Raw genomic sequence first — 57,671 nt, 5'->3', positions numbered from 1 at the left:
GGAGGAAAATTTAACGAAGAAGGTATTACAGAAATTGCCATTCATAAATTTGACGGTCATCAAGTTGTTGACCAGTTTATTAGTTTGGTTAATCCTGAACGAGAAATACAAGAGTTTGTTGTTAAATTAACAGGGATTAACAGCAATATGCTTCGCAATGCTCCTAAATTTTATGAGGTAGCAAAACGCATTCTTGAAATTACAGAAGACTGTATTATTATAGCACACAACGCAAGTTTTGATTATCGAATTTTACGTACAGAATTTGACCGCTTAGGCTATAATTACCAAAGAAATACCCTTTGTACGGTTGCCCTTAGTAAAAAGCTAATTCCGGAAGCGCCTTCACATAGTTTAGGTAAATTATGTCGATTTATCGGTATTCCAATGAGCGACAGACATAGAGCCAATGGTGATGCCTTGGCAACCATACAATTGTTCAAATTGTTACTAGAAAAAGATACGGATAAAAGTATTATTCAGAAATCTATAAAATATGCCGATAACAGGCACGTAAAACAACGTTATTTAAAAATTTTAGATAAATTACCCGAAAAAGAAGGGCTTTTTTATGTGCATAGTGAACAAGGTGTTATTATTTTTATCGGTAGGGGTAAAAATATAAAACATGAAGTAAATAAACTTCTTTTAAAAGACAGTCCTAAAGGGCTAAAAATAATAAAAAGAATACACGAAATTACCTATCAAGAAACAGGGAATTTACTTTTTACCCGCTTAAAATATCATTTAGAACTGCTTAAATTAAAACCTAAGTATAATGTTATCCGTAAGCCAAAAATTTCTACTAAAAACTTTAATCACGATAATTTATTAGTGATTGATAAAGGAAGAACTCCTGAAGAAAATGCCGTTATTTTAATTGAAAATAATATGGTTGTAGGCTATGCATATACCAGTTTGGCTTTTCAAGAAAATCAATTAGCTATTTTAAAACCCATGCTAACACCTATTGAAAATACGGAATTAGCGAAAACGATTATTAAAAATTATTTACTTAAAAATAAGGTATCAAAAATAGTACGATTAGCCGTTGAAAATCAATAAAAATCATTAAAATTGTTAAAACTGTTAAAAAAAAACACTTGAAAAAAAACATTAAAAACTGGAAAGAAACTCTTCATGAAGTAATTTATGAAGCCGATACCTCAGGTGGTAAATTATTTGATATCGTTTTATTAATTGCCATACTTGCGAGTATTTTACTGGTAATGTTAGAAAGTGTGGAAAGTATTAATGCAAAACACGGAACGCTTTTAAATATTTCTGAATGGATTATTACAGGGTTATTTTCAATCGAATATATTGCTCGAATTGTATCGATAAAAAAACCATCGAAATATATTTTTAGTTTCTATGGAATTATTGATTTACTGTCAACTTTACCAAAATATTTGGCAATTTTCTTTACAGGAACACACAGTTTAGTAGCATTAAGAGCCTTGCGATTGCTACGGGTTTTTAGAATTTTAAAACTCGCTCGCTTTGTTGGAGAGTCTAATAATTTTATGAAAGCCTTAAAAGCAAGCAGAACAAAAATTACCGTTTTCTTGTTTTTTGTATTGATTTTATGCGTTATTTTAGGAACTATTATGTACTTAATTGAAGGCGGAGAAAACGGTTTTACAAGCATTCCTCGAAGCGTTTATTGGGCGGTTGTAACCCTAACCACAGTTGGTTATGGCGACATTGCTCCACACACACCTTTTGGGCAGTTTGTAGCGAGTATTATTATGATTTTAGGGTACGGAATTATTGCCGTTCCCACAGGAATTGTAAGTTCTGAAATGGTCAAAGTAAACGAGCTTGATTTAAACACACAATCATGCCCAAACTGTTCGTATGAAGGGCATGATGATGATGCACTTTTTTGCAATCACTGCGGAAATAAACTACACGATTAAATTTACACAATTAAAATGAAAAACACCCTAATTACCATTGTTGGTGCTACGGCAATCGGAAAAACAGCATTAAGTATAAAACTTGCACAGCATTTTAATTGCAGTATTGTTTCTTGTGATTCTCGTCAGTTTTTTAAAGAAATGAGCATCGGAACTGCGGTTCCTTCTTCGGAAGAATTGGAAGCTGCGCCACATCATTTTATTCAGAATAGAAGTATTTTTGATAACTATTCTGTCGGACAATTTGAAAAAGATGCACTCGCTAAATTAGACGAATTGTTTACTGAAAATCCTGTGCAAATTATGGTTGGCGGTAGCGGATTATATATTGATGCCGTTTTAAAAGGCTTGGATTATTTTCCTGAAGTTGATGCTAGTATCAGAGAAAAACTAACCAAAGAGCTTGAAGAAAATGGCATCGAAAAACTTCAAGAACAACTCAAAGAACTCGATATTGAAACCTATAATACTATTACGATTGATAATCCGCATCGGGTAATGCGTGCTTTAGAGGTTTGTATTGGTTCGGGCAAAACATACAGTTCTTTTAAAAACAAACCCAAAGCGCCTCGTAATTTTGAAGTTATCAAAATCGGTTTAACTGCCGACAGACAAATTATGTACGACCGAATTAATAAACGTGTTGATATTATGTTAGAAAACGGTTTGCTTGAAGAGGCTAAAAAAATGCAACCTCATAAAGATTTAACCGCATTAAAAACTGTTGGATATCGCGAATTATTTGAATATTTTGAAGGGAATTTTACCAAAGAATTTGCCATTGAAGAAATTAAGAAAAATACCCGCCGTTTTGCAAAACGACAAGGAACTTGGTTTCGTAGAGATACCCAAATTAATTGGTTCGATTTTCAAGATGATATTCAACAAATTATTACTTGTTTAGAAGATAAAATATAAAAATCGAATCCGTCAACCTGAATTTAGTTCAGGTTCTCATCATAATTTGCCCTAGTTATCTCTTTTAATGCGATGCTAAAATAAACTCAGTCACAAGGCATATCAAAACTTTTTTAACGGATGCATCAACAATTAAAAGACTTACAATTACAATATGAAGGCTTTTTAAAAACACCTTTTCTTTGGAACGGAAAAGGTGTTTTTTGTTTACAGCAATTTGAAATAAATGCTACAAAAATAGCTTCTTTTTTAGTAGAAATCACAAAAATTCCACGCTTAGGGAAATTAGTGGAACGTTTTGTTTCTTTTGAATTTCAACAGGATAAACGCCTTCAGATTATTGCCGAAAACATTCAAATTCAACAAGAAAAAATTACCCTTGGCGAATTAGATTGCTTGCTTTTAAAAGATGAAAAACCAATTCATCTAGAAATTGTCTATAAGTTTTATTTGTATGATAATTCTGAAAAAAATCTTGAAGAAAAAAATGAATTAGAACGCTGGATTGGTCCTAATAAAAAAGATTCTTTGGTTCAGAAATTAACCAAACTTAAAGAAAAACAACTGCCACTACTCTATTCTAAACAATGTGAAAACTACTTAAAAACACTAAATTTAGAGGCTAAAAACCTGGAACAACAACTTTATTTTAAAGCGCAGTTATTTGTTCCTTTGAATGATTTTAAGCAAGAACATCACAAAGAAAATATTAAATATCCGCTAATTAATACCGATTGTATTATCGGTTTTTATGTTACTTTGCTGGAATTAAATCAGTTTAAAGACTGTAAATTTTATATTCCAACAAAACACAATTGGTTAACACAACCTCACACAAATATTGATTGGTTAACTTTTAATAATTTTACCACAAACCTTCAGCTACTTTTAAGCCAAGAAAGAGCGCCACTTTGTTGGTTAAAAAAATCAAATGGTGAATTGTTGAAGTTTTTTGTTATTTGGTGGTAACTTGTTTTTTTAATAGCAAAAATAATGTTTTGTGCAAAAAACCCTAGCCCCGATTGAAGCTTTGTTTGAGCTCTTTTTTTGATTTTTCTTCAAAAAAAAGCGAGTGCGGAAAGCGGGAAATTGCTTCAAATAATAAACAAATCAATTACAAAAATGCTTAAAAACTTCCTTTTTTAGGCAATACTTTTACTACTTTTTTTCTTGAATTTATAAAGTAAACGCCCAATAATAAAACCGCAGACGCTACGATTGATTGGGTTGTTAATTGTTCGTTTAATAGATTCCAACCTAAAAATAAGGCGATTATCGGGTTTACATACGCCGATGTTGCTACTTTTTCGGGAGAAACTGATTTTAACAAATAATTGAATGCCGTAAAAGCCACAATTCCACCAAAAATGATTAGAAAAAACATGGCTCCTTGGGTTTTTGACGACCAATTTAATGGCGAAATCCAAGTTTCTTTAAAAACCAAACTTGCTATTGCCAACATAAAACCCGCTAATAACATCTGATAGCCCGTGCTTACTAAATGTTTTTTTGGCAAATCGGCTTTTGACACAAATACGCTTCCGTAACTCCAACTTAGTACGCAAGTTAAAATCATAAAAATCCCTAAAACACTGCCTTCCGAAGTAGTTATTTCTTGCTGACTGACCAATAAATACATTCCTATTAAACCTAGTAAAACACCTATTATCGATTTTTTTTGTAATCTTTTCCCGTCGATTAAACGCAATAAAAATAGCACAAATAACGGCTGTGTCGAGGCTAATAAAGCTGCAAAACCGCTATCGACATATTTTAATGCCCATACAAAAACACCATTTCCATACACCAAAAATAAAAACCCTGCAATTCCTGAATTTACAAGCTGATTTCTACTAATTTTTAAGGGTAATTTCATGATTTTAGCCAACATCATAATTAAAACGCCCGCAATTGAAAAACGTATCGACGCTAAAAATAATGGTGGTATTTCGGTAACGGCAATTTTGTTAAATAAATAGGTAGAACCCCAAATTATATATATTGAAAAAAAGGCGGCTATAATTAAGAATTTTGAATTTTTCATGCTGGGGTTTTAAAACGTAAATGTACTACAATATTTTTTGATTTTTTAGGAGCTATTTCCCGCTTTGCGCACTCGCTCTTTTTATTTTTTTAAAAGAAAAAAACAAAAAGGAGCTCAAACAATTGCTTCAATCGGGGCTAGGAATTTGTGCTAATTTTAAAAATACAAAAAGCTTTAAAACAAAAAAACCACCAATAATGGTGATTTTTTTATCTATAAAATGATCAAAATAACTATTTTTAAACAAGTGTTTCTAAATAATGACTTTCAATAGCATAGGCATCTTTTAAACCTGCTATTTTAGCATCAATTTTAGAAATATCGTTCTTTTTGATTGATTTACTAGCCACTAACATTACATTTTTACGGGTATGTTCGTTGCTTATAAATTCAAAAACTTTGGTGTTATAATTACTTTTTTCTAAAATTAACGCACGAATGGTATCTGTAACCATTTCAAACTGACGTTCTTTAAAAATTCCGTATTTTAATAACGGGCTTTCTTGCTCTTTTCCTTTTACTTGCTGACGGATTTGTTTATGACAACAAGGCGCACAAATAATCAGTTCTGCTTTTGCCGATAATCCTTTATAAATAGCATCGTCAGTAGCGGTATCGCAGGCGTGTAAAGCGATTAAAATATCAATTTTATTGTTGTCGTATTCTTGAATTGGCTGCGCTACAAACGACAATTTTGTAAAGGCTGATTTTTCGGCAACATCATTACAATAATCGACTAATTCTTTACGCAATTCAATACCTGTAACGGTTGCGCTGTACTTTTTTTGATTTACCAAATAATCGTACAAAGCAAAGGTTAAATAGCCTTTACCCGATCCCATATCAACAATATTAATGTGTTTTGGTAATCGTGTAGATTTTAATAAGCCTTCAATAATTTCTAAATATTTATTGATTTGACGGTATTTATCAGCCATTTTATGAATAACCTTTCCGTCTTTGTCGGTAATTCCTAAATGATGCAAATAACTCCCTGCCTCGGCTAAGCGCTCTTTTGGTTTGTCGTGAGTTTCTGGTAATTTATTTTTGAAACTCGCCATATTTTCTCGGTAAGAAACTAATTTTCTTTTAGAGATAAATATCAATAAATCTTTGGTTAAGGTAAACAAAGTTGCCGCTCTAAAGTTATCCATCAATAGAATTTCTATTTCGGTAATAGCTTCAGTAATTGTATAATTTTGAACCTTATCATTGGTATTATAATGATAGGTAAATTGGAACATTTCTGCGCCTTTTATCTTTACTAAACGGACATATACATTTGGCAATCCATCACTTTTTTTGATAGGTTTACTTAACGTTAGTTTTACAAAAGTAGCTTCTAAAACACTTTCGTTTAAGGTATCTTTTAATTGTTGAAATTCATTCATTTTGCAAAAATACTTAATATGCTTTGGTTTGCTAGTAATAAATGATGAATTTAATTTAGCAACATATCGCTTTTAAGTATCTTTGTTTTTTTATAGCGTTTTTAAAAAATTTAAACCCAATAAATATATGAAAATAGTATCTTTTTTTGCAGGTGCAGGTGGACTTGATTTAGGATTTCAAAAAGCAGGTTTTGATGTCATTTGGGCAAATGAATATGATAAAGAAATTTGGGAAACTTATGAAAAAAATCATCCAAATACAATTCTTGACAAAAGAAGTCTTGTAAATATTCCTGCCGAAGAAGTTCCTGAGTGCGATGGAATAATTGGTGGTCCACCTTGTCAGAGCTGGAGTGAAGCAGGTTCGGCTAGAGGAATTAAAGATAAAAGAGGTCAATTATTTTACGATTTCATCAGAATACTAGAAGCAAAACAACCCAAATTCTTTTTAGCTGAAAATGTTAGTGGAATGCTAATTTCAAAACATACAGAAGCTTTAGATGGAATAAAAGAACTGTTCAAAAATGCAGGAATTGGATATGAACTTTCTTTTCAAATGCTTAACGCATCCGATTATAATGTTCCGCAAGATAGAAAAAGAGTGTTTTTTATCGGAATTAGAAAAGATTTGAATTTTAAATATCAATTCCCAACGGAAACGTTTCCAAAAATTACTCTTGAAACTGCAATTTCAGATTTAAAAGAAGGTGTTTTACCAGCTTTAGAATTTAATAATACAAATGGCGAAAATTGTGTGATTCCAAATCATGAATATATGACTGGAGGTTTTTCATCAATGTTTATGTCAAGAAATAGAGTCAGAAGTTGGGACGAACAATCTTATACAATACAAGCGGGTGGAAGGCATGCTCCTATTCATCCACAAGCTCCTAAAATGAAATTTATCGAGCAAAATATTCGTGTTTTTGCCCCTGGAAAAGAGCATTTATATAGACGCTTAAGTGTTCGAGAATGTGCTAGAATCCAAACATTTCCAAATGATTTTATTTTTCATTATAAAAAAATTGCGGCAGGTTATAAAATGATTGGAAATGCTGTTCCTGTTAATTTAGCGAAATTTTTAGCTAGTAGTATTATGCAACAAATAAAAATGCTAAACAAATAAAAAAATCAGTTACAAAATGACAAATATTTTAGAAGCAATTTATAATATTGTAAATCAAAAAAACTTTGAAATACGTGATTTATATTCAGGGAGAAATCGAGCAAATGGAATGGGAGATGCTCTTGAAAATTACATCAAAGATGCCTTCGCTGGAACATTAGGAATTACAGATGAATTTCAAAAAATGAAAATTTATAATCAAAAATTTTCATGGCTAGGTTCACAAAATAATCCTCCTGATATTATGATAAAGGGCGGAGACGCAATAGAAGTTAAAAAAACGCAGAGTGCAAATTCAAGTTTAGCTTTAAATAGCAGTTATCCAAAAACTAATTTAAAACACACAAGTCCTATGATTACAAAAGAATGTAAGGAATGTGAAAATTGGACAGTAAAAGATTTAATTTACTGTGTTGGACATACAAATGATACTAATCTGAAATCATTATGGATGGTTTATGGTAATTCTTATGCAGCAAAACATGAAACTTATCAAAGAATAAAAACAACAATTTCTGATGGGATAAAAACTATTTCAGATGTTATTTTTTCTGAAACAAAAGAATTAGGAAGAGTTAATCAAGTTGACCCATTAGGCATAACAAACTTGAGAATTAGAGGAATGTGGCAAATTGAAAACCCAAGAAAAGTTTTCAGTTATTTACATAAACCTACTGGCAAAAATTTTGAATTAGTTGCTATAATTCCTACGGATAAATATAATAACTTCCCTAAAGAAAGTAAAACTAAACTTAAAGGAATTAATGAAAATGGCTTTAGCATTGAAAATACTCAGATAAAAGACCCTAACAATCCTGCCAAATTAATAGATTGCAAATTGATAAAGTTGTGTCTTTAAATGAACGGCGAAACCAAAAAAAGATAGTAAGTTATCAAACTTGCTATCTTTTTTAATTTATTTAAATAATTTATAAATCATTTAATTCCTTTCTCTTAAAACTGCTTCAATTTCACTTAACGTAAAACCTTTTGCTTTTAAAAGAATTACAATATGATAAAATAAATCGGCAGCTTCATTTTTAAATAAATCGGCATCATTATCTTTTGCTTCAATAACCAATTCAACAGCCTCTTCACCAACTTTTTGAGCAACTTTATTAATTCCTCTTTTATACAATTTATTTGTATATGAAGTTGGATGATCAGTATCAATTCTATCAGAAACAATACGCTCTAATTCATATAAAAAACCTTTTGGAGTTTCATCAGCAAAACATGATGTAGTTCCTTTATGGCAAGTTGCTCCTGCTGGTATTGCTTTTATTAAAATAGTATCATTATCGCAATCGATTTGAATATCTTTTACAACTAAAAAATTACCAGACTCCTCGCCTTTTGTCCACAACCTGTTTTTACTTCTGCTAAAAAAAGTAACTTTATTTGTGTCTTTTGTTTTCAAGAAGGCTTCCTCATTCATATACCCTAACATTAAAACTTGTAATGTGGTATCATTTTGAATTATTACAGGCACTAATCCGTCTGATTTTGTAAAATCTATATTCAATTTTATGTTTGATGCTATATTCATCTTACTGCTATATTTTGTTCTTTTAAATATTTTTTTAATTTTGGAATCGGTATTTCTGCGAAGTGAAAAATACTTGCTGCCAAGCCTGCACTCGCTTCTGTTTTGGTGAAAACATCTTTAAAATGCACTTCTTTCCCCGCGCCTCCTGAGGCAATTACAGGAATATTTACGGCTTTACTAACCGAATTTGTGATATCTAAAGCAAAACCTGCTTTTGTTCCGTCATTATTCATTGAGGTTAATAAAATTTCACCTGCGCCTAATTTTTCTGCTTCTTTAGCCCAAGCAACTGTTTCTAATTCAGTTTGGTGAGTTCCACCTTTTGTAAATACTTTCCATGTATCATTTACATGTTTTGTATCAATAGCAACCACCACAAACTGACTTCCAAATCTGTTTTTTAAATCGGTAATTAACTGCGGATTTTTAACTGCCGATGAATTGATGCTCACTTTATCAGCACCAGCTTTTATCAATGCCAACGCATCATCAACAGAACTAATTCCACCACCAACAGTAAAAGGAATGTTTATTTCTTGTGCTATTTTTTCAACTAAATCTACTAATGTTTTTCTATTTTCTAGAGTAGCTGTAATATCTAAAAAAACCAATTCATCAGCGCCATCTTTTACATATTGTTTTGCTAATTCTATCGGATCACCAGCGTCTTTAATATCAACAAAATTAATTCCTTTTACAGTTCTTCCATTTTTGATATCTAAACAAGGTATTATTCTTTTTTTTAACATAGCTTTTGTAATTCTTTTAAGCTGATATATCCTTCGTAAATAGCTTTTCCTAAAATAGCCGATTCACAGCCGATTTCTTTCAATTCTATTAAATCGTCAATACTAGCAACGCCTCCACTAGCAATTAAATTTATACCGCTTTTACTTAAAATTTCTTTATATAAATCTACGGATGCTCCTTGTAACATTCCATCTTTTGCGACATCAGTACAAATAGTATTTTTTACACCTATTTTTTCATATTGATTGATAAAATCAATAACATCAACTTCTGATATTTCTAACCATCCGTGGGTTGCAATTTTTCTTTGGATGCAATCGGCACCTAAAATAATTTTATCAGCCCCATATTTGGCTAACCATCCTGTAAATATTTCTGGATTTTTAACCGCAATACTACCGCCTGTAATTTGACTAGCTCCGTTTTCAAAAGCAATTCGTAAATCTTCATTTGATTTTAATCCACCACCAAAATCAATTTTTAAATTAGTTTTAGCTGCAATTTGTTCTAGTATTTTATAATTTACAATATGCTGCGATTTAGCACCATCTAAATCTACTAAATGTAAATATTCGATGCCGTTGTCTTCAAATTCTTTAGCTACTTCAAGCGGATTTTCGTTATATATTTTTTTGGTTGCGTAATCACCTTTTGTTAAGCGTACACATTTTCCTTCAATAATATCTATGGCGGGTATAATTCTCATTTTTCTTGTTTTTATTTTTGAAGCCTTATAATTCTAAAAAGTTTTTCAATAAATTTTCACCAATACTTGCTGATTTTTCAGGGTGAAATTGCATTGCATAAAAATTATCCTTTTGCATAATTGAACTAAATGGTTGTATATAATTACAGGTTGCAATGGTGTTTTCACAAACCTCAGCATAAAAACCGTGCACATAATACACATCATCATTTAGTTTTAAATTTGCGAGTATTTTTGCTGAATTTATATCAGAATCTTTAATTTCTGAACCTTTTATTTTATCAAAATTATTCCACCCTATGTGCGGAACTTTTTCTAAAGGCGGAAACTTTTTTGTAACCGTATTAAAAATCCCTAAACATTTTGTATTTCCTTCTTCTGAAGACATTCCCATAAGTTGTAATCCTAAACAGATACCTAATACGGGTTGGGTTAGCGATACTAAAAGTTCATCTAATTTACGTTCTCTTAAATATGCCATTGCCGAACTAGCTTCGCCAACACCAGGAAAAATTACTTTATCTGCTTGTTGTATTTCAGCAGGATTATCTGTTATAATACTATCGTACCCTAAACGAGTAATAGCATTTTGAACAGAGCGTATATTACCTGCATTGTATTTTATAATTGCAATCATATTAATTATAGCGTTCCTTTGGTTGATGGTAAAATCATTTTACTACGATCTCTTTTTACAGAAACTTTTATTGCTTTTGCAAATGCTTTAAAGATAGCTTCAATTTTATGATGTTCATTTTTGCCTTCTGCTTTAATATTTAAATTACATCTAGCTCCATCGGTAAACGATTTAAAAAAGTGAAAAAACATTTCTGTTGGCATTTTACCTACCATTTCTCTTTTAAAATCTGCTTCCCAAACTAACCAATTTCTACCTCCAAAATCGATAGCTACTTGCGCTAAACAATCATCCATTGGCAAACAAAATCCGTAACGTTCTATTCCTAATTTATTACCTAAAGCTTTATTAAAAACTTCACCTAAAGCAATAGCGGTGTCTTCAATTGTGTGATGTTCATCAACTTCTAAATCTCCTTTAACTTGAATATCTAAATCCATTTGCCCATGACGTGCAATTTGATCTAACATATGATCGAAAAAAGAAATTCCTGTACTAATGTTACTTTTACCAGTTCCATCAAGATTTAATTTAATATCAATCTTAGTTTCATTGGTATTTCTAACAATTTCAGATGTTCTTTCTTCTAACTTTAAAAACTCATAAATAGCATTCCAATCGCTACTTTCTAAGGCGATAAAATCATCTAATGCACTTCTTTTAACGGTAATTTCATCAGTACCTAAAAAAGTTTCATCATTTATATAAATCCCTTTTGCTCCTAAGTTTTTTGCTAATTCAACATCTGTTAAACGATCTCCAATAACAAATGAGTTTGCTAAATCATATTCTTCCGAAAAAAACTTTGTTAACAAACCTGTATTTGGTTTTCTTGTAGGCTGATTATCTTTAGCAAAAGTTCTGTCAATAATTTCTTGTGAAAAAATAATTCCTTCCTCTTTCAAAGTTTTCATTACAAAATTATGTACAGGCCAGAAAGTATCTTCTGGATACACTTCCGTTCCTAATCCGTCTTGATTTGTAACTAAAACCAATTCGAAATCTAATTCTTTAGCTATTTTACTTAATCCTTGAAATACCTTCGGATAAAAGGCTAATTTCTCAAAAGAATCTGTTTGCTGGTCTGCTGGTTCTTTAATTAAAGTTCCATCTCTATCTATAAATAATACTTTTTTCATCTTATTTTTTTATCTTCTGATAAGAAACCTCACTGATTTTAAAAATCTATGAAGTTTACTGTTTTTATAATTTTAATGACGCTAATACAGTGATTAATCGTTTATTTTCTTCGGATTTTCCTACCGTAATTCGCAAACAATTATCAATTAAAGTTGTTCTATTTCTGATAATTATTTTTTCAGAAACTAATTTATTATAAATTAAATTTGCATTTTTCACTTCTATTAAAATAAAATTAGCTTCAGTAGGATATATATTTTTTACAAAATCAATCTTTTTCAATTCATTTATCAGCGTTTCTTTTTCATTGATAATGATATTTTTATTGATTTCAAATTGAGCTAAATTATATAAAGATGCTATTACAGCTTCTTGATTTAAAGTACTAACATTATACGGTGGTTTTACTTTATTATACAAATCGATAACCTCCGAATTTGCATAAGCCACTCCTACTCTTACTCCTGCCAATCCCCAAGCTTTACTGAAAGTTTGGCTGACAATTAAATTTGGATATTTCTCTAATTTAGTACTATAAGAAGCTCTTGAACTAAAATCAATATAAGCTTCATCAATTAGTACAATTCCATTAAAATTTTCTAATATATATTCAATCGTTTCATCATCAAAACAATTTCCCGTAGGATTATTTGGCGAACAAATAAATATAATTTTCACATCCTCCATATCTAAATATGGTTGTAACTGATTTAAATTTATTTTAAAATCATGTAATAATGGTTGTTTAATTAACTCAACATCATTAATATTTGCCGAAACATCGTACATTCCATACGTAGGCGAAAAAGTTAAGGCTTTATCTTTTGATGGTTCACAGAAAATTCTGAATGCTAAATCAATTACTTCATCACTTCCGTTTCCTATAAAAATTTGATTTTCAGTAACTTTTTTAAGTACTGATAATCGCTCTTTAATTTTTATTTGCCTAGGATCAGGATATCTGTTTAAAATTCCAAAAGGATTTTCATTTGCATCTAAATATACCTCAGCAGTTCCTTTAAATTCATCTCTTGCTGAACAGTATGCTTTTAATTTTTGAATATTTGGGCGAACTATTTTATCTAAATTAAACATCTTATTTTCTTATTTTAATTTCTCTCAATATCTTTTAATCGTAAAGTAACAGCATTTTTGTGTGCTTGTAAACCTTCGGCTGCTGCCATTAATTCTATTGCTTTTCCAATAGTTGCTATTCCTTGTTTTGTTACTTGTTGAAAAGTAATTTTTTTGATAAAACTATCTAAAGAAACACCACTATAATTTTTTGCATACCCGTTTGTTGGCAACGTATGATTTGTACCACTTGCGTAATCACCTGCACTTTCACAGCTATAATTTCCTAAAAAAACCGAACCTGCATTGCTAATTTTATCAATATATATTGATGCATTTTCAGAAGCAATAATTAAATGTTCTGGTGCATATTCGTTGCTAAAATCAATCATTTCATCCGAAGAATTTAAAACAACTACAAAACTGTTTTCTAATGCTTTTTCGGCAGTTTCTCTTCTAGGTAATTCTTTTACTTGCTTGTTTACTTCCGCTAGTATATTTTGAGCAATTTCTGATGAAGTTGTTACTAAAACCGCTTGACTATCGGCTCCGTGTTCTGCTTGCGATAGTAAATCAGCAGCTACAAATGCCGAATTTGATGTTTCATCAGCAATAACCAAAACTTCGCTTGGTCCTGCGGGCATATCAATGGCAATTCCTTCTTGCTGAACTAATTCTTTCGCCTTGGTTACATACTGATTTCCCGGCCCTAAAATTTTATACACACTAGGAATTGTTTCTGTACCATAAGCCATTGCTGCGATTGCTTGAGATCCGCCAACTTTAAAAATTTTGGTAACACCAACTAATGCCGCCGTATATAAAATTGCAGGGTGAACTTTTCCTTCTTTATTTGGAGGCGTACACAATACGATTTCTTTACAACCTGCTATTTTTGCAGGAGTTGCTAGCATTAAAATTGTTGAAAATAAAGGTGCAGATCCTCCAGGAATATACAAACCAACTTTTTCGATAGCAACACTTTTACGCCAACAAGTAACACCTGCAGTAGTAACTACTTTTTTGGCTGTTTCTTTTTGAGAATTATGAAAAATTTCAATGTTACTTTTTGCTAATTGAATTGCTTCTTTTAACGCTGTGCTAACTAATTTATCAGCTTCTTCAATTTCTTGTTGATTTATTTCAAAAGATGTCAAAGAAACGTTATCAAATAATTTTGCATATTTTGTTAAGGCTTTATTTTGATTGATTTTGACATCATTTAAAACAGTTTGAACCGTTTCTTGTAAATTATTTTGATTTAAAATGGCTCTTTTACACAACGATGCCCAATCTTTTTTTGCTGGATATTTTATAATTTTCATGTTATTTCTTCTTGAATTTTTATTAAATACCCCTTTTTAAACAACCATTTTTTCAATCGGGCATACTAAAATACCTTCTGCTCCATTCTTTTTAAGTTCGTCTATAACCTCCCAAAATTCATTTTTATCTAAAACTGAATGTACCGAACTCCAGCCTTTTTCTGATAATGGCAATACCGTTGGGCTTCTCATTCCTGGTAAAATATTGATGATTTTTTCTAGTTTATCGTTAGGAGCGTTTAATAAAATATATTTAGAACGTCTTGCTTTTAAAACCGATTGAATTCTGAATTGTAACTTGTCTAAAATTTCTTGCTGTGATGTTTCTAATTTAGGAGAAACCGCCAAAACAGCTTCCGATTTTAAGATAACCTCAACCTCTTTTAAGTTATTTTTAAATAAAGTAGATCCGCTTGATACAATATCACAAATACCGTCAGCCAAGCCGATATTTGGAGCAATTTCAACAGAACCGTTAATAATATGTAATTGAGAAGTAATATTTTTTGTAGCTAAAAAATGTTGAACTGTATTCGGGTATGATGTCGCTATTCTCTTATCTTGAAAATAAGATAATCCTGTATATTCCTCAGCTTTTGGGATTGCCAACGACACTTTACATTTAGAAAATCCTAATTTTTCAATAAACTCAATATCGCCTCCTTTTTCAATTAATAAATTTTCACCGATAATAGCAATATCAATAACGCCATCTTTTAAATACTGCGGAATATCGCCATTTCGAAGATAAAAAACCTCTAAAGGAAAGTTACTTGCCGAGGCTTTTAGCTGATCTTTTCCATTATCGATAGAAATACCACAACTTTTTAAAAGACTTAATGAATCTTCGTTTAACCTTCCTGATTTCTGAATTGCAATTTTTAATTTACTCATTTTGATGATTAATTAGTTTGAGTAAATGTATAAGGTGTAGTAAACTTCTATTTTTAGAAATGAAAAAACCCGTTTGATTTACTCAAACGGGTTTAAAATATGTGTTGTTTTTAGTCAATACATCTTCAGTTCGCTTGAGTGCAAATATGATGATGATGATGTAATTGATTAAAATTCATGTTCTTATTTTGATACTACAAATATTTGTCTTTTTTTTTTATCTCACAAGGAAAAATTAAAATTAAACAAAATATTGGTAATTGTTAATTATATTTACTTAAAAAATTATGAAAGAAAAGAGTAAAAATTTAATTGTAATTATCGGTAATGGCTTTGATTTAGCCCACGGATTAAAAACAAGTTATAATGATTTTGCAAATTATTATTTAAATGAGGTTATTATAACCAAAGTATTTGATTTCGAAAATAACAAACAATTTTTAAATAAAGAACTTCTTCTTTATCTTAATCAAAATGGAACTGTATTTTTTAGTGATTTATCAACTGAATCAACAGATGATAAATTCTTAAATAATCTTGCATATTTAATTCAACAAAATGAAACAAATAAAGTTTCTACTTTTTTAAATTCTAATAATGAATATGTTAAGCTTTTAATATCTAATGAATTACTTGGTAAATTATATTCAAATTCCTTTGAAAACTGGTTCGATATTGAACAAGCATATTACGAAGAATTAAAAGATATTTATACTTTTCCAAAAGAAAATCATAATGAAGAATTAGACATACTTAATAAAAATTTACAAGAAATAAAAGAATCCTTAAAAAAATATTTAAACGATAAAATAAAACCAACACGTAATACTTCTGTAAATAATTCTTTTGAAAAGCATTTTATAGGCAGAAAAAAAGTCTCTTTCATTAATTTTAATTATACGAACACAATAGAAAACTATACAAACTCTTCTTTAGGTAGAAATAACATACATATTCACAATAGTTTATCCGAAGATATTATTTTTGGTTACGGAGATGATACAGACGAAATCTATCAACAAATGAAAGCTAGTAAAAATAATAATTTTTTAAAATACTTTAAAACTTTTGATTATTTAAAAAGCAAAAATTACAGAAAAGTCCTTAATCAATTAGCTACTTTCGATAAATATGATGTTTTAGTAATCGGGCATTCATTAGGAGGAACAGATAAAACAATTTTAAAAACCATTTTAGATGATAATGCTTGTCAAAACATTGAATTATTAAAACGTTCCGACTTAGAAAATGAACAACTAAAAGCAGCCAACTTATTTGAATTATACGCAAATCTTGCTAGAATATTTGATTCAGAAGCTTTTTTAAGAGAAAAAGTAATTTCTTTACAACAATCTGTTAATTTTCCTGTAATGACAAATTTTGATTATTCTACAATTCGTGAAAGAGAAAAAGAATTATTTCTAAAAAAAAGCAATCCAGTTACTTATTATCCAATGTCATAAAAAATCATATATTAAACAATAAAAACCACCTATTTCTAGGTGGTTTTTTATATAAAAATTTTAAAATATAATTTCTTAAAATTATGCTTTAAAGTTAATTTTACGCATACGTAAACTTAATGGAGTAACTTCTAAGTACTCATCAGCTTTAATGTATTCCATGTTTTCCTCTAAAGAAAAATCAACTTTTGGTGCAATTTTCATAGCTTCATCTGTACCAGATTTACGCATGTTTGTTAATTGCTTTCCTTTTACTAAGTTTACAGCCATTTCGTCAGATTTACTGTTTTCACCGATTACCTGTCCAACATAAATCTCTTGGTTAACATCGATAAAAAACTTACCTCTATCTTGTAAACGGTTTAACGCATAAGCAGTTGCTTTACCAGCTGCTGCAGAAATAATAGCACCTTTTACCTCTTCAGTAAAGTCTCCTTTATAAGGACCATATTCACTAAATCTGTGGTTAATAATAGCTGAACCAGCAGTTGCTGTTAAAATTTTATTTCTTAAACCAATCAATCCTCTAGAAGGAATTGAAAATTCTAAATGTTGTAAATCACCTTTAGGCTCCATAACTAACATATCTCCTTTTCTAAGAGATACTAAGTTAATTGCTTTAGATGCCATATCTTCTGGTACATCAATAGATAATGTTTCCATTGGCTCATGTTTCTTACCATCAACCATTTTAAGAATTACTTGTGGTCTTCCCACTTGTAATTCATATCCTTCACGACGCATTGTTTCAATAAGTACTGATAAATGTAATACTCCACGACCGAAAACGTTAAATTTATCCTCAGAATCAGTAGTTTCAACTTTTAAAGCTAAATTCTTTTCTAATTCTTTGAATAAACGATCACGAATGTGACGAGATGTTACAAATTTACCTTCTTTACCAAAGAAAGGAGAATTGTTAATTGTAAACAACATACTCATAGTAGGTTGGTCAATTTCTGTTCTTGGTAATGCTTCTGGGTTTTCTAAATCAGCGATAGTATCTCCAATTTCGAATCCTTCAATACCTGTAATAGCACAAATATCTCCACAAGGTACTTTTTCTACCTGAACTTTACCCATTCCTTCGAATACGTGTAATTCTTTAATTCTTACTTTTTTCTGAACACCATCAGCTTTACATAACATGTATTCTTTACCAACTTCTAAGTCACCTCTAAAAACACGTCCAATAGCAATTCTTCCTGTAAATTTAGAAAAATCTAAAGAAGTAATTTGCATTTGTGGAGTTCCTTCATTGTACTTAGTTGCAGGAATAGATTCTAAAACAGCATCTAATAATGGAATGATGTTATCAGTTTCGTTTTTCCAGTCAGTACTCATCCAGTTGTTCTTTGCAGAACCGTAAACAGTAGCAAAGTCTAATTGCTCTTCAGTTGCTTCTAAAGCAAACATTAAGTCAAAAACTTTTTCGTGAACGATATCAGGCGTACAGTTTTCTTTATCTACTTTGTTAACAACAACAATAGGAGTTAATCCTAAAGCTAAGGCTTTACCTAATACAAAACGAGTTTGTGGCATTGGTCCTTCAAATGCATCAACTAATAATAAAACACCATCAGCCATTTTTAATACACGCTCTACTTCACCTCCGAAATCGGCGTGACCAGGTGTATCAATTACATTGATTTTTGTGTTTTTGTAGTTTATAGATACGTTTTTAGAAAGAATTGTAATCCCTCTTTCACGCTCTAAATCGTTATTATCTAACAATAAATCAGTACGTTCTTTACGCTCGTCTAATATTTTTGCTTGATCTATAATTTTATCTACCAAAGTGGTCTTACCGTGGTCAACGTGGGCTATAATAGCAATATTTCTAATTGGTTGCATTCTTGGTCGTTTTTTAAAGTTGCAAAACTAGTGTTTTATATATAAATATACTGTAAATAGTCGATGAATTATTATTCTTTGTCTAAATATTGTTCATATTCTCTAAAAGCACTAGGTAATATATTTGGAATTAATTTTATTAATAACTTTACAGCTTACGTCGTTTTCGCTCTATTTTTATCAAATTAAGCTCTCTTGATGTTTGCCCTGCTACCGAAGTATTTTCTTCGGCTCTACGGATTAAATAAGGCATCACGTCACGTACCGGGCCAAAAGGAACATACTTTGCTACATTATAACCTTCTTTGGATAAGTTAAAACTAATATGATCGCTCATACCGTACAACTGCCCAAACCACATGCGATTATCCGTTGCTTTTATACTGTATTCTTTTGCTAAATTCATTAATAAATAAGAACTCTCTTCATTATGAGTTCCTGCAAAAATAGCCATGTTTTTATGCTCCATCATAAAACGAACTGCTTCGTTATAGTTGTCATCAGTAGCTTGTTTGTCTTTACATATTGGCGATTTATAGCCTTTTTCTTCCGCTCTTTCACGTTCTTTTTCCATGTAAGCACCACGTACTATTTTCAAACCAATATGGTATCCTTTTTGGTGGGCTCTTTGATGTAAACCACGTAAATAATCCATACGATCATGGCGATACATTTGTAGCGTATTAAAAACAATTGCTTTGTCTTTATTATATGTTTCCATTAATTCTTCAATTAAATCATCGGCGGCATCTTGCATCCAACTTTCTTCTGCGTCAATTAATAAAGGAACATCTTTTTTTACTGCAGCTTTACAAACTCTATGAAAACGAGCAACAACGGTTTCCCATTCTGCTTTTTCTGGAGTAGTATGCGCTTGGTTTTCTGTTAACTTTTGATATAAAGCAAAACGTCCAAACCCTGTTGGTTTAAAAACAGCGTACGGAATTGATTTTTTTTCTTCAGCAAAATCAATCGTTTTTAAGGTCATTTTTAAAGCGTTGTCAAACTGCGCTTCATCTTCTTTCCCTTCAACAGAGTAGTCTAAAATACTGTGCACATTTCCTTTTTGGTGCATTTTTTCTATGTTAGGCAAGCAATCATCTTCTGTTACGCCACCACAAAAGTGGTCAAAAACAGTTGAACGAATTAAACCCTCAACAGGTAAGTGCGCCTTTAAGGCAAAATTAGTGACTGCGGTACCAATACGAACCATTGGCTGATTTTGTATCATTTTAAATAAAAAATATGCGCGTTCTAACTCTGAGTCAGACTTTAATTTAAAAGCAGTTTCGGTGTTGTTAAAAAGTGTCATTGTAGGAAGTCCTATTATTTTGATTTCAAACACAAATATAAATCTACTGTATGATATATTTTAATTTTTTCTATTTATTTTTGCTTTAAATTTTCAAACCAAAATGACTTCTATTCAAGCAGTAACCTACCCTATTGATTTTAACGAAAAAGGATACACATCCTTAGCCAATTTAATTCGTAATAAGCAGTATTCTACTATTTTTATAGTAGTAGATGATAACACGATTACGCATTGTTATCCTCGTTTTATCGAATTATTAGAAACCGATAAAAAAATTGAAGTCATTCAAATTGATGCTGGTGAAATTCATAAAAACCTAGAAACCTGTGCAGGTGTTTGGAGCGCTATGACCGAATTAGGTGCCGACAGAAAAAGTGTTTTAATTACTTTGGGTGGTGGCGTTATTACCGATTTAGGCGGTTTTGTAGCCTCAACATTTAAACGAGGAATTGATTTTGTAAACATTCCAACCACTTTATTAAGTATGGTAGATGCTTCGGTTGGCGGAAAAACGGGTGTTGATTTAGGCGTTTTAAAAAATCAGATTGGTTTGTTTGCCAATCCTCAAATGGTGGTTTTAGATCCTGAATATTTACAAACCCTTTCGCCTAGAGAAATTAGGTCAGGAACTGCCGAAATTATTAAATACGGAATGACTCATGATGTTCATTTATACAATGAAATTAAAAGCAATCCAACATTAAATATTATTGATTTAATTCATCGTTCTATTGAAATTAAAAACGAAGTTGTTCTAGAAGATCCAAAAGAACACGGCGTTCGTAAAGCCTTAAATTGGGGGCATACAATTGGACACGGAATAGAATCTTATTTTTTAGAAAATGCGCATAAAGATACGTTAACACATGGCGAAGCAATTGCTATCGGTATGGTTTGCGAAGCCTATCTTTCTGCTAAAGTTTTAAATTTTCCTTCGGATAAAGTAGCGGATGTTAAAAAAACAATTCTTGCTATTTACGGAAAAACAGCTATTTTAGAAGCCGATTTTGCGCCTGTTTTAGAATTGATGAAACACGACAAGAAAAATATTGGCGGAGAAATTAACTTCGTCCTTTTAAACGATTTTGGAGATTTTAAAATTAATTGCACCGTTACAAATCAATTAATTATCGAAAGTTTACAGTATTATAATTCATAATAAACGCCTAATTATTCTGATTATATTTAAGCGTATTTATATGCTACAAGAGGTTTTTTAAGCCTCTTGTTTATTTATTTTCTAGTAAATTTTAAAAATGAGTGCATTTTACGGCTCATTTATCAAAAAAAAACAATTACATGACCACATTATTCATAAATATTAAAGAATTAATTCAAGTTAGAGATGCTGCTGTTAAAAAAGTTTCAGGAGCAGCGATGGCTATTTTACCAACAATTAAAAATGCCTTTTTATTAATTAAAGATGATAAAATAATTGATTTTGGCGAAATGACACACTTAAAATCAGCCGATTTAAAAGGAATTAATTTTGATAAAAAAATTGATTGTACAGGTAAAATGATACTGCCAACTTGGTGCGATTCACACACACATATTGTCTATGCAGGAAATCGAGAACAAGAATTTGTAGATAGAATTAACGGCTTAACTTATGAAGAAATTGCGAATAACGGCGGTGGAATTTTAAATTCTGCAAAGAAACTACAACAAACTTCTGAAGAGGATTTATACGCTCAATCGGCAGTTCGTTTAGAGGAAGTTATGAAGCTTGGTACGGGTGCTGTTGAAATTAAATCGGGCTATGGTTTAACCGTTGATGCCGAATTAAAAATGCTGCGTGTGATTAAAAAATTACGTGAAAATTACAATCTTCCTATAAAAGCTACTTTTTTGGGTGCACACGCTTTTCCAAAGGAATATAAAGACAATAAAGACGGTTATATCGACTTAATTGTCAATGAAATGTTACCTAAAATATCCGAAGAAAATTTAGCTGATTTTATTGATGCTTTCTGTGAAACTGGCTATTTTTCAGTAGAAGATACCGACCGAATTTTAGAAGCGGGTAAAAAACACGGTTTAAGAGCAAAAGTACACGTAAATCAATTTACAACTATTGGCGGTGTTCAAGTAAGTGTAAAACACGATGCCTTGTCGGTAGATCATTTAGAAATTATGAATTCTGATGATATTAATGCTTTGAAAAACACCAATACCATGCCTGTTGCTTTGCCATCTTGCTCGTATTTTTTAAGTATTCCTTATACGCCTGCTCGTAAAATTATTGAAGCAGGATTGCCTTTAGCCTTAGCAACCGATTTTAATCCTGGTTCTACGCCTTCGGGAAACATGAATTTTGTGGTTGCAACTGCTTGTATTAAAATGAAAATGACTCCTGAAGAAGCGATTAATGCAGCAACTATTAACGGTGCTTACGCTATGGATTTATCCGAAGAAGTTGGAAGTATTACCATTGGTAAAAAGGCTAATTTTATCATTACAAAAGAAATTTTAAGCTACGGCGCAATTCCTTATAATTTTGGTTCTGTATTAATTGATACCGTTTTTATTAATGGGAAAATGATTTAGATTGTTTTGTTTGCTTATAGTTTATGGGATAATTAATAACATATATTTGAGCTGTTGTGCCTAATTTGGAAAAAATCATATACATATTAACAATTTTATTTTTATTTAGCTGTAGAACTTACACTAAAGAGAGGTTAACTATTAATTCTGAATCTTATGAATTAATAGTTCCAAGAAATCATAAAGAATTATTAATTCTATTTCCAGGTTTTGGAGGAAATAATCAAACAGTTAAAAGCGAATCGAATTTAATTAAAAGTGTTTTAGATAAAAACATTTCCGTCTTAATTATTAACATAAATAGAAATTTATTCCTGAATAAATTAGAAAAAGAAAAAACTACAAAACTTCTTTGGAAAATAATAAGCGAAAATAACATCAACGGAAACGACATTTATATTGGTGGATTTTCTGCGGGTGGAAATCTTGCCTTACAATTGGGGAAACACCTGACTTTTTATAAAAATGGGGAATTTAGTCCAAAAGGAATTTTTGTTGTAGATTCTCCTGTAGATTTAATACAATTATATAAAAACTGTGAACAGAAAGTTGAGCAAAATAATTCTATTCTTGTAAATGAATCTACTTTCCTATTAAATTATTTAAATCAAAAAATAGGAAAACCCAACGAAAATTTAGAGGAATATAAACTATTTTCACCATATTTAGATACTTTAAAATATATTGAAAATGTAAAATTTAAAGAAACCGAATTGGTATTTTATACAGAACCAGCCTTCGAATTTAATAGAACTGTTTATAACAGAGGTTTTGAGCAAACAAATAGTTTTCAATTAAAAAATTTACATAAAGAATTAACAAAAAATGGATTTAAAACATCATATATAGCATCTAAAAATAGAGGTTACCGAAAAAATGGAAAAAGAAATCCACATTCTTGGTCAATAATAAATGAAAGAGAAATTTTAGAATGGATAAAGAAAAAAACCATGCCCAATACTACATACAATTAGCAAGTTATTAGTAAATACTTACTAAATTTAGTGTTTTTTTTTTTAAAAAAAACTATATGTAAAATATTGGTTGTCATTAAAATTGAAGGAAATTGAGAAAAAGGAAAAAAGTTTTATTAGGGGTTCTTACAGTTTCAATTATTGGGTTTTTAATTCCTCAAAATTTGAATATGCCTGTAAAAGGTGCAACGAAATACGACTACAATTCCAAATCATTTTGGTTTTATCCTTGGGGAAAATCAGTTACTCACAAAGGGGTAGATATCTTTGCTAAAAAAGGAACTAAAATTAATTCATCTACTTCTGGATTAGTGTTATATACTGGCGAAATAAATGTTGGAGGAAAAGTAATTGTTATCCTTGGTCCTAAATGGAGAATTCATTATTATGCACATCTGAATGAATTAAGAACACCCTGTTTTTCTTTTGTAAATAAAAATTCAACAATCGGAACAGTTGGAACAAGTGGAAATGCAGCTGGAAAATCTCCACACTTGCACTACTCTATTTTGACAATAATTCCATACGTTTGGAGAATTGATTCAGAAAAGCAAGGTTGGAAAAAAATATTTTACTTAAATCCAATTGAATATTTTAAACAGAAAAATACAGCTAATAAGGTATAAAATAATTGTGAATTTATACTAAAAAAAGGTAGTTTCGTATCTGATTTTATTAAACGCTTAAAATCAGACTCCTTTACTTCTAACAACATCTCCAGAAAAAAAAATAAAATAATGCTTAAAATATTCAATAAAAATGATACTGCTAATTTTGTAAATCCCCGAGAAGGAGAAACAAAAATTGGGCAATGTGTACAAACTATTTCTTCTTTAGATGAACTTCAAAATTGTTCCGCTAAATTTGTAATTATTGGCGTACCCGAAGATATTGGCGTAAAAATGAATTACGGAAACGGTGGCGCTCATACTGCTTTTATTCCTGCTTTAAAATCGTTTTTAAATATTCAAGAAAATCAATTTATCAGCGGAAAAGATATTCTTGTTTTAGGTTATTTAGATTTTTTAGACGACGTTTCAACCTTTAATACTTCTGATAGAGAAAAAGGTAATTTACTAGTTAAAGCTATTGATAAAGAAGTATCTGAACTTGTTAAAAAAATCGTTAAAGCCAATAAAATTCCGATTATAATTGGTGGCGGACATAATAATTCTTACGGGAATTTAAAAGGATTATCCGAAGCTAAAAAACAGCCGATTAATGTGATCAATTTAGATGCACATACCGACTTGCGAAAATTAGAAGAACGCCATAGCGGTAACGGGTTTTCTTATGCAATTGAACATAAATATTTAGAGAATTACTTTATGTTTGGCTTGCATGAAAGCTACACCCCACAATATATTTTTGACTACATTCATAGCAATGTTAATATTGGCTATAATACCTATGAGGAATTAGAAGTTTATAAGTCGATTCCTTTTGAAAATGAGCTATTACGTGCTGAAAATTTTATTCAAAACAAACCTTTTGGTATTGAAATAGATTTAGATTGTATTCAAAATTTTCCTAGCAGCGCTATGACTCCTAGTGGTTTTTCACCTCAGCAAACACGTAAGTTTGTGTATTATTTTGCTAAAAACACTAATGCTAGTTATATCCATATTTGCGAAGGAGCGCCTACGGTTATGCAAGACCCCTCAGCGGTCAAGCAGGTTGGGAAATTTATTAGCTATTTAATTACTGATTTTATAAAAGCGCAAAAACAGGATTAAAGATTCATTTCAAAAGTAATTTACGGCACGATAATTGCCTTCGAAAAACAACAACCTTAGTAAAAAATTTTAACCGCATATTAATTATGAAAAAAATACACATTTTAGCTTTATCAATTGCAATTGCTTTATTTGGATGCAAAAATAACGAGCATAAAAATAACCCTGAAAATACCGTTAAAAAAGAAGATGTAAAAGAAGTTGTAAAAACGGTTGATAGTCATACTTCTGAAATTTCTTTAGATTGGAATGGTACCTATCATAGTTTTTTTCCTTGTGCTAGTTGCCCTGGAATTTTGACTACGGTAAAACTAAACAACGATAAAACATTTGAAAAATCAGATTTATATTTAGGAACTGAAAATGGTTATTTTGATAGTAAAGGAACTTTTTCGTTTACTAAAGATGGCGGAAAAATCATTTTAAAATCAGAAAAAGCTTCTGAAAACCAAACGACACTATATGCTGTTAAAGAAAATAAATTGATTTTATTAGATAAAGACGGGCAAGAAACAGCTTCTGAATTTGCGGAAATGTACACGTTAAAAAAAGCGTCAAATAACCCTATTGATTTTTCAAATAAAGTAATAAAAGGGTTTCTTACTTTTGGGCATGAAGTTTCATCTTTTAGACCTTGTGATGCTGAAAATTCTTATTGGATTACGGATCCAAGTAATAAATTAAGAGCGCTTTATTATAAGGAAATAGGAAACCAAAAAACTCCTTATACACCTGTAATGGCTGAACTTACTGTAAAAAATATCGGAAAAGCTACAGAAGGTTTTGCTGAACAATATGAAAGTGTTTTAGAAACAGTAGCAATTAAATCGGTAGCTGCTATTACTCCTGAAAACTATTGTAAATAGTAAAAATATGCTCATCATAATGCTTAAAAAAAGCTCAAAATATAAAAATATTATATTTTGAGCTTTTTTACTTTAGATATTTTTCTCACTCTTTTTATTATCTATATTTAACACTTCAAATACAGAACAACTCTATTCATCAAAAAACATTTTTACAAAAACATCAAAAATGAAAAAAACCCTTATACTTTTTATACTGATTTACACGTATGCCTGTAAAAATGATAAACAAAAAAACAGCAATATCACAAGTAGTATTGCTATTACAACAAGTATAAAAGAAGAAATAACAACAAAAGCAATACAAGAAGCAACAGAAAAAACGATAATAAAAGAAAAAGAATACAACTACAGCACTAATTTTATAGTAGGTAAATTTAATTACAAAAAAGATAGTTCTTTTACTAAAGTTCGTAAAAAACACGCTTCTAAAACACTTTATATTAATAAGGAAGTATATGCGGCATTTATAAAAATGTATGCGCATGCTAAAAAAGAGAACATTGATTTAAAAATAATTTCTGGTACGCGAAGTTTTTATGAACAAAAAGGAATTTGGGAACGAAAATGGAAGAAATATAATGCTTTAAAAGAAATTGACAGAGCGCTTAAAATTTTAGAATATAGCGCAATGCCTTCAACATCTCGTCATCATTGGGGTACTGATATTGATTTAAATAACCTGAATAATTCTTATTTTGATACAGGAAAAGGAAAAAAAGAACACGATTGGCTGCTTAAAAACGCGCCACTTTACGGTTTTTACCAAGTATATACCTCAAAATATATGGGGCGAAAAGGGTATCATATGGAAAAATGGCACTGGTCTTATCTTCCGCTTAGTAAAAAATATTTAAATTTTTATATTAAAAATATTCAAGCAAAAGATATTTCGGGCTTTAAAGGTGCATATTTAGCATCGGAATTAAATATAATAGAACTTTATGTAAACGGCATTAATAAAACACTAAAAATCAAACAATAAAAAAAGTTTATAAAATGAATAATAATGATGCTATAAAAAAAGAATTCAAAGAAATGGATTCCTTACTTTTTGAGGTAGAAAAAGAATTTATCCAAATTAAAAAACACCATAAAAAGCTTAAAAAATTGATACAAAAAACAAAAATATTAGAAGAGTTTTACTTTTCTGAAAAATGGCTAAAAAATAGAGATTTACTTACAGAATCATCTAAAAATAATACTGAACCAAACTCTTTTTATTCAGCTAGTGAAGACGCAATTTGGAATTTGTCACAAAGTTTACATACCGAAAAAATAAAAATTCTTAAAACAATTACCAAAACGCTTTAATTCTGCAAAAAATTAAACAAGCTCTTAGTAATGTCGTTTTATATTTCTTAAATTTGGTGAAAAATGGAAAGGAAATACCTCTATTGTCCTATATAATTTGACTAAAACAAACCAATGACAAACGAAACATTTGGAGCTTATTACTATGAAACTAAATCACCTACAGTATTTAAAAGTGATTCTAATCAACTTTACTTTTTTCAATCTTTTATAGGAAATCATACTATTGATGTAGAACTTGGAGACTGCATATATTATTTTGATGATGATTTAAAATTTGCTAAAGTTAAAAAAGGTCCTTGCAAAATTAAATCTATTCATTTAGCAACTATAATACGTGGTTATATGCCTCCTGAAGCATCTATATCAATGGAAGGAGTTACTACTTTACCATACGTAAATGGCTGTTCTACAAAGCAATTATTTCCTCCGATAAGACTAGGAGATCCTACATTACAATACTTAAAAATGCCCGCTTTTAGTAAAGAGCAAGAGCATCATATTCATTCAACTGTTAGAGTTGTTTTAATTATTGAAGGGTATGGAAAAAGTATTGTCGGTATTGAAAATAAAAATATAATTACGGAGTTAAAACCTGGTTCTGTTTGTGTTCTTGAACCAATGTGCCCACATCATTTTGAAACAGACACAGAAAAACCTTTAATTGCAATTCCTTTACATATTTTTTCTTCTGTTGGAGCAATAGAAAAAAACCACCCTATGTTTAATGGTACTATTATGATTTAAAAAATGAGCAACGAAAATATTGATAAAATTATTAATGCATTTCTTAAAGATTTTAATGAAATGTGTAAAACTAAAAAAAGAGATTTCCTGATTAGAGAAAAAATAGTTAATTATGAATCGGGTACTTACTCTAAAAAACAGGTAAAATATAATGTAACTTATAAAGTAAGCCGTAAAAAAAATACATGGGTTATAGAAGCTATAAATGGATTTTGGTTTTTTAAAAAGAAATTTTTACTGCTTCAAATTACTACAAAAGGTGAAAAATTAAATTTCTCAGGACTTTATACACATTCTTTTAAAGATTTTGAAAAATCATTATTAGAAGATAAGCTAAAAATATATTTGAATACTTGTAAAAAAATACGTCATGATGCCTTTGTCAAATCTTAATAGTATTTACTATTTATCTAAAAAACAATTATTCAATAGTAAAGAAATTAAGAAAAAAGCAAATCCTATTTACTTGCAGAGTTGTCTATTTTTTGGTGCTACTTTAATTGACCGTACAAAAAATTTAGATTCTGGAATTGATTTTACCATTTTAGATAAAATACCTCAAACATCAAATACATCAAAAACATTTTCAGAAATATGTAGTGAAAGAGCTCGTGAAATAATTAATGCGACTGATGGAGGAATTAAAGTATTATGGTCTGGTGGAATTGATTCTACCGTAGCATTAATATCGTTAATAAATGAATTAAAATCTATTGATAAAATTAACCGATTATCTATTTTATTATCAAAAGAATCGATTATAGAATATCCTACTTTTTTCAACGATATTATTGATAATAAACTTAATTATGAAATGATTAAAACAACTATTTTTAATCATATTCAACCAACAGAAACTATTATAACAGGCGAACATGGCGACCAACTTTTTGGTAGCGATAAACTTAAATACCCTATTCTAACAGGTGATGCTTTTACTCCTTATGAAGATATTTTAGAATTTATTGTCTCCAGAAAATTAGGTACCGATAAATTTACAAATCAAATTATAGATTTTATAGCACCTGTAATAAAAGAATCACCTTTTAAAATAATTTCGCTATACGATTATATGTGGTGGTTAAATTTTTCATTGAAATGGCAAACAGTATCAATGAGATTAATTTATGGTTTAGAGCGTAGTCATGAAGATTTAGAAACAAGTGTTTTTCATTTTTTTAAAAGTAATAGTTTTCAAGTTTGGTCTCTTGAAAATCATTCTTCAAAAATTAAAGAAGAATGGAATACTTATAAATATATTGCCAAAGAATTTATTTATGATTTCCATAAAGACCCTTTTTATCTAGAGAAAAAAGAAAAAGAACAATCTTTAAAAGAAGTACTAGTTAATAAAACTAATTTTTCAGCATTAACTTTTTCTAAAAAAATATTTAATCAAATAAAAAACAACTGATTATTTACACTCAAAATTAATCAATCCAATTTTTAAAGACTTTTACTCGCTCTCTACTTACTATTATTTCTGATTCATCATAAAAATGTAATACTAATTGTAAGCGAGAATTTGTGTAAGATATAATGTCTTTTATGGCATTTACATGAATGATAAAAGTTCTATTTACTCTAAAAAAATATTCAGGATTTAGCTGTTCTTGCCAATATTCTAACGAATTATCTATTAAATAATTTCGGTTCGTATTTGTATGAATATACGTTGCTTTATTTTCTGAATATAAACAAACAATTTGATCAATAGGTATCATTTTTATATGTTGCCCAACTTTAATAGTAAATCGCTTTTTAAACTTTCTATCAACAGGATTTACTAACAGCTCTCGAATAGCATCAATATTAATTTTTATATCCGATTTTTTAGGTTGATGCTCTTTAAATTTATCAAAAGCAACCTTTAACTCGTCTTGGTCAAGAGGTTTTAATAGATAATCTATCGAATTTAATTTGAATGTTTTTAATGCGTATTCATCATAAGCGGTTGTAAAAATAATGGCTGATTTTACTTCAATTTCTTCAAATATTTCAAATGATAATCCATCAGATAATTGAATATCTAAAAATATTAAATCAGGGTGTTCATTATTTTGAAACCAATTGATAGATTCTTCCACAGAATGTAGCATCGTTTTAGCTTCAATATTTAACTCAGAAAGCATTCTTTTTAAACGTCTAGCCGCTGGTTTTTCATCTTCTATAATAATAACATTCATATTTTTATTCTATTTTATTAGCAGCGGTAAACTCACGGTAAATGTTTTATTATTACTTTTAATTTCTACAGGTTTTTCGGTAATTAAAGCATATCTATCTATAATATTTTTCAAACCAATTTTTGTACTTTTACCTATATTTTCTTTAGGCTGTAGCGTGTTTTGAACCTCTAGAAAATCAGCGTGTTCAAAAATATGTATTTCTAAGGGTTTTGTTGATGAAACTACATTGTGTTTTACCGCGTTTTCTAATAATAATTGTAATGATAATGGTACTATTTTTAATTCGGGATTACTTACCGAACTAGGAATATTAAATTCTACGGCATCTTCAAAGCGCATTTGTAAGAGTTCCATATAATTTTTTGCGAATTTCAATTCTTCTTCTAACGGAATTAACTCTTTATTTCGCTGTTCTAAAACATAGCGATATATTTTTGATAATTTTGTAGTAAATTTCTCGGCTTTCTTCGGGTTTTCACCGATTAAAGAAACCAACACATTTAAACTATTGAACAAAAAATGAGGATCTAATTGACTTTTTAAACTTTCAAATTTTGCGGTTTGTGTTTTTGCAACAATTTCATGCTGTTTTGTTTCTTTTTTTACCGATGCTTTCCAGTTTTTCATAAAACCTCTAGCGTGTAAAAATGCGGATATTCCAAAAGAAAAGATTATCCAAAATAAATGTATCCAAATCATTTTTACAGAAAAAAAGTACTGCGGATTTTTATCATATAAAATAATAAACAAAAAGTAGTGAATTGCCAATATTACAGGAATTATATATAAAATAGTTGCTATAATACCCGCCCAAACACGTTTATTTGTTTGTGTAATCCAAGACCATTTCGTATTCAAGTAATGATTTAAAAAAATATTTCCTAAGCCTAATCCAAAAGAATAAATTGCTGAAATAAAAAACGTTAAACCGATGCCTTTTAATGTAAATTGCTTGTTTATCAAAACAAAAAACAACCCAGAAATTAAGGTGATTTTTAAACAAAGAAGTATGCCTTTTTTCATATTTTGTACTATTATTATTTAAATTATTTGGTTATTATTATTTCAACGATAAGAAATAATACGGTTATAAATACTGCTATTATAAATTTCATACGTTATTTTTTTAAGTGTTAATTCCTTACAAAGATGCTTTTTAAATAACTTTTACAATATTAAAAATAACTGAATCGTATTTTTATTGGGATGAATTGTAACAAATTGTATTTTTGAGCTACTTATAATTTAACAACTGTAAGAAACTTAGTGAAAAAGGAACTAGAAAATAACTTTTTATCTGATTTTGAAGCAAATCAAAATATTGTGCATAAAATTTGTAGGCTTTATACTACAAATCAGGATGCGCATAATGATTTGTTTCAAGAAATAACCATTCAACTTTGGAAAAACTACAGCAAGTTTAGAGGTGATGCTAAATTTAGTACTTGGATGTATAGAGTTGCTTTAAATACCGCAATTTCTTTATACAGAAAATCAACAAGAACTGTAAAAACACACGATATTACCGACTACAATTTTAAAATAAAAGCAGAGGACTATGACGATACGCAAGAATTACAATTAAAAGAACTATACAAAGCTATTCGCACATTAAATGATATTGATAAAGCGCTTATATTTTTGTACCTAGAAGACAAACCCTACAAAGAAATCGCTGTAACCTTAGGGATTAGTCAAGTAAACGCTCGGGTTAAAATGACTAGAGCAAAAGATAAATTAAAAAAAGTATTAAACCCATAACCTATGGATTTAGATAAATATAAAACAGCATGGAATAATCAGCCTGAACAAACAAATCAAGTCTCTAAGGCGGCTATTTATAAAATGGCACATGCAAAATCATCGTCTATTGTAAAATGGATTTTTATTATTGGAATATTAGAATTTTTATTTTGGATATTGTTAAACTTATTTACTGCTAAAAGTAAGTATCTCAAAATTTACGACTCTTTTAATTTAACCTCATTTATTGAAATTTCTTACTACATTCATTATGTTGTAATTATTGGTTTTTTATATGTTTTTTATAAAAACTACACCGCTATTTCTGTAACCGATGGCACAAAAGAACTGCTTCAAAAAATATTTAAAGTTCGAAAAACAGTTAAATTCTATGTTTACTACAACCTATTAACTTTTATTATTTTAGCTATTATTGTTAATGTTTTTATTTTTAGCGACTTAAATCACTTAAAAGAAATACTAGAAACAAACAATGCAATTATAGAGGAATCAAGCCTGTTTACAAGCATGCTGATTACTCAAATACTATTTCTATCATTATTTTTAGGATTATTCTGGTTATTTTATCAATTACTTTATGGTATTTTATTAAAAAAATTACTTAAAAATTACAAAGAATTGACTAAGTTTGATGAAAAAAAAATATTATGAATAAAATAATACTCATTTTTTCGCTCTGTTTATTTTCAATAAATAGCTTTTCGCAAGAAGATAATTTTTTTAACAATGTTCGTTTTGGTGGTACTTTTGGTTTTAGTCTAGGCGCTAACAGTACAACTTTATCTATCTCACCTAGTGCTGTTTATGATTTTACTGACGAATTTTCATTCGGAGCTAATGCTGGGTATTTATATAATAAAAGCAAAGATGCTAGTGCTAATATTTATTCTGCGGGGGTTGTTTCTATGTTCAGACCAATACCTAACATCGAATTTTCTGCTGAATTGTTACAATCTTATATTAATAAAACTACAAATAGTATTAAAGAGAATTACAGCTACCCTTCTTTAAATTTAGGAGCTGCTTATATAAGTGGAAAAGTAACTTTTGGCGTTCAATATGATGTATTATACAAAAAAGACAAAAGCATTTACGCAAATGCAATTTCTCCTTTTATAAGAGTCTTTTTCTAAACACTCAAACACTATTTTTTTTACAACCTATTTATATTGCTATTCGCAAGAATCGAGAAGTTTACTGTTTTCACTTTTGAAACCTGTAAGATGCTCGATTTTTCTTGTTTAACGAATGCCCTAGCCCCGATTGAAGCATTTGTTTGAGCTCCTTTTTTGATTTTTTTCAAAAAAGAGCGAGTGCGGAAAGCGGGAAATAGCTCCAAAAAATTACCTTAATTTCTAAAACTACAGTTTTAAATATATTTCCATTTTTATCTATGATTTTAAAATGTATTTTTGCAAAATGGTTACACAAGAACAACTTAAAAATATTACAGAACGAATAGGCAAGTTAAAAGGGTATTTAGATATTGAGAAGAAACTGATTGAAATAAGTAATGAAGAGGAAAAAACAGTAGATCCTGACTTTTGGAATCATCCGAAGCAAGCCGAAATACTGCTAAAAACATTGCGTGTTAAAAAGAAGTGGGTACTTGATTATCATACCGTTATTACGCTTAACGAAGACCTTGCCGTATTGTACGATTTTTATAAAGAAGGTGCTGTTGACCAAGAAGAAGTGATAGCGCAGTTTGACAAAACAATTGCTTTTTTAGAAGATATTGAGTTTAAAAACATGCTTTCTGATGAAGGTGATAATTTAAGCGCTACCATTCAAATTACTGCAGGTGCAGGTGGTACTGAAAGTTGCGATTGGGTAGAAATGCTTATGCGTATGTACACTATGTGGGCAGAAAAGCAAGGTTTTAACCTGAAAACACTCAATTATCAGGCGGGTGATACCGCAGGAATAAAAACGGTTACTATGGAATTTGAGGGCGATTATGCCTTCGGATGGTTAAAAGGCGAAAATGGCGTGCATCGTTTGGTACGAATTTCACCTTTTGATAGCAACGCAAAACGTCACACCACTTTTGGCTCGGTATATGTGTACCCTGTGGCAGATAACAGCATTGAAATTGATATAAACCCTGCCGATATTGAAATTGTTACCGCACGATCAAGCGGTGCTGGTGGGCAAAATGTAAATAAAGTGGAAACAAAAGTGCAATTAACACATAAGCCAAGTGGTATTCAAATTCAGTGTTCAAATTCTCGTTCGCAGCACGATAATAGGGCGACAGCTTTAAAAATGTTAAAGTCGCAATTGTATGAAATTGAACTGCAAAAAAGACGTGCTACTAGAGAAAATATTGAGGCAGGAAAATTAAAAACCGAATGGGGAAGTCAAATTCGAAATTATGTAATGCACCCTTATAAATTAATAAAAGATGTACGTACAGGGCATGAAACAGGTAATGTTTCGGCGGTTATGGACGGAAATATCAATCCATTTTTAAAATCGTATTTAATGCTAAACGGACAAAAAGAAAATTAATAAAAAAAGCTATTAAAATGATACAAATATACCACAATCCACGTTGCTCAAAATCTCGACAAGGGCTTGAAATTTTAGAAAATTCAGAGAAAGAATTCGAAGTTGTAAAATATTTAGAAAATATCCCTTCTGAAAAACAATTAACCCAAATTATTAGCCTTTTAAACATCGCTCCTATTGATTTGGTTCGTAAGAATGAAAAAATATGGAAAGAAGAATTTAAAGAGCAATTTAAAAACAACGAATTATCTGACAATCAGCTTATAAAAGCAATGCTTAATCATCCTAAACTTATTGAACGCCCAATTGTTGTAAACGCAGATAAAGCTGTTATTGGTCGTCCGGTAGAAAATATTTTAACCATTATTTAAATAAAACACTATCAAAAATCTAGTTAAATAAATCACCCCCTCACAATGAAAAAAATAGTATTATTTACCTTTTTAGTATTCACAACAATACTAACATCAAATGCTCAAAACAACAGTTCGTATGTTAAATTTACCGAAGCACAAATTACCTCAGCAAAAAAAATTGCAGTAGAAAAAATTGCCGTAGAAGTTTCATTCAATAAAGGCGTTGAATACGAAGGTAAAAACTTCTGGTTTGTTACTACAAAAGACGATAAAAGTTATTATTTTAATAGCGATAAAAACTTTAAAGATGTCATTTATATTGAAGAATATTACAACTCTTTAATGGAATATATTATTGAAGAAAGCGATTTTTAGCCTCAAACTTATTCAATTTTATCAGAAATAAACAAACAGACCTCATAGGTTTTAAAAACCTGTGAGGTCTTGTATTTTACTGAAAATTTATATTTTAAAGATTGATTTTAAAAACCCCAATCCATAACCTGTAAATTGTACTAAGGTTGTTAATTTACTTTTAGCAGCAATATTAATGTTTTTATTTTGCCTGTAAGCATCTATAAAAATTGCCATAAAATAAAACACATAGCACATAAAAATTTGCCAACATCCGAAGGATAACAGCAATAAACTCACCAAAAAACCGATTATAAATACACTGGGAAACCAATAGGTTAATTTTGCTGATTCAGGATATTTTGCATTCAAAATAGGGCGGGCAGTTCCAAAGGCAAATGTTTGTTTAAAAAATTGCTTAATTGTACTTCGGCGTTTATGATACACAAATGCTTTTTCAATAAGTTGGGTTTCAAAACCATTTTCCCACAAACGAAAGGTTAAATCAATATCTTCACCAGCCTTCATTCTCGAAAATCCAGCTGTTTTTATAAAGGCTTTTTTTGATATTCCTAAATTAAAACTCCGTGGTTGAAACTTTCCCAATCCTTTTTTCTTTCCTCTAATTCCACCTGTTGTTAAAACCGATGTCATCGAATAATTAATGGCTTTTTGTAAATCAGTAAAACTACTATGAGCAGCATCGGCACCTCCAAAAGCATCGGTATATTGTTGTTTTAAGCCTTTTTTTACTTCGGATAAATATTGTGTTGGCAAAATTACATCGCTATCTAAAATGATAAAATAAGTACCACTAGCACGTTGCATCCCAAAATTTCGGCTTGCTCCTGCTCCGCTATTTTCTTTATAAAAATAACGGATATTCAAGCGATTTTTGTAGCTCTTTACAATTTCTTCGGATGATTTTTCAGAGCCATCTTCAATAATAATAACTTCGAAAGCATCTTTTAAATCATCTTTTAAATTCTCTTGAAAATCTTGCTTTGTAAGGCTTTCTAATAATTCTTCAATTTCTTTCGGACGATTATAAACAGGAACTATTATTGAAAATTTTAACATCCTTTTTTAAATTTTACAGACTTTTAAGCTAAAAAACCTGGATTAATTTGCTTTGTAATTCCACTCCAAAGATTGATGCGTTTTTCTAATGATTTTTTAGCATATAGCAATACTTCTTCCCATTTTTGGGCATCGTTACCACATAATTCTTCGATCATTTGTAATGATAAAGGACCGTGCTCATCGCCATCTAATTCAATATGTCTTTTTAAATAATAGGTTAATTTACTATATGTTGTACTTTCTTCTTCTTCGGTATTTTCTTCAGTATTTTTAACAATTTCTAAAAACATATCAGGTATTACATCCTCTCTACCAAAGGTAAAACTAGCGGCAATAATATGTGGTTTTTCGGTAGCAATAACTTCAAAAGAAAACAATACAAAATCTTTTACTTCTGGTAAAATAACTACCTTATTTAAGGCTTCTTCTATTGTTACTCCTCCTAGAATAGCATCAATAAAATCAGAAATTTGAGCGGTATTTGCCCCTGCCTGATTCATGGCATCAATATACATTTCAAAATGACTTTTAGAAACGCCTAATTCGTTTACATCGGTTTCTTCGCCTAAAACTATTTCATTGATAAACCGTGCTGTATTATGGTTTGCCACAGGAAGCCAAGGCAAAGTGGTACAGGTTAATTTTTGTTGCAAGGCCTTTAATAACGACATAAAATCCCAAACAGCAAAAACATGCGATTCCATAAAAGTTTTAACATCTGTAATATTTTTTAAAGAATCGTATAACCCGTGTTCTTTTAACTGTTTTCTTAAAGGAGCTAAATTTGCTTCTATTTGGGCTAGCTGTAAATTATTGTTCATAATAATGTATAAATAAAAAATGCAAATCTAACGATTTGCATTTTAATATATTTTGTATGCTTGTTAAAGTTATGCTTCTGTAAATTTATCCATTACTGCCGTGCTAACACCCATATTTGAAAATCCGCCGTCGTGAAATAAATTTTGTAAGGTTACTTTTTTTGTTAAATCTGAAAACAACGAAATCGTGTAATCGGCACATTCTAAAGCAGTCGCATTTCCTAGTGGCGACATTTTATCAGAATAGGAAATAAATCCATCGAAACCTTTTACCCCTTTTCCTGCTCTAGTTGGCGTTGGCGATTGCGAAATCGTATTTACACGCACTTTATGATCTTTCCCAAAAAAGTAGCCAAAACTACGAGCAATCGATTCTAAATAGGCTTTATTATCAGCCATATCGTTATAATCAGGAAAAACTCGTTGTGCTGCCATATAACTAAGCGCTACGATACTCCCCCATTCATTCATGGCTTTTTTATGATACAAAACATTTAAAACCTTGTGAAAAGAAACTGCAGAAACATCCGCTCCTTTTGCTGTAAAATCATAATTAGGATCAGTATAATGACGCTTTTTACGCACATTTACCGACATCCCGATTGAATGTAAAACGAAATCAATTTTACCGCCTAAAATTTCCATTGATTTTTCAACTAAAGCCGTTAAATCGTCCATTGACGTTGCATCGGCAGGAATAATTACCGCCCCTGTTTTTTTAGCCAATTCATCAATATTTCCTAAACGCATTGCCGCAGGAGCATTGGTTAATACAAATTCAGCGCCTTCTTCACAAGCACGTTCGGCAACTTTCCAAGCAATAGAATTTTCATCTAAAGCCCCAAAAATAATTCCTTTTTTTCCTTTTAATAAATTGTACATATATTACTTTTTACTGTATCTAATTTTTGTTTTATAGCCTTTTTATTAATTTAAAAGCGATTAATTCAATAATTCTTTTGCATGAATTAGCGCACTTTCAGACACCTCTTTTCCGCTTAACATTTCCGCAATTTCAATAATGCGTTCTTGTTCGGAAAGTAATTTTAAATTAGAGGTTGTTACGCCGTTTTCTTCGCCTTTATATACTTTGTAATGCTGCACTCCTTTTGCCGCAATTTGAGGTAAATGCGTAATGGTAATTACCTGCATTCCTGCTCCCATATCTTGCATTATTTTGGCTATTTTATTAGAAACTTCCCCTGAAACTCCCGTATCAATTTCATCAAAAATAATAGTTGGAAGCTGTATATTTTCTGATAAAATTTTCTTTACAGAAAGCATAATTCGTGATAATTCTCCTCCAGAAGCCACTTTTTTAAGTTCGCCAAAATTTCCGCCTTTATTTGCTGAAAACAGAAACGACAATACATCTTTTCCATTATAAAAATAGCTGTCCGACGGAATTAATTCTATTGAAAAACGCGCATTTGGCATTCCTAATTCCGTTAATAAATATTCCAATTCTTTCTGTAATTTAGGAATCGCCTTATTTCTAGATGCTGTAATTAAAACCGCAAATTCATCTAATTTATTTGTTACTGCTGTTATTTCTAAATTTTTAGCAGCAATCAATTCATCGGCATCATCTACCTGCGCTACTTTTTCTGATAATGATTCAAAAATAACTAACAATTCAGCAATAGAATTCACAGAATGTTTCTTTTGAAGATTGTAAATTAATTGCAAACGGTCGTTTAATTCTTCAACTTCATTTGGGTTAAAAGCAACCTCTTCGTTCGCATTTTCTAATTCGGCAACAACATCATCAAATTCTAATTTTAAACTCGTAACTCTATTCGTAATTTCTTGGTAATTTTTAGCGTATGCACTTATTTTTTGCAAGCTATTTTCTAAGGAATACAGTAAATTTTGCACGCCAATTTCTTCATTCGATGAAACAGCTAAAGCCTCCGATAAATGCAGTTTTATTTCCTCTACATTATTTAAAGTATGTAATTTTTCTTCTAAAACTTCTTGCTCGCCTATAACTAATTCCGCTTGTTCAAATTCATTGAATAAGTGTGAATTGTAAGCATATTGTTCTTTTGATTTTAGAGTTTCTTCTTTTAAAATTTTTAATTCTTTAACTAAAGAAGTATATTTTTTCATCCCTGTTTTGTAGGATGTAACCTTGGTTTTATTTTTTGCCAAGGCATCAATAATCGAAAATTGAAAACTAGTATCCGACAATTCAGCAGTTTGATGTTGCGAGTGAATGTCGAGTAATTTTATTTTTAACGCTGTTAAAATTGATAAATTTACAGGCGTATCGTTTACAAAAGCCCTTGATTTTCCAGAAGGTAAAATTTCTCTACGGATAATAGTTTCGGGCTCATAATCAAGATCAAATTCATCAAATAGATGCTGTAAAGAATAGCCTTCAACAGCAAATTTGGCTTCAATAATACATTTTTTATCGGTGTTTTTTAAGGAAGATAAATCGGCACGGTTTCCCATTACCAAACCTAAAGCGCCTAGTAATATGGATTTTCCTGCGCCTGTTTCCCCAGTTATGATTGATAAACCTTTTGTAAAATCAATCGATAACTGATTGATTAACGCGTAATTATGTATGGATAAATGTCTAAGCAAAATCGATTATTTAAAAAAATAAAAGTACGTGTTTTTAATGAATTAAATTACTTAAAAAAGAACAGATATATTGCTAGTCTTTTTACATCGGAACAACCTGTTTTGTAAGTATAAAAATAATTTGAAGCTATTTCCCGCTTTCCGCACTCGCTCTTTTTTGAAAAAAAATCAAAAAAGGAGCTCAAACAATTGCTACAATCGGGGCTAGGGTTTTTTGCTATATTTTAAGATATTAGATTATTTTTATGGCAACGACTTTAAAGATTGTTTAAATTTCAGTTGAAAAAAAACAGCATAGAAAAAATAAGGAATCGCATCTGTCAACGGGAGTTTATTTCAGGTTCGCTTTCTGGTTTTTCGTAATTTCCCTGTTGATGCGATGCTGAAATAAATTCAGCATGACGAGAATCAAGTCTTTATTTAATTTTTAAACAGGCTCTTAAAGAATTAAAACTAATCTAATTTAGCAAAAAAAGCATCAATGTAAAGTACATTGATGCTTTTTATATCATAAAAAAATATCTAATAAAGATTACAAACCTTATTTAATAGTTTTCCATTTATCTTTATAAGTAGGCGCTATTTTATTTAAAACACTTAGCATTTTCTGTGTATTTTTTGCTGGTTTTCCATCCGAAAAAACATTAGAAATTTCATCTGCCTTTGCATCTAAAAAAACACGAATCATATAATTTCCTATGGTAATATTATGCAGTTTTTCTAAGGCGATTACATTTTTTTGAATCGTTTGTTTTGCTAATTCTTTATCTGCTGAAAAATTATCGAAACCTTTTCGGTGATACTCATAAAAAATAGTACGTAAAGAGCTAAATTTTGAAGATAAAAAACCATCAATCAACGCAAACCTATTTTGTTTTCCTATTTTATTTTGCCAAGCACTTTCTCCACTAGACTGCGCTTGTAACATCACATTTTCTGCGGTTTTAAAATAATCTGTCCCCCCTTTTAAAGCAAAAGTATCGGCATCAATTCCTAAAATAGTATAAACGTAAAATGCAATGGTCGATACCAAATTAGAATCGTAAGTATTTGGGTTAAAAATTAAAGGCGCAAACTCACTATATTTAAAATTAAAATTGGTGTCGTTAATATTTAAAATAGGCGTTGCATAACTTGAATTATACACAGGTCGTGTAGCTTGAATTTGAAGGCTTGCAGTAAAATTAGCCGCATTTTGTTCGCTGATAATAATGGTAAACGCACAATTAATACGCTCTTGTTGCTTAAAAGTTTTAGTCGTCCATTGGGTTTCGTTAATAAACGCCGTTATTGATTTTTGAAGTGTTTGATAAACTTGCTTATTACTACTTTGAATTTTATCGGTATTTATAGTTACCAAAGCATTTAACTCTTGCGATTGCAAGCTAAAAACGGCTGATAAAATAAAAATTAAAAAGAAAAACTTACGCATCTATTATCGTTTTAATTATTGTTCGTTTGAATATGGCTTAAAATTATTTAGCATTCAAAGTAATCAAAATTATTTTAAAAAAATACGCGTTGTAACAATTTTATTAAATTCTTTTAAGAACTTCGCTCATAATATCTGCTGATACTGCTTTTTTTGATTTCAAATCAAAGGGTTTTTCGTTAAAATCAGCATCAATAATGGTTATTTTATTGGTATCGGTAGCAAAACCTGCGCCTTTATCTTGTAAAGAATTCAACACTATAAAATCTAAATTCTTTTTGATAATTTTAGCTTTTGCATTTTCAACTTCGTTATTGGTTTCTAAAGCAAAACCAACTAATAACTGGCTTGTTTTAATTTCTCCTAACGATTTTAAAATATCTTTGGTAGGTGCTAACTCAATTACTAAAGCGGAATCTTTTTTCTTTATTTTTTGAGTAGCAGTATTTTTTGGTTTATAATCAGCGACTGCGGCAGATAAAATAGCCACATCAACCTCCGCAAAATATTGATGACAAGCATCGTACATTTCTTGGGCTGATTTTACATCAATTCTATGGATAAAAGAATGATTTACTGCTTGGTGTGATGGTCCTGAAATTAAATAAACCTCAGCGCCTAAATTAGCGGCTGTTTTAGCTATTTCAAAGCCCATTTTACCTGAAGAATGATTTCCTATAAAACGAACAGGATCAATTACTTCGTAAGTTGGTCCTGCGGTAATCAGCAGTTTTTTCCCTTTTAGCGGTAATTTAGAAGCGATATTTTTTTCTATAAAAGAAACAATATCTGCGGGTTCAGCCATACGACCTTCGCCAACTAATCCGCTTGCTAGCTCACCAGAGGTAGCAGGAATTAAAATATTACCAAAACTTTGTAATTTGTCTAAACTATTTTTAGTCGATGGATGAATATACATATCCAAATCCATGGCTGGCGCAAAATATATCGGACATTTTGCCGATAAATAAGTTGCTAACAACAAGTTATCGCAAGTACCGTTTGTCATTTTCGACAAGGTATTTGCAGTGGCTGGAGCAATGATCATAATATCTGCCCATAGCCCTAAATCAACGTGATTATTCCACACCTCATTTTCATCTTCTTTATCATAAAAAGTTGAATAAACAGGGTTTTTAGAAAGTGTAGAAAGTGTAAGCGGGGTTATAAAATCTTTAGACGCAGGAGTCATCACTACGATAACTTCTGCGCCTGATTTTATAAATAATCGAACTAAATTGGCTGTTTTGTATGCAGCAATACCTGCGGTAATACCTACTAATACTTTTTTACCATTTAATACAGACATATTATTCAGCGTCTGGAGTTCTAAAATATACTTTTCCGTTTAACCATTCATCTACTGCAATAGCGTGAGGTTTTGGTAAACGTTCGTAAAATTTAGAAACTTCAATTTGTTCTTTATTTTCAAATACTTCTTCTAAACTATCGTTATAAGTAGCAAATTCATCTAATTTATCAACTAATTCTTTCTTTAAATCAGCATTAATTTGATTCGCTCTTTTTGCTATAATTGAAATAGCTTCATAGATATTCTCTGTTGGAGCTTCGATAGCTTCTTTATTATAAGTAATAGTACTTAAGGGTGCTTTCGTTTCTTTATAATCCATCTTTTAACTTTTAACTAATTGTTCTTGTTCTTTATTTAATGCGGCTAACATTGCGTTTGAATCTTTTATAAATTTAGATTCAGGAAAACTTCTATTTAATTTATCGTACGCGTTTATAGCGGCTTTAATTCTAACAGCTTTTCTACGCTGCGTACTTTTCATGGCAAAATCGTGTGCTGCTTTTAGTCTAAAATATAACGCTTCTTCTTTATATTTTGTTCCTAAATAATCTGATAATAAATTATCAAAAGCAGTAATTGCAGCGCGATAATTTCTAGAATCATAGCCTGCTGTATTGTAATATGTTTTTGCTATTTCAAATGCTTTTTTCTCTAACCTACTACGTAATTCTGTATAATATTTATTTGCTTCGTCTAATTTATTAGAATTAGGATAAGCATCAATAAATGACTGAAAAGAAGCCAACGCTTTGTTTGTATCTGTAGGGTCTAAACTAAAACTAGGTGCAGCCTTGTAATAACTTAATGCCGATAAAAAAGCAGCGTCTTCTTTCTTTGAACTTTTAGGATAGTTTTTAGCAAACCTGTTAAAGTAATAGCCTGCTAAACTATAATTTTTTTCATTAAAATTAGATTGAGAAACCATATACTGAATACGTTCCATTTGAGGTTTACCTCTATACGAAGGGGTTACTTTTTCAAATAAACGCAATGCTTTACTGTATTTTTGCACTTCGTACATTTTTACAGCCATTTTGTATTGTTCCTGAATACTTCCTTTGTTTAACACTTTGTTATACTCTCCGCATGAAGACAAAACCAATAGCATTACAAGTAAATACGCTAAATTTTTAATTTTTTGCATTTGGCAAAATTAGTGATTAATTATGGATTATTAAAACGATTTTTTTTTCTGTAATACAGTATTGCAATAAACTATAAAATTTAATACAAAAAAGACTTATAATATATAAATATTTGTTAATCTTATTACGCTGGGTTAGCAGCTGCACCTTGAGCTACAATTAACTTTACATCGTTATCAAATAAATATAAACCCCCTTTATCATCGCCAATTAAATTAATTTTATCTAAAATATTTCTCGCCAATGCTTCTTCTTCTATTTGTTCAGATACATACCATTGTAAAAAGTTGTGTGTTGCGTAATCTCTTTCTTGTAAAGTAATATGAACCAAATCATTAATTGATGCTGACACCATTACTTCATGGTCAAATAAGGTTTGAAACATCTCTTTAAATGAACCAAATTCACTTGGTGGCGCTACTAATTCTGATACTTTTGCGTGTCCTCCTCTTTCGTTTACAAACTTTACTAATTTTAACATATGCATACGTTCTTCGTCAGAATGTGCGTACATAAATTGCGCTACCCCTTCAAAACCCTGTGTTTCTGCCCAGCAAGCCATCGATAAATATACTTGTGAAGATTCTGCTTCAATTTTTATTTGTTTGTTTAACGCTGTTTCTATTACTTTTGATAACATATTTTTGTTTTTATTTAATTATTTCTCATCTATTATTTTTATCTATTATAAATAACAGACAATTAATACAAAGATGCAAAAAAAAAGACTACAATTAAAGAACTGTAGCCTAATTTTTGTTTAGATTTTATTTTAAAAAGCGTCTGTAAAGTCTGAAATTTTTGTTTGTAATTCTTCGGATGCTTTTACTAACGGTAAGCGAACCTCATCTAAGCAGATGCCTTTTTTTAGCAATACTGCCTTAATTCCTGCGGGATTATTTTCTTCAAAAATATAATCTACAACATCCATTAATTGGTAATGAATTTTATAGGCTTTTTTATTTTTCCCTGCCAATCCTAGCTGAATCATTTTTGAAAATTTCTTTGGAAACCCTTGTCCTATTACTGATATTACTCCTGCTCCACCTGCTAAAACAACACCTAAAGCTAAATCATCATCACCAGAGATAATTAAAAAGTCTTTTGGTTTATCTTTTAACAACGCTAAATATTGCTGCTGATTATTTCCAGCTTCTTTGACTCCTACAATATTTTTAAAATCGTTTGCCAATCGTAAAATCGTAGCAGGCTCCATATTTTTAGCCGTTCTACCAGGAACATTGTATAAAATAATTGGTTTTTTAGTCGCTAAAGCAATGGCTTTAAAGTGCTGATAAAAACCTTCCTGTGTTGGTTTTGAATAATACGGTGCTACCGACAATATTCCATCAATATTTGATAAATCGGCAGATTTTAACTCATCAATAACCACCTGTGTATTATTCCCCCCAAGTCCTAAAACTAAAGGTAATCGTCCGTTATTTTCGGCAGCAATTACTTTTATAATTTCAACTTTTTCTTGTGTTGTTATCGTAGCACTTTCGGCAGTTGTTCCGTTGATAACTAAATAATTTGTACCGTTATCAATATTGTAATTTACTAATTTTTTAAGCGCCTGAAAATCGACACTTAAATCTTCGCTAAAAGGCGTTACCAAAGCCACTCCTGTACCAACAAATTTTTGCATTATATTTTTTTTAATATTGTTAAGTATTTTTTTAATTCTTGATTTAAAACCGCTTCATTAAAGCTATTATCGGCAATAACAAGGTCATACAATCGATCATCAACATCAGCAAAACCAACTTTTAAAGTTGCTTTCGATAGCAAAGTTATTATATTAAGGTATAAATTTGGCGTTTTTATATAGTTAATAAGCAAATCGTACTCATTTTTAACGAAACTTTTTAATTTGTCTGATTTTAAACCTGCTTTAAAACCAACTTCTTTATCGGTAAAAAATGTTGGTAATACTTCTTGTTTTTTTTCAAAAGGTTTATAAATTAACACCGTAATAGCTTCTTTTTTAAGAGAAAGCTGGTTGGTTAAACTAGTAATTACAATGTTTTCTAAAGATTCATTATCTAATAAAATAGCAATTTTTTTAACTTTATGTTGCGGCTGATTTTTAGCATTTTTCTCTACAATAGTTTTGTTATAAAATTTCTGAATTGATTTTTCTTTAAGTTTGGCTATCATCTTTTAAATAATTACGACCACTAATGTACTTTTTCTGTTTCAATTTCAAACAATAAAAATTGCGTTAATTGCTTTCCATATACTTGAAAATTATCATCAGAAACGAAAATCAGGGAGTTATTTCCGTTCGATAATTTAGGTCCTAAAGTAATTCCTTCAATATTATCGATAATCGAATTGGTTAATTTAGGCTGAATTGATTTAAAATCAAATAGTAATTCTTTTTTTAAAGGGATATATTTTTCTTTTTTAAGTGCTGGAATTTCTAAGGTATTTGTAGTGTTTTCGTTAAAGCTTTTATTAACATTTTCATTGACTGTTGCTTTAAAAATTCGGATGGTATTTCCATAAGCCCCGTAGCCGCTTTGATAAATTCGTTCTACCACAAAGAACTGATTTTTTTTGTATTCTAAAATAGCAGTAACACCGTTTAAATTAACGCTTCCTTTTGCAGGTTTGTCAATTTTTTCTAGCTGATAAGAAAATTGTTTGGTCGCTGTTTTGGTTTGAGTATCAAAATACGTAATACGTATTGGCGATGGTGTTTTATGGAATGTTGGCTCATCGCCATCGGCTTGTAGCGGGGCTTCCATTGCTACCCAAAAACCTTTTTTATCGAAACTTTTTGATGAACTTTCAAAAGCGGCATTGTGTTTTGGTTTTGCTTGGGAATTTGCTTTAAAATAATCAGGGATTTTTATTTCTTCTTTAAAATTACCAGCGGTATCAATTGTAAAAATCGTTGGATTTTTACCCTTACGGATGCTTCCTTCACTGACTAAATTTAGTTTATTATCCTTAAAAAAAACCGATTCTAGGTCTAACACATTATTTTGATAAAAATCACTATCAGGTTGTAATGAAATTACTTTTTGAAAAATCACATTTTTGATACTGTCTTTTTTGATGATAATATCACCAATTAAAACCCGTGGATTTTTAGCATCATCAACTACCATATAATATTGATTATTACTAAAATCAATCCCTGAAATTCCGCCAATAATAGTATTGTTAAAATTTAAAGAATCTTTGACTACAAATTCATTTAAAAATTTTAATTTAGGTTGTTTTAAGCGTTGTTTTTTTAAGCTTGTTTTTTCTGCTTTACAGCCTGATAAAACTAAAAATACTGCGATATAAATAAATCTTTTCATAAAGCAAAAATACTATTTAATTAAGAGCCTGTTTAAATTTCATCTGAAAAAATTTATAGTAAAAGATAAAATCTGTCAAGCTAAATTCAGTTCAGTTTTCGCATCCTTATTTGCCGTATTTTTTAGCTTTTTTTGATGATTTTACTTAGGTTTCATATAACTTTGCCAATGTACGAGTATGTACTTTTCTCTTTGAGCTAAAAAACCATATTCGTAACAAAATAAATAAACCTGCCCTTTGCTATTTTTCCAATAATTTGTAAAATAATTTGGATCGAAATCTTTTGCTAGCAATTTTTCTTTTCTGACACTAGCGTATCCTGCCTTGTTAAATTCTTTTAATATTTTTCTGTTATTTTTGAGTTTTTTATCTATTACAGAAAACAAACTATCTTCTTGCTCTTTATTATTTTCATAATGATAGGAAGATCGACAATAAGAAGAACAGTATTTTTTATCAACCCTTCCTTCTAATTTATTTTTACAGTGAAGACATTTCTTTTCCATAAGTGTATAATTAACCGTTTAATAAACGTATAAATATATGCTTATATTTTTTTTATTCAGTGTTTTTTTTGAATTTTATCGCGTGAAAAAAACCTCAGAACATATTACCTTAAAGCATTTATATATTAATAATTGCAAGATGATTGGGCTACAATTTAGCCCCAATAAGGTTATTCATGCATTAATAAAAGAACTTCCTGAACCTAAATGGAGTGCGGAGTTTAATATGGTTTATTTAAAATATTCTAAGAAAAATATTAATGCTGTTTTTCAAAAATTTAAAGGTGTTATCTGGATACATGGCAACGCTTTTTTCAAAGAAAAACCAATAAAAAACAACAGCTTACCCAATATAAACTGGTTTAGAAATAGGGCTAAAAAAGAAACACTTAGGTATGCTCCTGAGGGTTATTTATTAAAATTAGAGCTTAAAAGATACTCTTTAAACACTTGTAAAATATATATTTCATTGTTTGAGAAATTTATAAATCATTTTTATCAGCAGCCAATAAATGATTTATCTGAAAAAGATATACAGCAATATCTTCAAGCACTAACACATCAGAATAAATCGAATAGCTATGTAAATCAGTCTATTAATGCTATTAAATTTTACTATGAAACAGTATTAGGTATGCCTAATCGATTTTACAGTATAGATAGACCTAGAAAAGAACATAGGCTTCCTAAAATAATATCGAAAGAAGAAATTTTAGCTATTATAGATCACACAAATAACATTAAACATCGGTGTATTGTTAGCCTTTTATATTCCGCAGGGTTGCGTAGAAGTGAAATTCTTGATTTAAAAATAACAGATATAGACAGCAAAAGAATGTTAATACATGTTAACAATGCTAAGGGAAATAAAGACAGGTATTCGTTACTTTCTACAACAGTTCTTAAAGAATTAAGGGTGTATTATAAGGAATGGCAACCTAAAACGTATTTATTTGAAGGCAGGAAAGGACAAAAATATTCACCTGAAAGTGTCGCTGTAATTGTTAAAAGAGCGACTAAGAAGGCTGGAATTATAAAGAGAGTAACTCCACATATGTTACGACATTCCTTTGCTACTCACCTTTTAGAAAGTGGTACGAATTTGCGCTATATCCAAAATTTATTAGGGCATAGATCTAGTAAAACAACAGAAATTTACACTCATGTTGCCTCTCATAATTTTAAATCAATTAAAAATCCCCTAGATTCGTAAAAGATATATGATATATATATGTAATAATACGTATATTTGGTTGTTGGCAACTATTTAAACAAACTCTGAGTTCAAAGCAAACAAAATGAAAAGACTAAGAAACATAGGAATATATTATACCGTATTTGGAATTTTACTAATGATTAGTTTTATTTTCACTAATCTATGGAGAATATCTATAATTGGAATAATACTACTTTTAGTTTATTTTTTCTTAAAAATTGTATGTAAAAAGAAAAAAATAGTTACAAAATTAACTAAACAGCAATTACAACTTTGGGATTTTATTTTAGTTATTTTACCATTTGTCTATGTATTATTAGCCTCTTGGTATGTTTGGAGACCTTATAAACAAACTATCATTCTTCCCAAAAATTATGAAGGTATTGTTGCCATACAATATGATAGACCTAATGGGCAAAAAGAAAAATGGACTGGAGGATTTTTAGGAATAGGAGCATCACGAATAATAGAACTAGATACAACAGGTATCGCCAAAACTCAATTTAAATTTCATAATAATGCTATCCCTTTTCTAGGAGCAAAACAAAATTACCAAAATAAAGGTGGACTAAAAATCTATTATGAAAATGATTTGAATAATGAAATCATTAAAGATGCTGATGGTAAATATCAAACTTATAAAAATCGAAATATAGAACACCCTAATATATATTTTACTGGACTGACAAAATACCCATTAATTATTTTTGTGATTACAAAGTCTAAAAATTATGATAATTACTTTATGAATGAAGAAGAAATGATTAAAGAATATGAAATTAAACATAATCAAGAACCTATACACGGTACATTTTTAAATATTCGTAAATTAAATAATAGGTATACTAAATATTACAAATTACAAGAATATTATCTTAAAAACTAAAACTATGTTTCCACTTTCAATAAAATTTCAAGCATTTATACCAAAATCACTTGGTAGACCTCTTTCAAGTTACTTTGAAAATACAAACCGTTTCAAATTACTTAACAACAAAGAAGAGTTTATAAGACAATTAAGTAGCTTTAATATTCAAAAGCATACTTGGCTTCCTGAGCCTGGTTCTTTATCTAATTATTATGCAACTGATAATGTAGAAATGTTTCATCATCATAGCGAGCATAGTACTCGCTTAGCAATAAATGCAGAAATTGATTTAACAAAAATTGGTAGTTATAATTTTAGAAGCGAAATTTTTAAACATTTCTCTCATTTAGACGGAACAATTGGAAGTAAGAATAACCAACATTCTGGTAAAAGCCATCAAGTAAAAGCATATATAAAACGGATTCCTTTTCATGACGATACGCCTCGTGCATCAAACAAAGATATGTATATTGGTGTTTGTAGTGAATTACATTCTGACCGTTCAGACGAAGCCCCTTTAGATATATCAATTAATAATTCAAAAAAGCATTCTTTCTCTGATGGAGGAAATGATACAACAACAATCAAGATTTCTGCTTCTGCAGGGTATCCTTTTGCTGAACCTTTCTCACCTAATATTGATTTTAAATTAGAAATTGAACTTTTTAAAAACTTATCCAGTAAGTCTATTGATGTACAAGTAAAAGGATGGCATAATGATTTCCCTGCTTATGAATTAATTATTGATGATAGAGCTGTTTACACGCATAATCCTTCTGACTATGGATATACTGGTCCTGGTTTTGGAAATTTAACTAAAAGTAGAGATTTCCAAAGAACACATACAATCTATTTGAATGACTGGGATATAAGAACTTTAAAAGAGAAAAACAAATTTGGGAGGTGAAACAGTTGCCAACAATCTGTATAGTTAATGGCTACATAGAGCAAATATTAAAGTTAGGTTCTTTTTTATAAAGTTCATTTCTTCCTGAAAGTTTAGTCTTTTAAAACGCCACTAACCATACAGTAAACGTTAGCCACAATACAAAAAAAGAACAGCAGATGAATAGACAACAAGCTGAAATAAAACTAAAACAGATTTTTGGATTCGATAGATTTTATAACGAACAATGGGAAACTATTGATTTGCTATTTCAAGGTAAAAGAGTTCTTTTAATTGAAAAAACAGGGTTTGGAAAATCATTGTGTTTTCAGTTTCCTGCTACACAATTTGACGGTTTAACAATCATATTCTCACCACTTATTGCCTTAATGCGTGACCAAGTTAAAGGGTTGAAAAAAATTGGAGTTAGTGCAAGTTTCATTAACTCAGAACAAACACGAGAAGAAAATTCACAAACGATTCAAGATGCAATAAATGGGCAACTGAAAATTTTATACATAGCACCTGAAAGACAAGAGAATCAAGAATGGATACAGGCTACAAGACAAATGAATTTATCAATGATTGTAATTGATGAAGCTCATACTATTTCAGTTTGGGGTCACGATTTCCGACCAGCTTTTAGGAGAATAATTAATTTAATACAGTTGCTTCCTAAAAATATGCCTGTTTTAGCAACCACAGCAACAGCAACAAAAAGAGTTCAAATTGATGTTGAAAAACAAATATCTAATGACATAACAACATTAAGAGGACGACTAATCAGAGAAAATTTCAACTTATTTGTAATCAACGTCAAATCAGAGGATGAAAAGTTAATTTGGCTTGCTGAGAACCTAAATAATATTGAGGGAACAGGAATAATTTATTCAGGAACAAGAGTCAATACAGAAATATACTCACGTTGGTTCGATTACCTTAAAATAAATACTACCGAATATAATGCAGGTCTTGATGGTGAAACAAGAAAAGAAGTTGAAAATGGTTTAATGGCTAATAAGTGGAAGGCTGTTGTTTCTACTAATGCCTTAGGAATGGGAATTGACAAACCCGACATTAGATTTTTAATTCATACACAAATACCAGCCTCACCAATTCATTATTATCAAGAAATAGGGAGAGCAGGTAGAGATGGAAAGCCAACAAGTATAATTTTATTTTATAATTCTTCAAAGGACGATAAAGGAATAGAGGAAGATTATAAACTTCCAAAAGCATTCATTGATGGTGGACGACCAAGTTTAAATAAGTACAATAAAGTTATCAATGCTGTTAAAGGAGAGCAATTGGGTGAACGTCAAATAATGAAAGCAACCAATCTTAAACAAACTCAGGTGCGAGTAATTAAAGCAGACTTAATAGAGCAAGGTATTATTAAAGAAGTAATTTATGGTCGGTCTAAAAAATACGAATATCAATTTGATGCACCTGAATTGAATACAAAAGCATTTGAAGAATTGAGAGAATTAAAACTAAAAGAACTTGAATCAATGCTTGAATATGTCAACCTGAATACTTCAAGGATGAAATTTTTGTGTAATTATCTCGGTGATGCAATTCCTGACCAAATTAAAAATTGTGATAATACAAATCTTCAAAAATTCATTTCTAATCCGAAACCTGAAACAGTCAAAGTGCTTTCTGATTTTAGAGAAACTTATTTTCCTATATTGAAAGTTGAAAGTAGAGGTTCTAATATCGTAAATGGTATTGCTTCAAGTTATTATGGGGTATCAAATGTTGGGGCAGCTCTTAACAGATGCAAATATCATAATGGAGGTGATTTTCCTGACTTTTTGCTTAAATTGACATTAAAAGCATTTCGAAAACACTATGGACAAGAACCGTTTGATTTAATTGTATATGTGCCACCTACTGAATCAGGAGACTTAGTTAAGAATTTTGCAGAAAAAATTTCAAGAGTTTTGAAAGTTCCTATTTCACATAATCTTGTAAAAACAGGAGAAACACAACCGCAAAAAGTATTTAAAAATGGTTATTTAAAAAAAGACAATGTTGCAGGAATGTTTATGTTTAATAACCCCGAACAAATAAGTGGTAAAAATATTATTATCTTTGATGATATTTTTGATAGTGGTGCAACAATTAAAGAAATTGGGCAAATGTTAACTAATAAAGGTGCGAGTAAAATAGCACCTTTAATAATCGCCCGAACGGTAGGAGGTGATATATAAAAAGAAATAGTATGAATGAAGAATTATCGTATTGGCTAGCTTTGGCACATTTGCCAAAACTTAGAACAAAAAAAAAGAATGAAATAATTGTTAGATTGTTTGAAGAACAAAAAACGATTATTGATTTTTTTCATTTTGAACCAAAACAATGGAAAGACAACTACGAATTAAATGAAAATGAGATTTTATTATTTCAAAATGCTATAAAGGAATTATCAAATTATGCTTTTATGGTAGAAGACCTTCTTGAACAAGGATACAGTATTATACCAATCACTTCACCTGAATACTCTCCTATTCTTAAAAAGAATTTAGGTAGAACATACGCACCGCCTTTAATTTATACAAAAGGGAATAAGGCAATAATGAAAGAAAAATCAGTCGCTATTGTAGGTTCAAGAAAAGCAGATAAAGTGTCTTTGGATTTTACAGATAATATTGCTAAAACAGCTTCCCAAGATTATAAAGTTATAGTAAGTGGTTTTGCCAAAGGAGTTGATAAGCAAGCATTAGATTCAGCACTAAAATATAAAGGACAAAGTATTATTGTTCTACCACAAGGTATTTCAACATTTAATTCGGGCTTTAAAAAATATTATAAACAAATCATTGATGGTGATGTGATGGTATTGAGTGCTTTCTATCCAAAAGCGACTTGGAGTGTAGGCTTAGCAATGGCTCGTAATCCAATCATTTATGGTTTAGCAAATGAAATCTTTGTTGCAGAATCAAGCAATAAAGGCGGTACTTGGTCGGGCGTTGTAGATGGATTAAGAAAAGGACGAAAAATATTTGTCAGAAAACCAGATTTTAATGAGAAAAATGCGAATAACCAACTAATACAAAAAGGAGCTGTTCCTGTTGATTCAAAAGGGAATGTTTTAAGTTATGAACAACAAATAAATATTAATCAAAATGTTGTTTCAGAACCTGACCCAAATGATGTTGAATATAAAATTATTGAATTCTTAAAAAAAGGCGTATATACTTCAAAGAAAATAGTTGATACACTTAAATTAGATTGGAGTACAAGAAAAGTTTCCTCATTTCTAAAAGAACAAGATGAAATTATTACAGTAAAAGGAAAACCATTAAAGTTTGCTCATAAAGAAAGAACAATTCAATCACAAAAAACATTATTTGGTTGAAAATGAAAAAAGTAAAGTGGCTAACAAAGGCTATACGTAATTTGGGTAATATACTAATATTCAAGCTTATAGAATTTAATAAAATTAGTAGTAAATTGAAAATTAATAGTTTCAAAATCCCAAACTACGCATAGCCAAACCGTTAGGTTTAATATAAAAAAAACGAAAAATCAGTATGAAAAAAATAATTATCACAACAGTTTTAGGAATGTTTCTTTTAGTAAGTTGCGGTGGAAATAATTCAAAGTCTAATACGGAAAAATGGTATGAAGGCGGAAATTTACACAAAAGTAAAATGTCGGAATGGAAAAGTGCAAGTGAAGAAAATAAATTAGCAACCTGTAGCGATTTTATGGCAACAGTAGATAATTCTGTATCTATGGACGAATTAAAAGTTCGAGCAGAAAATTTAAAAACCTGTATAGATGAAGCAACAAAAGGTTTAGATGAAATGAACACCGAAGCTGTTTCTTCAATAGCAAGTTTATGTATTACAACAATGGGTTATTCTAAAAAATAAGAAATGAAAAATATATTAATAATTTCAGCAATTGCAATTATAGGATTTACATCTTGTAAGAATGAAAAAAAAGAAAGTAAAGTAATTGAAGTCGTAGAAAAAGTAGATAATACTGAAAAAACAAATGAACTTTTTGAAGAATTCAAATCTCTATACGATGAATTATTGTCATTTAAAGGGAAATCTGATTTCAAAAAATTCGGCTTTGGAAAAGGTGGAAAATATAATAAATGGCTTTCTAATGTAGAAGATTTGAAAAACAACCCAGATTCAAAATTACTTTTACAAAAAGGTGTTTTAGCAGGAGAATTAGAGCTGTTAGGATTTGCTTATGTTGGTTCAAAAGGAAAAGAAACTGAAGTGAGTAAAAGTTTTAATAAAGTATTTTCAGAAGCAATTTCATCTAAACCAGTTGAAAAAGTTGAAACTGCATCAGGAAATAGTAATTATGATAAATTAAAATCAGAATACAAACTTTTTGGAAAGTGGAAAATTACAAACACTACGGTTAAATCGAGTTATCCATATGAAATTTACAAAAAAGGAACTGAGTTTATTGGTGTAATTCCGAAAGACGAATATAAAACTGAAAACATCATAAAAAAAGGAAACAAGTATTCTGTAAAAGGAAACAAATATGGAGAATATTATATCATCAATTCAAGTAAAGAAATGACATTATTTGATAAAGGTGGAGAATTGAAAAGTATGGGATATATTGCAACGAAAGAATAAATACTAAACCTAACAAAGTGTAAAAACAATAAGGGTTTTAGTGCTTAATTCAAAGTTCAGTGCATTTTACAAAGTTCGCAAAATTTACAATTTTACGAACTATTAAATAAAGAAAAATTGCAAATTTGGCTAAGTGGAAAATTGAAAGTTCAGTCTTTCGAAACCCTTACTATTCTTACACATAGCGTTATGTTTAACGGCGGAATTTCCTCAGAAATTCCTAATGAGTATTTTATGAGTTCTAAAAAATAAATTACCATAATTATACGCCGAAAAAAAATATTCAAAAAAAGCTAAAGATGAAAATAACTTCTCCTCTATTTTAAGAAAAAAATTAAAATCTGTAAAAGTATTTTAAGACAATTTAGAAATAAAATGAAAAATTAAAAAATCATTTAAAACTGAATATAGAAACGTGAATATATCTATGGAGAAAAAAGGTTTTAGTAGAACAGCGCGAATATCAAGCTGAATCATAAAATGAGAAATTTGAGTTTTGAAAACATGAAAAAGTAATTAAGAAAAATAAAAAGGCGAAAATTAAGCTGTGAAGCGGAAAAAATGAACGGAATAAAATTTAAATAGAATGATTATTTAGAACTCAAAACCGATAAACATAACACCGTATATAATTTATTGCTAGTTTTTTTAAATTAAGAATATCATTTTTTAAATTTTATATTTCACTTTTATTAACTAAATTAGTTGCTCGAAAAACGCAACAAATCATATACAAAAACGTTGGCATTCATTAGAAACAAAGAACAAAAATGACAAATAGAACAAAAAATAGAGTTTTTATTTCTTACAGTCATAACGATATTCAAATGGCTCATAGAGTTTCTGATACTCTACAAAGAGAACAAATTGATGTCGTTATTGACTACAAAGACATAAGTGTCGGAGAAAATGTTTTCGACCAAATTAAATATATGTATGAAACAAGTGAAACTGTGATAATTTTACTTTCGAAATCCCTTTTTTTATCTAAATATTTTCAATTTGAATTTCCTCAATTCTTCTTTGAAGAAGCAAGAAAAAGAAAAATAAATATAATTCCAATTCTAATCGAAAAATGTCAAGTCCCTAGTGAATTTTTAGAATTTGATATTATAAACTTGACTAATGATTTTGAAAAAGGACTTGACAAAGTAATTCAGAAATTAAAATTAATTCCCGAAATTTCTTTTGAACATTTCTCACCTTACGAATTTGAAGATTTTACATTCGATTTTCTTAAAGCATATGGGTTTAAGAATATTCAGCGTGAACAAAAGTATAATGATAAACAAATTGACTTTATAGCAGAAACATTCACAAAAGATGTTTTTGGAATTCCGAACCACGAAACTTGGATGATTGAAGTAAAGTTTTATAAGGAAGAAAGATTTAGCATTAATTCATTAAATCAGATTATTAACCTTTACCAATACATCAACAAAGAAGATGCTAAAATACTTTTAATAACTAATAGTATTCTTACGTCTGTTGCACAAGAATATATCGAAAAAGCAAAGCGTGAAAGAAATTTAGATATTAAGGTTTTAGATGGAGTAATATTAAAAAAACTTGTAGCAAAGAGAAAACGATTATTAAATAAATACTTTTTAAGATGAGCCAAGTAAATGATTTCATACAGAGATTAGATGCTTGTCCATTAGGAAGTCCAGGATGGGTACAATTTGAGAATTTATGTACAGAAGTATTAACATATTTATTTGTTCCGCCTCTAATAAGACCTCAAAGGCAAGCAAACACATATTCTGGTGTAAATCGCAGAGATGCGATTTTCCCAAATAGAAATATTGTACCTAACACTGACCAACATTCAAAAAATTGGTTTCATTTGTTTCAAGAGTTAAATGCAAGAATGATATTATTTGAATTTAAAAATTATGAAGCGACTGAAATTGGTACTAATGAAGTAAATCAAACCTTGAATTATTTAACAAATCCAATGGGCCGTTTTGCTATTTTAGTATGTACAAAAACACCTAATAATTCGGCTCACATAAGACGAAATACAATCTATTCTAATGACCAAAAAGTAATATTATTTATGACAAAAGAGCATTTAAAGGAAATGTTAGTAATGAAAGAAAGGGATGAAGACCCTTCAGATTTAGTAATTGACTTACTGGAAATGTTTTACATACAACACGAATAAAGAATAACGAAATGCCAACAAAGTGTATAAATCATTGGGCAATAAGTCATTAAATCAAAGTTTGTGCTTATTAATAAAGATAGAGATAAACTGAAAATGAAGTACTTTTAAACGCCCAACGCTTCATACACAAACCGTTGTGTGCAATATCTCAATTGGACAGGACAGTTTTTTCGAAGGATCACGCTGGAATATTGGAGTATTAAATTAGGATCACTTCTAGCGGACAAA

General features: G+C 29.9%; 60 protein-coding genes (1 of these 60 running past the window's edge). 33 read left to right on the top strand and 27 right to left on the bottom strand.

Annotation, left to right across the window (positions count from 1 at the left end):
- The 4 genes from AQ1689_RS08375 to AQ1689_RS08360 all read left to right on the top strand — a co-directional run.
- Positions 1 to 1,065, top strand: partial view of an exonuclease domain-containing protein gene (locus AQ1689_RS08375; RefSeq protein WP_101955805.1) — the 3' portion only. 30 nt of this gene lie to the left of the window's left edge; 1,065 of the gene's 1,095 nt are visible here — the last part of the coding sequence; the start codon falls outside the window, past its left edge; the stop codon is at positions 1,063 to 1,065.
- Positions 1,066 to 1,103: 38 nt separating this feature from the next.
- On the top strand, positions 1,104 to 1,922 hold the full coding sequence (locus AQ1689_RS08370) for an ion transporter (protein WP_101915340.1): 819 nt from the start codon (positions 1,104 to 1,106) through the stop codon (positions 1,920 to 1,922).
- A 15-nt stretch (positions 1,923 to 1,937) separates the two neighbouring features.
- The gene (gene miaA, locus AQ1689_RS08365; RefSeq protein ID WP_101955804.1) at positions 1,938 to 2,840 is read left to right on the top strand and encodes a tRNA (adenosine(37)-N6)-dimethylallyltransferase MiaA; all 903 of its coding nucleotides are present in this window, start codon (positions 1,938 to 1,940) and stop codon (positions 2,838 to 2,840) included.
- Between the two features lie 120 nt (positions 2,841 to 2,960).
- Positions 2,961 to 3,809, top strand: coding sequence for a DUF1853 family protein (locus AQ1689_RS08360; RefSeq protein ID WP_101915342.1), 849 nt, complete (start codon positions 2,961 to 2,963; stop codon positions 3,807 to 3,809).
- Positions 3,810 to 3,966: 157 nt separating this feature from the next.
- On the opposite strand, the gene AQ1689_RS08355 is transcribed toward AQ1689_RS08360, so the two are convergent.
- Positions 3,967 to 4,884 carry an EamA family transporter gene (locus AQ1689_RS08355; protein WP_101955803.1) on the bottom strand — a complete coding sequence of 306 codons (918 nt, stop codon included), beginning with the start codon at positions 4,882 to 4,884 and terminating at the stop codon, positions 3,967 to 3,969.
- Between the two features lie 239 nt (positions 4,885 to 5,123).
- Complete coding sequence (locus AQ1689_RS08350; protein WP_101955802.1) at positions 5,124 to 6,275, bottom strand: class I SAM-dependent methyltransferase; 1,152 nt, start codon at positions 6,273 to 6,275, stop codon at positions 5,124 to 5,126.
- Between the two features lie 127 nt (positions 6,276 to 6,402).
- Here AQ1689_RS08350 and AQ1689_RS08345 point away from each other — a divergent pair, with 127 nt between their 5' ends.
- Both AQ1689_RS08345 and AQ1689_RS08340 read left to right on the top strand, forming a co-directional pair.
- On the top strand, positions 6,403 to 7,401 hold the full coding sequence (locus AQ1689_RS08345) for a DNA cytosine methyltransferase (protein ID WP_101955801.1): 999 nt from the start codon (positions 6,403 to 6,405) through the stop codon (positions 7,399 to 7,401).
- Positions 7,402 to 7,417: 16 nt separating this feature from the next.
- Positions 7,418 to 8,260, top strand: a complete 843-nt coding sequence (locus AQ1689_RS08340) for an NgoPII family restriction endonuclease (RefSeq protein ID WP_101955800.1) — start codon at positions 7,418 to 7,420, stop codon at positions 8,258 to 8,260.
- A gap of 81 nt (positions 8,261 to 8,341) precedes the next feature.
- On the opposite strand, the gene hisIE is transcribed toward AQ1689_RS08340, so the two are convergent.
- The 8 genes from hisIE to hisG all read right to left on the bottom strand — a co-directional run bounded on the left by hisIE (position 8,342) and on the right by hisG (position 15,476).
- Complete coding sequence (hisIE, locus tag AQ1689_RS08335; RefSeq protein WP_101955799.1) at positions 8,342 to 8,950, bottom strand: bifunctional phosphoribosyl-AMP cyclohydrolase/phosphoribosyl-ATP diphosphatase HisIE; 609 nt, start codon at positions 8,948 to 8,950, stop codon at positions 8,342 to 8,344.
- Positions 8,947 to 9,699, bottom strand: coding sequence for an imidazole glycerol phosphate synthase subunit HisF (gene hisF, locus AQ1689_RS08330; RefSeq protein ID WP_101955798.1), 753 nt, complete (start codon positions 9,697 to 9,699; stop codon positions 8,947 to 8,949). The genes hisIE and hisF overlap by 4 nt, the downstream gene beginning before the upstream one ends.
- Positions 9,693 to 10,406, bottom strand: a complete 714-nt coding sequence (hisA, locus tag AQ1689_RS08325) for a 1-(5-phosphoribosyl)-5-[(5-phosphoribosylamino)methylideneamino]imidazole-4-carboxamide isomerase (RefSeq protein ID WP_101955797.1) — start codon at positions 10,404 to 10,406, stop codon at positions 9,693 to 9,695. Before hisA ends, hisF begins: the two co-directional genes overlap by 7 nt.
- A 25-nt stretch (positions 10,407 to 10,431) precedes the next feature.
- Positions 10,432 to 11,043, bottom strand: a complete 612-nt coding sequence (hisH, locus tag AQ1689_RS08320; protein ID WP_101955796.1) for an imidazole glycerol phosphate synthase subunit HisH — start codon at positions 11,041 to 11,043, stop codon at positions 10,432 to 10,434.
- A gap of 5 nt (positions 11,044 to 11,048) precedes the next feature.
- Positions 11,049 to 12,182 carry a bifunctional histidinol-phosphatase/imidazoleglycerol-phosphate dehydratase HisB gene (gene hisB, locus AQ1689_RS08315; protein WP_101955795.1) on the bottom strand — a complete coding sequence of 378 codons (1,134 nt, stop codon included), beginning with the start codon at positions 12,180 to 12,182 and terminating at the stop codon, positions 11,049 to 11,051.
- Between the two features lie 64 nt (positions 12,183 to 12,246).
- Positions 12,247 to 13,278: a histidinol-phosphate transaminase gene (gene hisC / locus AQ1689_RS08310; RefSeq protein WP_101955794.1), complete on the bottom strand. Its 1,032-nt coding sequence runs from the start codon at positions 13,276 to 13,278 to the stop codon at positions 12,247 to 12,249.
- Positions 13,279 to 13,292: 14 nt separating this feature from the next.
- A complete protein-coding gene (gene hisD / locus AQ1689_RS08305; RefSeq protein ID WP_101955793.1) occupies positions 13,293 to 14,582 on the bottom strand; it encodes a histidinol dehydrogenase in 1,290 nt (429 codons plus the stop codon).
- A gap of 36 nt (positions 14,583 to 14,618) precedes the next feature.
- The gene (gene hisG, locus AQ1689_RS08300; RefSeq protein WP_101955792.1) at positions 14,619 to 15,476 is read right to left on the bottom strand and encodes an ATP phosphoribosyltransferase; all 858 of its coding nucleotides are present in this window, start codon (positions 15,474 to 15,476) and stop codon (positions 14,619 to 14,621) included.
- A 287-nt stretch (positions 15,477 to 15,763) separates the two neighbouring features.
- Here hisG and AQ1689_RS08295 point away from each other — a divergent pair, with 287 nt between their 5' ends.
- Complete coding sequence (locus tag AQ1689_RS08295; RefSeq protein ID WP_101955791.1) at positions 15,764 to 16,939, top strand: AbiH family protein; 1,176 nt, start codon at positions 15,764 to 15,766, stop codon at positions 16,937 to 16,939.
- 81 nt (positions 16,940 to 17,020) lie between these two features.
- On the opposite strand, the gene typA is transcribed toward AQ1689_RS08295, so the two are convergent.
- Both typA and AQ1689_RS08285 read right to left on the bottom strand, forming a co-directional pair.
- Positions 17,021 to 18,793: a translational GTPase TypA gene (typA, locus tag AQ1689_RS08290; protein ID WP_101915760.1), complete on the bottom strand. Its 1,773-nt coding sequence runs from the start codon at positions 18,791 to 18,793 to the stop codon at positions 17,021 to 17,023.
- Between the two features lie 148 nt (positions 18,794 to 18,941).
- Entirely contained in the window at positions 18,942 to 20,105 is a 1,164-nt protein-coding gene (locus tag AQ1689_RS08285) for a proline dehydrogenase family protein (RefSeq protein ID WP_101955790.1), read from the bottom strand.
- 103 nt (positions 20,106 to 20,208) lie between these two features.
- Here AQ1689_RS08285 and aroB point away from each other — a divergent pair, with 103 nt between their 5' ends.
- The 11 genes from aroB (at position 20,209) to AQ1689_RS08230 (ending at position 29,709) form a co-directional block, all read left to right on the top strand.
- Positions 20,209 to 21,267 (top strand): 3-dehydroquinate synthase, encoded by a 1,059-nt coding sequence (gene aroB / locus AQ1689_RS08280; RefSeq protein WP_101955789.1) that lies wholly within the window; start codon positions 20,209 to 20,211, stop codon positions 21,265 to 21,267.
- 140 nt (positions 21,268 to 21,407) lie between these two features.
- Entirely contained in the window at positions 21,408 to 22,658 is a 1,251-nt protein-coding gene (gene hutI / locus AQ1689_RS08275) for an imidazolonepropionase (RefSeq protein WP_101955788.1), read from the top strand.
- A gap of 65 nt (positions 22,659 to 22,723) precedes the next feature.
- Entirely contained in the window at positions 22,724 to 23,632 is a 909-nt protein-coding gene (locus AQ1689_RS08270) for a hypothetical protein (protein WP_101955787.1), read from the top strand.
- Positions 23,633 to 23,724: 92 nt separating this feature from the next.
- On the top strand, positions 23,725 to 24,258 hold the full coding sequence (locus AQ1689_RS08265) for a M23 family metallopeptidase (protein WP_180947560.1): 534 nt from the start codon (positions 23,725 to 23,727) through the stop codon (positions 24,256 to 24,258).
- Between the two features lie 111 nt (positions 24,259 to 24,369).
- Complete coding sequence (locus AQ1689_RS08260; RefSeq protein WP_101955786.1) at positions 24,370 to 25,368, top strand: formimidoylglutamase; 999 nt, start codon at positions 24,370 to 24,372, stop codon at positions 25,366 to 25,368.
- A gap of 86 nt (positions 25,369 to 25,454) precedes the next feature.
- Positions 25,455 to 26,234 carry a copper resistance protein NlpE gene (locus tag AQ1689_RS08255; protein ID WP_101955785.1) on the top strand — a complete coding sequence of 260 codons (780 nt, stop codon included), beginning with the start codon at positions 25,455 to 25,457 and terminating at the stop codon, positions 26,232 to 26,234.
- A 169-nt stretch (positions 26,235 to 26,403) separates the two neighbouring features.
- Positions 26,404 to 27,219, top strand: a complete 816-nt coding sequence (locus tag AQ1689_RS08250) for a M15 family metallopeptidase (RefSeq protein ID WP_101955784.1) — start codon at positions 26,404 to 26,406, stop codon at positions 27,217 to 27,219.
- A 14-nt stretch (positions 27,220 to 27,233) separates the two neighbouring features.
- A complete protein-coding gene (locus tag AQ1689_RS08245) occupies positions 27,234 to 27,548 on the top strand; it encodes a DUF4298 domain-containing protein (RefSeq protein WP_101955783.1) in 315 nt (104 codons plus the stop codon).
- Positions 27,549 to 27,662: 114 nt separating this feature from the next.
- A complete protein-coding gene (locus AQ1689_RS08240) occupies positions 27,663 to 28,295 on the top strand; it encodes a cupin domain-containing protein (protein ID WP_058885259.1) in 633 nt (210 codons plus the stop codon).
- 3 nt (positions 28,296 to 28,298) lie between these two features.
- Complete coding sequence (locus AQ1689_RS08235) at positions 28,299 to 28,688, top strand: hypothetical protein (RefSeq protein WP_101955782.1); 390 nt, start codon at positions 28,299 to 28,301, stop codon at positions 28,686 to 28,688.
- Positions 28,666 to 29,709: a hypothetical protein gene (locus AQ1689_RS08230; protein WP_101955781.1), complete on the top strand. Its 1,044-nt coding sequence runs from the start codon at positions 28,666 to 28,668 to the stop codon at positions 29,707 to 29,709. Before AQ1689_RS08235 ends, AQ1689_RS08230 begins: the two co-directional genes overlap by 23 nt.
- A gap of 16 nt (positions 29,710 to 29,725) precedes the next feature.
- Here the strand turns inward: AQ1689_RS08230 and AQ1689_RS08225 are convergent, their stop codons facing one another.
- Together AQ1689_RS08225 and AQ1689_RS08220 are read right to left on the bottom strand one after the other, a co-directional pair.
- Positions 29,726 to 30,481: a LytR/AlgR family response regulator transcription factor gene (locus AQ1689_RS08225; protein WP_101955780.1), complete on the bottom strand. Its 756-nt coding sequence runs from the start codon at positions 30,479 to 30,481 to the stop codon at positions 29,726 to 29,728.
- A 9-nt stretch (positions 30,482 to 30,490) separates the two neighbouring features.
- Positions 30,491 to 31,507 carry a sensor histidine kinase gene (locus AQ1689_RS08220; protein ID WP_101955779.1) on the bottom strand — a complete coding sequence of 339 codons (1,017 nt, stop codon included), beginning with the start codon at positions 31,505 to 31,507 and terminating at the stop codon, positions 30,491 to 30,493.
- Positions 31,508 to 31,750: 243 nt separating this feature from the next.
- Between AQ1689_RS08220 and AQ1689_RS08215 the strand changes: the two genes are divergently transcribed.
- From AQ1689_RS08215 to AQ1689_RS08190, 6 genes are all read left to right on the top strand, one after another.
- Positions 31,751 to 32,245, top strand: a complete 495-nt coding sequence (locus AQ1689_RS08215) for an RNA polymerase sigma factor (protein WP_101915146.1) — start codon at positions 31,751 to 31,753, stop codon at positions 32,243 to 32,245.
- 3 nt (positions 32,246 to 32,248) lie between these two features.
- A complete protein-coding gene (locus AQ1689_RS08210; protein WP_101915147.1) occupies positions 32,249 to 32,899 on the top strand; it encodes a hypothetical protein in 651 nt (216 codons plus the stop codon).
- On the top strand, positions 32,896 to 33,381 hold the full coding sequence (locus AQ1689_RS08205) for a hypothetical protein (RefSeq protein ID WP_101955778.1): 486 nt from the start codon (positions 32,896 to 32,898) through the stop codon (positions 33,379 to 33,381). Before AQ1689_RS08210 ends, AQ1689_RS08205 begins: the two co-directional genes overlap by 4 nt.
- A gap of 286 nt (positions 33,382 to 33,667) precedes the next feature.
- Positions 33,668 to 34,762: a peptide chain release factor 2 gene (gene prfB / locus AQ1689_RS08200; protein WP_101915149.1), complete on the top strand. Its 1,095-nt coding sequence runs from the start codon at positions 33,668 to 33,670 to the stop codon at positions 34,760 to 34,762.
- A gap of 17 nt (positions 34,763 to 34,779) precedes the next feature.
- The gene (gene arsC, locus AQ1689_RS08195; protein ID WP_101955777.1) at positions 34,780 to 35,133 is read left to right on the top strand and encodes an arsenate reductase (glutaredoxin); all 354 of its coding nucleotides are present in this window, start codon (positions 34,780 to 34,782) and stop codon (positions 35,131 to 35,133) included.
- Between the two features lie 45 nt (positions 35,134 to 35,178).
- Entirely contained in the window at positions 35,179 to 35,493 is a 315-nt protein-coding gene (locus AQ1689_RS08190) for a hypothetical protein (RefSeq protein ID WP_058885269.1), read from the top strand.
- A gap of 87 nt (positions 35,494 to 35,580) precedes the next feature.
- On the opposite strand, the gene AQ1689_RS08185 is transcribed toward AQ1689_RS08190, so the two are convergent.
- The 13 genes from AQ1689_RS08185 to AQ1689_RS08125 form a co-directional block, all read right to left on the bottom strand.
- On the bottom strand, positions 35,581 to 36,552 hold the full coding sequence (locus AQ1689_RS08185) for a glycosyltransferase (protein WP_101955776.1): 972 nt from the start codon (positions 36,550 to 36,552) through the stop codon (positions 35,581 to 35,583).
- 23 nt (positions 36,553 to 36,575) lie between these two features.
- Positions 36,576 to 37,376: a DUF3050 domain-containing protein gene (locus AQ1689_RS08180; RefSeq protein ID WP_101955775.1), complete on the bottom strand. Its 801-nt coding sequence runs from the start codon at positions 37,374 to 37,376 to the stop codon at positions 36,576 to 36,578.
- 69 nt (positions 37,377 to 37,445) lie between these two features.
- Positions 37,446 to 38,258, bottom strand: a complete 813-nt coding sequence (locus AQ1689_RS08175; protein WP_101901344.1) for an enoyl-ACP reductase FabI — start codon at positions 38,256 to 38,258, stop codon at positions 37,446 to 37,448.
- A 60-nt stretch (positions 38,259 to 38,318) separates the two neighbouring features.
- A complete protein-coding gene (gene recN / locus AQ1689_RS08170) occupies positions 38,319 to 39,971 on the bottom strand; it encodes a DNA repair protein RecN (protein WP_101955774.1) in 1,653 nt (550 codons plus the stop codon).
- 541 nt (positions 39,972 to 40,512) lie between these two features.
- On the bottom strand, positions 40,513 to 41,403 hold the full coding sequence (gene porD / locus AQ1689_RS08165; RefSeq protein ID WP_101955773.1) for a type IX secretion system protein PorD: 891 nt from the start codon (positions 41,401 to 41,403) through the stop codon (positions 40,513 to 40,515).
- A 103-nt stretch (positions 41,404 to 41,506) separates the two neighbouring features.
- Positions 41,507 to 42,712: a bifunctional phosphopantothenoylcysteine decarboxylase/phosphopantothenate--cysteine ligase CoaBC gene (gene coaBC / locus AQ1689_RS08160; protein WP_101955772.1), complete on the bottom strand. Its 1,206-nt coding sequence runs from the start codon at positions 42,710 to 42,712 to the stop codon at positions 41,507 to 41,509.
- Position 42,713: 1 nt separating this feature from the next.
- Positions 42,714 to 43,034 (bottom strand): DNA-directed RNA polymerase subunit omega, encoded by a 321-nt coding sequence (locus tag AQ1689_RS08155; RefSeq protein WP_101915158.1) that lies wholly within the window; start codon positions 43,032 to 43,034, stop codon positions 42,714 to 42,716.
- A 3-nt stretch (positions 43,035 to 43,037) separates the two neighbouring features.
- Positions 43,038 to 43,859, bottom strand: a complete 822-nt coding sequence (locus AQ1689_RS08150; protein ID WP_058885278.1) for an outer membrane protein assembly factor BamD — start codon at positions 43,857 to 43,859, stop codon at positions 43,038 to 43,040.
- A 125-nt stretch (positions 43,860 to 43,984) separates the two neighbouring features.
- The gene (locus tag AQ1689_RS08145) at positions 43,985 to 44,500 is read right to left on the bottom strand and encodes a ferritin (protein ID WP_101955771.1); all 516 of its coding nucleotides are present in this window, start codon (positions 44,498 to 44,500) and stop codon (positions 43,985 to 43,987) included.
- 132 nt (positions 44,501 to 44,632) lie between these two features.
- Positions 44,633 to 45,508, bottom strand: coding sequence for a 4-hydroxy-tetrahydrodipicolinate synthase (gene dapA, locus AQ1689_RS08140; protein WP_101955770.1), 876 nt, complete (start codon positions 45,506 to 45,508; stop codon positions 44,633 to 44,635).
- A complete protein-coding gene (locus AQ1689_RS08135; protein WP_101915162.1) occupies positions 45,508 to 46,020 on the bottom strand; it encodes a DUF6913 domain-containing protein in 513 nt (170 codons plus the stop codon). The genes dapA and AQ1689_RS08135 overlap by 1 nt, the downstream gene beginning before the upstream one ends.
- Before the next feature lie 20 nt (positions 46,021 to 46,040).
- Positions 46,041 to 47,177 (bottom strand): esterase-like activity of phytase family protein, encoded by a 1,137-nt coding sequence (locus AQ1689_RS08130; protein ID WP_101955769.1) that lies wholly within the window; start codon positions 47,175 to 47,177, stop codon positions 46,041 to 46,043.
- A gap of 141 nt (positions 47,178 to 47,318) precedes the next feature.
- Positions 47,319 to 47,684, bottom strand: a complete 366-nt coding sequence (locus AQ1689_RS08125) for a hypothetical protein (RefSeq protein WP_101955768.1) — start codon at positions 47,682 to 47,684, stop codon at positions 47,319 to 47,321.
- Positions 47,685 to 47,823: 139 nt separating this feature from the next.
- On the opposite strand from AQ1689_RS08125, the gene xerA reads away from it, so the two are divergent.
- From xerA to AQ1689_RS08080, 9 genes are all read left to right on the top strand, one after another.
- Positions 47,824 to 48,897 carry a site-specific tyrosine recombinase/integron integrase gene (gene xerA / locus AQ1689_RS08120; RefSeq protein ID WP_101955767.1) on the top strand — a complete coding sequence of 358 codons (1,074 nt, stop codon included), beginning with the start codon at positions 47,824 to 47,826 and terminating at the stop codon, positions 48,895 to 48,897.
- An 85-nt stretch (positions 48,898 to 48,982) separates the two neighbouring features.
- Positions 48,983 to 49,786 (top strand): hypothetical protein, encoded by an 804-nt coding sequence (locus tag AQ1689_RS08115; protein ID WP_101955766.1) that lies wholly within the window; start codon positions 48,983 to 48,985, stop codon positions 49,784 to 49,786.
- A 4-nt stretch (positions 49,787 to 49,790) separates the two neighbouring features.
- The gene (locus AQ1689_RS08110; protein WP_101955765.1) at positions 49,791 to 50,675 is read left to right on the top strand and encodes a hypothetical protein; all 885 of its coding nucleotides are present in this window, start codon (positions 49,791 to 49,793) and stop codon (positions 50,673 to 50,675) included.
- A 158-nt stretch (positions 50,676 to 50,833) separates the two neighbouring features.
- Complete coding sequence (locus AQ1689_RS08105) at positions 50,834 to 52,870, top strand: RecQ family ATP-dependent DNA helicase (RefSeq protein WP_101955764.1); 2,037 nt, start codon at positions 50,834 to 50,836, stop codon at positions 52,868 to 52,870.
- An 11-nt stretch (positions 52,871 to 52,881) separates the two neighbouring features.
- Positions 52,882 to 54,018 (top strand): DNA-processing protein DprA, encoded by a 1,137-nt coding sequence (locus tag AQ1689_RS08100; RefSeq protein ID WP_101955763.1) that lies wholly within the window; start codon positions 52,882 to 52,884, stop codon positions 54,016 to 54,018.
- 175 nt (positions 54,019 to 54,193) lie between these two features.
- The gene (locus AQ1689_RS08095; RefSeq protein ID WP_101955762.1) at positions 54,194 to 54,538 is read left to right on the top strand and encodes a hypothetical protein; all 345 of its coding nucleotides are present in this window, start codon (positions 54,194 to 54,196) and stop codon (positions 54,536 to 54,538) included.
- A 3-nt stretch (positions 54,539 to 54,541) separates the two neighbouring features.
- A complete protein-coding gene (locus AQ1689_RS08090; protein WP_101955761.1) occupies positions 54,542 to 55,273 on the top strand; it encodes a hypothetical protein in 732 nt (243 codons plus the stop codon).
- Between the two features lie 770 nt (positions 55,274 to 56,043).
- Positions 56,044 to 56,889 (top strand): TIR domain-containing protein, encoded by an 846-nt coding sequence (locus AQ1689_RS08085; RefSeq protein WP_101955760.1) that lies wholly within the window; start codon positions 56,044 to 56,046, stop codon positions 56,887 to 56,889.
- Positions 56,886 to 57,440 (top strand): hypothetical protein, encoded by a 555-nt coding sequence (locus tag AQ1689_RS08080; RefSeq protein WP_101955759.1) that lies wholly within the window; start codon positions 56,886 to 56,888, stop codon positions 57,438 to 57,440. The genes AQ1689_RS08085 and AQ1689_RS08080 overlap by 4 nt, the downstream gene beginning before the upstream one ends.
- Positions 57,441 to 57,671 lie beyond the last annotated feature (231 nt).

Source organism: Tenacibaculum finnmarkense (assembly GCF_900239185.1).
GTDB classification, from domain to species: Bacteria; Bacteroidota; Bacteroidia; order Flavobacteriales; family Flavobacteriaceae; genus Polaribacter; species Polaribacter finnmarkensis.
The sequence above is the reverse complement of the archived record's forward strand: the minus strand, read 5'-3'. Positions and strand labels throughout refer to the sequence as shown.

Excerpts from the sequence above, each read along its gene's own strand:
- miaA (WP_101955804.1), top strand. The coding sequence starts at position 1,938 with ATGAAAAACACCCTAATTACCATTGTTGGTGCTACGGCAATCGGAAAA.
- AQ1689_RS08360 (WP_101915342.1), top strand. The coding sequence starts at position 2,961 with ATGCATCAACAATTAAAAGACTTACAATTACAATATGAAGGCTTTTTA.
- AQ1689_RS08355 (WP_101955803.1), bottom strand. The coding sequence starts at position 4,884 with ATGAAAAATTCAAAATTCTTAATTATAGCCGCCTTTTTTTCAATATAT.
- AQ1689_RS08350 (WP_101955802.1), bottom strand. The coding sequence starts at position 6,275 with ATGAATGAATTTCAACAATTAAAAGATACCTTAAACGAAAGTGTTTTA.
- AQ1689_RS08345 (WP_101955801.1), top strand. The coding sequence starts at position 6,403 with ATGAAAATAGTATCTTTTTTTGCAGGTGCAGGTGGACTTGATTTAGGA.
- AQ1689_RS08340 (WP_101955800.1), top strand. The coding sequence starts at position 7,418 with ATGACAAATATTTTAGAAGCAATTTATAATATTGTAAATCAAAAAAAC.
- hisIE (WP_101955799.1), bottom strand. The coding sequence starts at position 8,950 with ATGAATATAGCATCAAACATAAAATTGAATATAGATTTTACAAAATCA.
- hisF (WP_101955798.1), bottom strand. The coding sequence starts at position 9,699 with ATGTTAAAAAAAAGAATAATACCTTGTTTAGATATCAAAAATGGAAGA.
- hisA (WP_101955797.1), bottom strand. The coding sequence starts at position 10,406 with ATGAGAATTATACCCGCCATAGATATTATTGAAGGAAAATGTGTACGC.
- hisH (WP_101955796.1), bottom strand. The coding sequence starts at position 11,043 with ATGATTGCAATTATAAAATACAATGCAGGTAATATACGCTCTGTTCAA.
- hisB (WP_101955795.1), bottom strand. The coding sequence starts at position 12,182 with ATGAAAAAAGTATTATTTATAGATAGAGATGGAACTTTAATTAAAGAA.
- hisC (WP_101955794.1), bottom strand. The coding sequence starts at position 13,278 with ATGTTTAATTTAGATAAAATAGTTCGCCCAAATATTCAAAAATTAAAA.
- hisD (WP_101955793.1), bottom strand. The coding sequence starts at position 14,582 with ATGAAAATTATAAAATATCCAGCAAAAAAAGATTGGGCATCGTTGTGT.
- hisG (WP_101955792.1), bottom strand. The coding sequence starts at position 15,476 with ATGAGTAAATTAAAAATTGCAATTCAGAAATCAGGAAGGTTAAACGAA.
- AQ1689_RS08295 (WP_101955791.1), top strand. The coding sequence starts at position 15,764 with ATGAAAGAAAAGAGTAAAAATTTAATTGTAATTATCGGTAATGGCTTT.
- typA (WP_101915760.1), bottom strand. The coding sequence starts at position 18,793 with ATGCAACCAATTAGAAATATTGCTATTATAGCCCACGTTGACCACGGT.
- AQ1689_RS08285 (WP_101955790.1), bottom strand. The coding sequence starts at position 20,105 with ATGACACTTTTTAACAACACCGAAACTGCTTTTAAATTAAAGTCTGAC.
- aroB (WP_101955789.1), top strand. The coding sequence starts at position 20,209 with ATGACTTCTATTCAAGCAGTAACCTACCCTATTGATTTTAACGAAAAA.
- hutI (WP_101955788.1), top strand. The coding sequence starts at position 21,408 with ATGACCACATTATTCATAAATATTAAAGAATTAATTCAAGTTAGAGAT.
- AQ1689_RS08260 (WP_101955786.1), top strand. The coding sequence starts at position 24,370 with ATGCTTAAAATATTCAATAAAAATGATACTGCTAATTTTGTAAATCCC.
- AQ1689_RS08255 (WP_101955785.1), top strand. The coding sequence starts at position 25,455 with ATGAAAAAAATACACATTTTAGCTTTATCAATTGCAATTGCTTTATTT.
- AQ1689_RS08250 (WP_101955784.1), top strand. The coding sequence starts at position 26,404 with ATGAAAAAAACCCTTATACTTTTTATACTGATTTACACGTATGCCTGT.
- AQ1689_RS08245 (WP_101955783.1), top strand. The coding sequence starts at position 27,234 with ATGAATAATAATGATGCTATAAAAAAAGAATTCAAAGAAATGGATTCC.
- AQ1689_RS08240 (WP_058885259.1), top strand. The coding sequence starts at position 27,663 with ATGACAAACGAAACATTTGGAGCTTATTACTATGAAACTAAATCACCT.
- AQ1689_RS08235 (WP_101955782.1), top strand. The coding sequence starts at position 28,299 with ATGAGCAACGAAAATATTGATAAAATTATTAATGCATTTCTTAAAGAT.
- AQ1689_RS08230 (WP_101955781.1), top strand. The coding sequence starts at position 28,666 with ATGATGCCTTTGTCAAATCTTAATAGTATTTACTATTTATCTAAAAAA.
- AQ1689_RS08225 (WP_101955780.1), bottom strand. The coding sequence starts at position 30,481 with ATGAATGTTATTATTATAGAAGATGAAAAACCAGCGGCTAGACGTTTA.
- AQ1689_RS08220 (WP_101955779.1), bottom strand. The coding sequence starts at position 31,507 with ATGAAAAAAGGCATACTTCTTTGTTTAAAAATCACCTTAATTTCTGGG.
- AQ1689_RS08210 (WP_101915147.1), top strand. The coding sequence starts at position 32,249 with ATGGATTTAGATAAATATAAAACAGCATGGAATAATCAGCCTGAACAA.
- AQ1689_RS08205 (WP_101955778.1), top strand. The coding sequence starts at position 32,896 with ATGAATAAAATAATACTCATTTTTTCGCTCTGTTTATTTTCAATAAAT.
- prfB (WP_101915149.1), top strand. The coding sequence starts at position 33,668 with ATGGTTACACAAGAACAACTTAAAAATATTACAGAACGAATAGGCAAG.
- arsC (WP_101955777.1), top strand. The coding sequence starts at position 34,780 with ATGATACAAATATACCACAATCCACGTTGCTCAAAATCTCGACAAGGG.
- AQ1689_RS08190 (WP_058885269.1), top strand. The coding sequence starts at position 35,179 with ATGAAAAAAATAGTATTATTTACCTTTTTAGTATTCACAACAATACTA.
- AQ1689_RS08185 (WP_101955776.1), bottom strand. The coding sequence starts at position 36,552 with ATGTTAAAATTTTCAATAATAGTTCCTGTTTATAATCGTCCGAAAGAA.
- AQ1689_RS08180 (WP_101955775.1), bottom strand. The coding sequence starts at position 37,376 with ATGAACAATAATTTACAGCTAGCCCAAATAGAAGCAAATTTAGCTCCT.
- AQ1689_RS08175 (WP_101901344.1), bottom strand. The coding sequence starts at position 38,258 with ATGTACAATTTATTAAAAGGAAAAAAAGGAATTATTTTTGGGGCTTTA.
- porD (WP_101955773.1), bottom strand. The coding sequence starts at position 41,403 with ATGCGTAAGTTTTTCTTTTTAATTTTTATTTTATCAGCCGTTTTTAGC.
- coaBC (WP_101955772.1), bottom strand. The coding sequence starts at position 42,712 with ATGTCTGTATTAAATGGTAAAAAAGTATTAGTAGGTATTACCGCAGGT.
- AQ1689_RS08155 (WP_101915158.1), bottom strand. The coding sequence starts at position 43,034 with ATGGATTATAAAGAAACGAAAGCACCCTTAAGTACTATTACTTATAAT.
- AQ1689_RS08150 (WP_058885278.1), bottom strand. The coding sequence starts at position 43,859 with ATGCAAAAAATTAAAAATTTAGCGTATTTACTTGTAATGCTATTGGTT.
- AQ1689_RS08145 (WP_101955771.1), bottom strand. The coding sequence starts at position 44,500 with ATGTTATCAAAAGTAATAGAAACAGCGTTAAACAAACAAATAAAAATT.
- dapA (WP_101955770.1), bottom strand. The coding sequence starts at position 45,508 with ATGCAAAAATTTGTTGGTACAGGAGTGGCTTTGGTAACGCCTTTTAGC.
- AQ1689_RS08135 (WP_101915162.1), bottom strand. The coding sequence starts at position 46,020 with ATGATAGCCAAACTTAAAGAAAAATCAATTCAGAAATTTTATAACAAA.
- AQ1689_RS08130 (WP_101955769.1), bottom strand. The coding sequence starts at position 47,177 with ATGAAAAGATTTATTTATATCGCAGTATTTTTAGTTTTATCAGGCTGT.
- AQ1689_RS08125 (WP_101955768.1), bottom strand. The coding sequence starts at position 47,684 with ATGGAAAAGAAATGTCTTCACTGTAAAAATAAATTAGAAGGAAGGGTT.
- xerA (WP_101955767.1), top strand. The coding sequence starts at position 47,824 with ATGATTGGGCTACAATTTAGCCCCAATAAGGTTATTCATGCATTAATA.
- AQ1689_RS08115 (WP_101955766.1), top strand. The coding sequence starts at position 48,983 with ATGAAAAGACTAAGAAACATAGGAATATATTATACCGTATTTGGAATT.
- AQ1689_RS08110 (WP_101955765.1), top strand. The coding sequence starts at position 49,791 with ATGTTTCCACTTTCAATAAAATTTCAAGCATTTATACCAAAATCACTT.
- AQ1689_RS08105 (WP_101955764.1), top strand. The coding sequence starts at position 50,834 with ATGAATAGACAACAAGCTGAAATAAAACTAAAACAGATTTTTGGATTC.
- AQ1689_RS08100 (WP_101955763.1), top strand. The coding sequence starts at position 52,882 with ATGAATGAAGAATTATCGTATTGGCTAGCTTTGGCACATTTGCCAAAA.
- AQ1689_RS08095 (WP_101955762.1), top strand. The coding sequence starts at position 54,194 with ATGAAAAAAATAATTATCACAACAGTTTTAGGAATGTTTCTTTTAGTA.
- AQ1689_RS08090 (WP_101955761.1), top strand. The coding sequence starts at position 54,542 with ATGAAAAATATATTAATAATTTCAGCAATTGCAATTATAGGATTTACA.
- AQ1689_RS08085 (WP_101955760.1), top strand. The coding sequence starts at position 56,044 with ATGACAAATAGAACAAAAAATAGAGTTTTTATTTCTTACAGTCATAAC.
- AQ1689_RS08080 (WP_101955759.1), top strand. The coding sequence starts at position 56,886 with ATGAGCCAAGTAAATGATTTCATACAGAGATTAGATGCTTGTCCATTA.